The following is a 57,671-nucleotide window of genomic DNA, read 5'->3' as shown; positions in this document are numbered from 1 at the left end:
CCAGCGCGCCCGCCCAGACGACGCCGGCCAGGACGTCGCGGGCGCCGTCGGTGGCCAGTTGGGCCTGGGCGATGAAGATGCCGAGGCCCTGTCCGAAGCCCGCGAGGAGCTCGGTGGCCACGGCGAGGACGAGGGCGACGGCGGCGGAGATGCGTATCCCGGTGGCGATGAACGGCGCGGTGGCGGGCAGCTCCACGCGCAGGAGCACCGCGAGGCGCCCGAAGCCGAAGGCGCGCAGGGTGTCCTTGGCGAGCGGGTCGGTCGCGCCGAGGCCGTAGACGGTGTTGAACAGCACCGGCCACACGGAGGCGTAGGCGATCAGCGTGACCTCCGTGCGGGTGCCGGTGCCCAGCAGCAGGGACACCAGCGGGATCAGTGCCACGGAGGGCAGCGGCCGCAGGCACTCGAGGACGCTCCGGACGGCGGCGCCGAGCAGCGGCAGGCTGCCGAGCAGCAGGCCCAGCGGTACGGCGATCGCGCAGGCCAGGCCGAGCCCGAGCGCCCAGGCCCGTAGGGTGGCGCCGACCTGGCCGAGGAAGGCGGTGTCGCCCGCCAGGCGGACGGCCCTGGCCAGCACCTCGGAGGCCGGCGGGAGGTAGGCGCGGCCCACGATCCCCGACCGGCCCAGCGCCTCGCAGGCGCCGAAGGCCAGCAGCACGCCGAGCGTGCCGAGGCCCAGCCGCTGTCCCCGGCCCGTGCGGCGCACCCCCTCGACCCGCCTCACTTGAGCAGCAGGGTCGCCGGGTCGAGGGGCTTGGTCAGCAGCCCGTGCCGGGTCATGAGCCGGGTCAGGCGGCGCAGTTGCGCGGGGTCGGTGGTGGTGGCGTAGGCGGGCAGGCCGATCGGGCCGGCCTGCTCGGCGGTGCCCTTGGTGTCCTTCGGCAGCTCGGCGCGTACGGCCGCCGGATCGCGGGCCGCCAGGCGCGAGGCGGCCTCGACGGCCCGCCGGAAGGCGGCCGCGGCCTGGGGATGTTTCTCGGCGTACTGCCGGGTGGTGACGAAGCCGCTGATGGGCAGGGAGGTGACGGGGCCGGATCCGCCGTCGGCCAGGACGCGGGCGCCGGTCTGGGACCGGATCGCGCTGTCGAAGGGTTCCGCGGCGTGCACGGCGTCGACCTGGTGGCGTTGCAGCGCGGGTCCCATCTGGGGGAAGGCGATCTGCCGGTAGACGGGGTGGCCCAGGCCCCGCTGGTCGAGGATCGCGTCGAGGGTGAGCGACTGGACGTTGTTGAGGATGTTGACCGCGACCTTCTTGCCCGGCAGGTCGGCGAGGGTCTTGACGGGCGAGTCCTTGGGCACCAGGACGTCCATCATGTGCGGGGCGATGCGCACGCCTTCGCTGACGATGCGCAGGTCGAGGGTGCCCTTCTCGTCGGCTTGGAGGAACGTGACGTAGTTGGCGCCGGCGATCACGTCGACCTGGCCGCGCGCGAGGGCGGGCAGGGCCTGGATGCTCTGCTGGACGGGCTGGATGCGGACGTCCAGTCCCTCCTTGGCGAACAGCCCGCGGTCCCGGGCGAGATACAGCGCGGCGCCGTCCGCCAGCGGCAGGGCGGCCACGGTCACCGTCTCCCGCCCGCCGGACGAGGCCCCGGAGCCGCCGCCGTCCGTGTCGCCGCCGCACGCGGTGAGCGACAGCGCGAGGAGCGCTGTGACGGCCGCGGTCCTGTAGCCGATTCCCCGTAAGTGACAGGACGTCATGGACCGCATGGGTACCAGATTCCTGTCATGAACACTACCGTTCCGGCGCGTTTCTCCCACGGATGCGTGAGGAGCGCGCCCGGACCGCTTCCTCGCCTTGGGCGGCGGGCACGGCGGCACGCCGGTCCCGTCCAGGACTCCTCGGGCGTGCCGCCGCTGTCACCGGGCGGTCAGTTGACGTACACGGTGGCGCCCGCGTCGGTGACCGGGGCGTACCGGGCGGTGAAGTAGCCGGTGGAGAAGCACAGCGACGACCCGGAGGACTTGGTGAACTGCTGGTTGGTGAAGGAGATGCTGTTGTCGGCGTTGTCGGCCTTGCCGACCAGGGTGGCCGCCTTGTAGACGCAGGTGACGCTGCCCAGCAGGGTGCGCAGCTGGACCGTGGTCTGGATGGAGGTGCCGGCGGGCGGGGTGACGGTGAGGGTGCCGTCGGAGGTCACGGTGGCGTTGTAGGGCAGGTTGTCGATGCGGATGCTGTTGACGCCGAGGACGCCGGTGACGTTGCTGCTGCAGCTGCTCGCGTCGAAGGTGTGCCCGGTCACCGACTCCGTCGCCGTGCCGGGCGCGGCCGGGTTGCCGGTGACGGCGGCGGTGAAGGTCGAGGAGGTGCACGAGACGCCGCTGGTGCCGGTCGGGCTGGAGTAGAGCGTGGCGGTGGTGCCGGCCTTCAGCGACGCGCTGAGCACGTCGCCGACCGCGACGGGTGTGCCGCCGGTGCCACCGGTGGTGAGCACCGCCCCGCCGGCGGCGGACGCGGGGGCGACCGCCGGCAGCGACAGCGCTGCCGCGGCGGCGACCAGGGTGAGGACGGAACGCGTACGCATACGGATACCTCGCTTCTGAGGGGTGGGGGGAGTGCGGAGGTGTGGGCGCGTTCGGCGGCCGCCCGACGCCCGGGAACGGGCAGGGCGGTGTTCCGTCCGGTGGTCCGGCCGTGGAGAAGACGTGAGGGCGCCTCGGAGAACCGTGGGACGGAACGATCCGGGAAGAAGCGCGGCCGACGCGCCGCGCGGCGGATCCGGCGCCACGGATCCGCGGTCGAGTCAGCCACTTTGTAGACCCGTCCGAGCGCCAACGTCAATGCGCCGTAAGGAAGTTGGCGGAAACCGCGGGCGTCCGCGGGCCGTCACGCTGCTCCTTGCGCGATGCCCGCCACCCTGTGGCACCCCGGGCGCCACAGGACGGACACCTTTCTTTCACAAGTACCTTGACCCCTGGCTGTAACCCCGGGTAACTTCCTCGACACCTACTGCCGCGTAACCGGGGAACCCTCGCATCCCCCGGGAGATGCCGTTCGCACGTCCGGTGCGCCGCAGCCGCTGTCCGCGCCAGGGCAACGGGCCGCTGAACTCCACCGACCCGCAGGGACACGCACACGGGAGCAGACATGGCCTCGTCCTCGGACCTCACCCCGTCCGCCGACCACACCCCCGACCACCCGGAAAGCGCTGCCGCCGGCGAACCCGTCGCCGGTGACGGCACGGAAAGACGCGGCCGGGTACGGCTGCGCCGCGCCGCCGTCATGGCGGTGCCCGCCACCCTGGTGGCCGCGGGCCTGGCGGTCCTCACCGCCCAGGGCGCCCTGGGTGTGCAGTTCGCCATCTCCGGGATGCCGTTCACCGTCACGGCGACCGAGCTGAACGGGACCGGCTTCGAGCAGTTCGGCGCCCTGGACAACATGGCCGAGGACAGCCCCAACGCAGGAGACACCGGCGGCCAGGTGCTCGTCGTCACCTCGGCGATCAAGAACGCCACCCTGACCAAGCTCTGCCAGAGCGTGGATCTCGGCGGCACCAACCTGCTGATCACCGCCGGCAGCGGAGCGAACAAGGTCCAGGCGACCGACCTGACCACCGACTCGACCGAGCTGTCGGGCGACGCCGCGTTCAACAAGATCGAGATCGGCAACGACGCCAGCACGCTCACCAAGGCCGGTGTCCAGGGCCCCAAGGGCGTGTTCAGCCAGCAGGCCGACACCGTCCGCATCGCCAACCTGCGGCAGACCAACTACGCCACCACGGCAGGGGTGTTCAAGCTGCCGGGCCTGAAGCTGCGGTTCAGCGACACGGGTTGCTGACCCGATGACGGCCGACACGCACGCGGGCGGGGGCGAGCCGGGCACGGCGGCCCGGCCGGGGCCACGGGCCGCCTTCCGCCGGTGGCGCTCGCGCCGCCCCTTCTGGGGCGGGCTGCTGCTCACCCTGGGCGGGGCGGAGATCCTGCTCACCGAGAAGGCGTCCTTGAAGGTCGTCCTGCACATCGGGATGCAGGGCCTGGCCGGGTACCTGCTGCCCGCGCTGATGGTGCTGTGCGGGCTGCTGACCCTGTTCAACCCGGCCCAGCGCCTGTTCTACTCGCTCACCGGCATCCTGCTGTCCCTGGGCACCTGGCTCACCTCCAACCTGGGCGGCTTCTTCCTCGGCCTCCTCCTCGGCGCCACCGGCAGCTGCCTGGCCTTCGGCTGGCTGCCCGACCAGGAGTCACGGCGCGCCCGGCGCCGGCGTCGCAGGCAGCAACGGGCCGCGCGGACCGTACACGAAACCAGGTCGCCGGTCGACGCCGAGCCGGTGTGAGGCGTCGTCAGGCCGGGCAGACGGCCGGGCCGGCGGCCCGGTCCCGGTCCGCGTGGGCCTGTCCCGTCCGGCCGGTGCGCGGGCGGCCGGTGCCCGCCCAGCGGTCCAGGAGCGTGTCGACCAGCATCCACGGCAGGACCACGCAGCAGAAGACGACGCGGCCGGCGTACACCGGCCCGTGGTGCCCGGGCCGCAGCCGCCCCTTGCCCGCCGCCCGGTGGACGTCCTTCGGCGGCCGGGGGATCCCCCGGCGCAGCGCGCACCACACCGGGGCGAGGGGAGCCTGCCCGAGGACCGCCCGTGCCCGGCGCCGTACCGCGCGTGTCACCATGCGGTGATCGATCGGGCCGTCCGTGACCGCCCGTCACCGACGGGGCGTCAGCTCAGGCCGGCCGACTTCAGCCAGGCCCGCGCGACCTGAAGCGGGTCCTTCTTCTGCGACTGCACCTGGGTGTCCAGCTCCAGCAGCGTCGCCGTGTCCAGCTTGGCGGAGACGGCGTTGACCGCCTCGACGCCCTGCTGGGACAGGGCGCCCTTGCGGACGAGCGGCTGGACGTTCTGGAAGCCGAACAGGCTCTTGGTGTCCTGCAGGGTGACGAACTTCTCCCGGGAGATCGTCGGATCCGTGGTGAACAGGTCCGCGACCTGCACGACGTTCTTCTTCAGCGCCGTCTGGGTCAGCGGACCGCCCGCGTCCAGCGCCTTGAAGGACTTGAACTTCAGCCCGTAGACGGACTTCAGGCCCTCCAGGCCCTGCTGCCGGGTCTGGAACTCCGGGGAGCCGCCGATGACCAGCTCCCCCGCGATGTCCTTGAGGTCGGCGATGGAGGACTTCGGGGTGAGGTGGTACTTGCTCGCGGTCTGCCGGTTGACGGTCACGGAGTCCTTGTCCTCGGCGGGCGAGGGCTCCAGCAGGGTGAGTCCGGGATCGAGCTTGCCGGTGATCGCGGCCGTGGTGTCGGCGACCGACTTCGGCGCGGCCTTCTTGTCGAGGTAGGCCAGCAGCGCCCCGTTGTACTCGGGGAGCAGCGTCAGGGAGCCGTTCTTGATCAGGCCGTAGGTGGTCTCCCGGCTGCCGATGTTGGGCTTGTAGGTGACCTTGACGCCCTTGGCCTTGAGCGCCTCGCCGTACAGGTCGGCGAGCAGGGTGCTCTCGGGGAAGTTGTTGGAGCCGACGACGACGCTGCCGCCGCTGCTCTTCTTGCCGGTGAGCGGGTTGCCGGACGCGTCGTCGGAGGAGGAGCAGCCGGCCAGCAGGGCCGTCGTCGCGGCGAGCGCGACGGCCACCGCGCCGGACAGTCGCTTGCTGGTCCTGGGGTTCTTCGCGTGAGAAGTCACAATTCCCGTTCCGGGCTCGGCAGGTGGGTGAGGAGCAGGGCACTGGCTGGAGCACGTAAGGCGCGAAAACCTCACCGTACCGATCCAATCCAGCCGGTTCTCGGTCAGTCAAGAGCATCCGGGTCACCGATCGGCTTCGATGCCCGGTCAGGACCCCGTCAGGGACGGTACGTCCGCGGTCATGGCGGTCATGGCGCGCGGCGTCCCGGGTGGCGCACTCCGGGGGAGACCGCGAACCGCCCGGCCGCCCAGAACACCCCCAGCGTGACCAGGGCCAGCGCGGCGACCAGCGTGGCGCCGCCCACCACCTTCTCGTAGTCGAGCTGGTAGAGGCCGTCGACGATGTACCGGCCCAGCCCGCCGAAGCTGATGTACGCGGCGATGGTGGCGGTGGAGATGATCTGGATGGCCGCCGAGCGCACCCCGCTGAGGATCAGCGGGAGCGCGACGGGCAGTTCCACCTGGAACAGGACGCGGGCCTCCCCCATCCCCATGCCCCGGGCCGCGTCCACCGGCGAGGGGTCGACGGAGCGCATCGCCTCGTACGTCGTCACCAGGATCGGCGGCAGGGCGAGCACCACCAGCGGGACCATCACCGGCACCAGCCCGAAGCCGAGCAGGATGAACATCAGCACCAGCAGGCCGAAGCTGGGCAGCGCCCGCCCGGCCGTGGCGATCAGGGCGAGGGTGGTGCCGCCGCGTCCGTAGTGGCCGGTGAGCAGCCCGACGGGCAGCGCGATGACGGTGGCGAGGGCGAGCGCGAGCACGGAGTACTGGACGTGCTCGGCCAGGCGCGCGGGAATGCCGTCGTAGCCGTGCCAGTGGCCGGCGTCGCCGAAGAAGGCGCTGACGAAGTGCAAGACGTTCACCGGGCGGCGTCCTCCAGCTCGGGCACGGTCTCGCCGGGCCGGTCCTCGGTGGGCCGCGGGCCGCCGTGGCGTGCGGTGCGCGGCATCCAGGGGGTCAGCACACGGCGTACGCCGACCAGCGCGGCGTCCACGAGGATCGCCAGCACGGCCGTGGTCACCACGGAGTTCACCGCCAGCTCGGGACGGTGGTAGTTGCGCGCGTCCTGCAGCAGGTTGCCGAGGGCGCCCTGATTGCCGATCAGCATGCCGACGCTGACCAGGGAGATGCTGGAGACCGCGGCGACCCTGAGGCCCGCGACGATGGCGGGCACCGCGATGGGCAGCTGCACCTGCAGATAGCGCCGGAGCGGGCCCAGGCCCATGGCGGTGGCCGCTGCCAGCGTCTCCTGCGGCACCGAGCGCACCCCGTCGACGATCGCCGGGACGAGCACGACCAGGCTGTAGACGGCCAGCGGGATCATCACCGTCAGCTCGGTCTGGCCGGTGTAGTCGATGAGCACGACGAAGAACGCCAGCGACGGGACGGCGTACAGGACGGTGGTCAGGCCCAGCACGGGCGGGTAGAGCCAGCGGAAGCGGACGCACAGCTGGGCGAGCGGCAGGGCGGCGAGGAGCCCGGCCAGCACCGGCAGCAGGGCCTCGCGCAGGTGCAGTCCGATCAGGCCCAGCCAGGTGTGCTGCAGATCGCTCGGGATGTCGAAGAAGCCGTTCATCGGGCGACCCCGGCGTCGGCCGCGGCCGCGGCGCCGCCGCGGTGCGCGCCGTGCGCGGCGCGGATCGCCTCGCCGATGGCCTGCTGCGAGACGACACCGACCGCCCGGCCGGCCTCGTCCACCGCGACCGCCCAGCCGGTCGGGGAGAGCACCGCGCAGTCCAGGGCGGCGCGCAGGGACTCGCCGCCCCGGGCGAAGGGCCGCCCGTGGGGCAGCAGCCGGGCGGGATCGATCCGCCCCGCCGTCAGCTCCTGCGGCGCGCCCCAGCCCAGGGGCCGGCCGTCGCTGTCGGTGACGAGGACGTAGGGGGCGTCGGCGGCGCCGGCGGCGATCTGCTCGGCGGTGGCGTCGAGCGTGACGATCGGGGAGGTGCGCAGCGGGAGGTCCCCGGTACCGAAGAAGGACAGCCGGCGGATGCCCCGGTCGGTGCCGAGGAAGTCCTCCACGAAGGCGTCGGCGGGTGCGCTGAGCAGTTCGGCGGGCGGCGCGTACTGGGCGAGCCGGCCGCCGGTGCGCAGCACCGCCACCATCGTGCCGAGCTTGACGGCCTCGTCGATGTCGTGGGTGACGAAGACGATCGTCTTGCCCAGGTCCTCCTGCAGGCGCAGCAGTTCGTCCTGCAGGCCCTTGCGCACCACCGGGTCCACGGCCGAGAACGGCTCGTCCATCAGCAGCACCGGCGGATCGGCGGCGAGCGCCCGGGCCACGCCGACGCGCTGCTGCTGACCACCGGAGAGCTGGTAGGGGTAGCGCTTGGCCAACGACGCGTCCAGGCCGACGCGTTCCATCAGCTCCGCGGCGCGGGCGCGGGACTTCTGCTTGCCCCAGCCCAGCAGCCGGGGGACGGTGGCGATGTTGTCGACGACGGTGCGGTGCTGGAAGAGTCCGGCGTTCTGGATGACGTACCCCATCGAGCGGCGCAGGGTGGTGACGGGTTGTTCCCTGATGTCGACGCCGTCGAGGCGGATGGTGCCCTCGGTGGGCTCCACCATCCGGTTGATCATGCGCAGGGTGGTGGTCTTGCCGCAGCCGGACGGCCCGACCAGGACGGTGATCGAGCGGTCCGGGATGTCCAGCGTGAGGCGGTCGACCGCCACGGTGCCGTCCGGGTAGCGCTTGGTGACTGTGTCGATGCGTATCAAGACGCCGCATACCTCTTCGGGTCTGGCAGTGGCCGCCCGCTCCCCGGCCAGTGCACGCGGGCCGCCGCGCAGAGAGTGTAGACGCCCGGGTCCGCGACGGCCGGGAGCACACGCCCCGAGCGCAGCGGTGTCGGCGAGCACGTGAGGCGGTGCGCGGACGGTCGGGGCCGGCGCGGGAGTCGGGGTGCGAAGGGGCCGTGGTGGGCGCGGTGGTCGTGGTGTGAACCGCCGCGATGGGGGCGGTGGTCGGTGCGCGGGCGGTCGGGGTGGCCGGGCGCGGCTCGGAGGCCGCGGTGGGCACGGGGAGCGGTGCGCTGACGGTGGTGTGGGCGCGGTGGTCGGGGTGCGAACCGCCGCGATGGGCGCGGTGGTCGGTGCGCGGACGGTCGCGGTGGGCAGGCGAGGGGGCGAGCCCCGGGCGGGGCCCGCCCCGTGATCGGTGGGTCAAGCGGACGGTGGGCGGGGCCGGGTCAGGTCCGGCCGGGGCCTCCGCTGCCGAAGGATCCGCTGCCGCCCGGCGCCCAGCGGTGCCGGTGCTGCTGCTCGCTGCGGCGCGTGCCGGCGCGGTGGATCTCGTACGGCATCAGCCGTTCTCCGTCGTCGCAGTGCACCTCGTCGGGCTCGCGCATCTCGCTGATCTCCTCGACGGCGCCCGTGACGGGCAGGTGCGGCTGCTCCTGGGGCTCCGGCCGGTCCGGCTCCCGGCGCATCACGCCGATGCCCATGCCGACGGCCCACACCAGGCCGCCCACCACGACGATCAGTCCGCCGATGAAGGCACCGAGGGTGCCCCACGCGTGCGGCTCGAGGGCCAGTACGACGTTCGAGGCTGTGACCATGTTTTCCACCCGCCTCTGCGGAGATGCGGCAGGACTGCCGATGACGTCGGCGACATCACCTGTGTCCATATTGTCCCACCGCGTGAGCGGCCCGCAAAAACGCCGACCGCACCCCCGAGGTCACCCTCCGCGACCGCCGACCGGGTGAGTCTCAGTCCTCGGCGGGTGCCAGCCGGAGCGAGATGCTGTTGATGCAGTACCGCTGGTCGGTCGGCGTGGGATACCCCTCGCCCTCGAACACGTGCCCGAGGTGCGATCCGCAGCGGGCGCACCGCACCTCCGTGCGCACCATGCCGTGCGAGCGGTCCTCCACCAGTTCCACGGCGTCGGTGTCCTTCGGGTCGTAGAAGGACGGCCAGCCGCAGTGGGACTCGAACTTCGTGTCGGAGGTGAACAGCTCGGCACCGCAGGCCCGGCAGGAGTAGACGCCCTTGGTCTTGGTGTCGGTGTACTCACCGGTGAAGGCGGGCTCGGTGGCGGCCTGGCGCAGCACCGCGTACTCCGCCGGGGTCAGCTCCGCCCGCCACTGCTCGTCCGGCTTCTCGACGTCGTACGGCATGAGCCCTCAGCCCCTCAAGGTGTCGTTCAGTTCTCGCTCAGACGGTCCAGGATGCGCGGTCCGAGGTCGGTGACGTCGCCCGCGCCCATGGTGAGAACAAGGTCACCGGCCTTCGCCATTCCCGCGATCACGTCCGGCACCTCGGCCTTGTCGTGCACGGCCGTGACGTCGGCGCCCGCCGCCCGGGCGGCCTCGATGATCAGCTCGCTGGTCACCCCCGGGATCGGGTCCTCGCGGGCCGGGTAGATGTCCAGGACCGCGGAGGCGTCGGCGAGGGCCAGGGCCTGGCCCATCTCCTTGCCCAGCTCCTGGGTGCGGGAGAACAGGTGCGGCTGGAAGACCACCAGGATCCGGGCGCCCCCGGCGGCGGCCCGCATGGCCTCCAGGTCGGCGGTCATCTCGGTCGGGTGGTGGGCGTAGGAGTCGATGACCTGCACGCCCGCGGCCTCGCCCTTGAGCTGCAGGCGCCGCTTGACGCCGGTGTACGCGGCCAGGGCGGGGGCCAGCTCGGCGGCCGGGACGCCGAGGGCCGCGCCCGCGGCCAGCGCGGCCACGGCGTTGTGCGCGTAGTGGCGGCCGGGCACGGAGACCGTGAAGGTCAGCTCGGCGCCGTCCAGCAGGACGGTGACCTCGCTCTTGAGGCCCTGGGGCACCACCGACAGGATCCGCACGTCGGCGTCCTCGGACTCGCCGTACGTCACCGTCCTGACCGAGCCGGCCAGGCGGCGGGTCAGCTCGCGGGCGCCGTCGTGGTCGGCCGCGATCACCAGCGTGCCGCCGGGCACGATCCGGCCGGCGAAGGTCTCGAAGGACTCGTAGATCTCGTCCATCGAGGCGTAGTTGGCGTGGTGGTCCAGCTCCACGTTGAGGACGACGGCGACCTCGGGGGCGTACTTGTGGAAGCTGCGGTCCGATTCGTCCGCCTCCGCCACGAAGATCTCGCCCTCGCCGTGCAGCGCGTTGGAGCCGGGCGCGTCCAGGTCGCCGCCGATGGCGTACGACGGCTTCAGGCCCAGCTCGGTGAGGGAGACCGCGAGCATCGAGGTGGTCGTGGTCTTGCCGTGGGTGCCGGCCACCGCGAGCGGCCGCAGCCCCTCCATCAGCGCCGCCAGCGCGTCGGAGCGGTGCACGACCGGGATGCCCAGCTCGGCGGCGCGCACCAGCTCGGGGTTGTCCTGCCGGATGGCGGAGGAGACCACCACGCAGGTGGCGTCGTCGGCGAGGTGCTCGGCGGCGTGCCCGATGTGCACGGTGGCGCCCAGCGCGCGCAGCGCCTCGGCGGTCGCGGAGTCCTTGGCGTCGCTTCCGGCCACCTGGGCGCCGCGCTGGGCGAGGATCTTGGCGATGCCCGACATTCCGGCGCCGCCGATGCCGATGAAGTGCGGTCGGTCCATGGCGGTAGGAAGACCGGGTGCCATGCGCTTTTCTCCCCAGGTGGTGCGGCTCGGGTACGACGGTGTCGCGCGCCGCTCGCGCGGGGCGCCGCCCCAGCCTATGCCTTGCTGTGGGAGAACAGCTTCAGGACCGGTACGCCGACCTTGTGACGTGCCCGCGAGGCCCAGTCGCGGTGGAAGAACTCCTCCACGTAGTGCGGGTCGGTCAGCACGATCACCTCGTCCGCGCCGACCTCCGCGACCAGGGCTTTGAGGGCGTCCAGCGGATGGTCCTCCACCAGCCGCCCCTCCGCCTGGCTGCCCGCCGCGCGCAGGGCCCTGAGCGAGACGTCCAATGCCTGTTCCCCCTCGCTCTTGGCCGCCTCCCCCTCGGGGGTCTCGCCCTCGCGGGCGGCCTCGTCGATCTCGCCGAGCGCGATGTCGTCGATGGCCCGCAGCAGGCGGTCCGCCTGCTCGCCGCGCGGCTGCAGCAGCAAATGGAAGGCGACCGGCTCCTCGCCGTGCAAGGTGGTGACGAATTCCACGTCGGCGGACGTCAGGGCCTTCTCGATCATCAAAACGCTTGTGAACACCAGGCGCCCTTTCTGCAGTGAGGGCCGCGCCCTCTCGCTACCTCCGTGGGCCGAACGAGCCCCCGCAGAAACCATCCTGCCCCGTGATCGCCCGCCGATGGCCGGAATTCGTGCACGCCCCACCAAGTAGGCGGAATCCATGATTCCGCATCCGCTCCGGTGTTCGGGGCCCGCCCGGGTTCACGGGGGACACGCGTCCGCAGCCGACGTCACAAGGGGGGTTTCGACCCGCCCGGAGCGGGGCTTTCGGACCCGCCCGGAGCAGGGCTTTCGGACCCGCCCGCAAGGGGCTTCCACACCCGCCGCAGCGGGGGCTTTTGGCTCTCGGACCCGCCCGGAGCGGGTGGAGCGGCTCAGGCCCGCCGGTAGCGGCTGAACAGGAAGCCGTCCTCCTCCAGCAGGCAGGACAGGGTGAAGCGGTGCGGAACCGCGACCGTGGGGCCGCCGGCGATGCGCTGGGCGTCGCCCGCGGTGAGCATCGGGGAGACGGTCAGGCACAGCTCGTCCAGGACGTCGGCGGCCACCATCTGGCCCAGCAGGCGCGGGCCTCCCTCGGTGAGCAGACGGGTGTGGCCGGCGTCGGCCAGGGCCCGCACCGCACGCGCCGGATCGACCCCGGCGCCGTCGCCGGCCGTCAGCACGCGGGCGCCCGCCCGCTCCGCCGCCGCGACGCGCTCCGGGGGCGCCGCCGCGCCCGTGAGGACCAGCGTGGGCACCAGGGGCGAGGTGAACAGCGGGAGGGAGAAGTCCAGGTCCAGGCTCGCGGTGACGACCGCGATCGCCGGGGCGGGTCCCTGCCCGGCCGACTCGCGCAGCGCCGTGAAGTCCTCCCGCGCGCGGGCCGGCCGGTAGCCCTCCCGGCGTACCGTCTCCGCCCCGACGACGACCACGTCCGCCAGCGCCCGCAGCGTGCCGAAGATCCGCATGTCCGCGGCGCTGGAGATGGGCTGCGAGCGGCCGTCGTGCTGGGCGGCCCCGTCCAGTGTGGAGACCATGTTGGCGCGCAGCCACGGCCCGGCGCCCTCGGTCCCGGGCTCGGGGTAGGCGTAGGCGGCGGCCAGCTCGGCGAGGGTCCACTCCCGGTCCTCGTGCGCCCCGGGCACCTCCGCCCCGGGCACCTGCGCACCCGGGGCCGGGCGGGTGCCCGCCGTGGCGTGGGCTGCTGTCTCGTCGGTCACAGGGAACAGGCGTCGCATGCCGTGCAGTGTTCCACGCCGCTTACCATGGGGAACCGTGTCGTCCTCCACAGCCGCCTCCGGGCTCAGCCCCCTGACCGGCGCCGCTCCCCTGTCCCTGTGCGCCCGTGAACCGCACGTCCCCGCGGACCGGCTCGTCGCCGAGATGGTGCCGCCGCCGCGCTTCGACGGGGTGCGGTTCGCGACGTACATCCCCGACCCGAACCAGCCCAGCCAGGCCGAGGCCGTGCGGGTCCTGGAGGACTTCGCCGCCGGGCTCGGCGGCGCGGACACCGCCTCCGCCGGGCGGCGCGGCCTCTTCGGCTTCGGCAAGGGCCGGGCCAAGGCCGCCAAGGCCCCCGCCGGGCCCCGCGGGATCTACCTCGACGGCGGCTACGGCGTCGGCAAGACCCACCTGCTGGCCTCCCTGTGGCACGCCACCCCGGCCGAGCCCGCGCGCAAGGCCTTCGGCACGTTCGTGGAGCTGACCAACCTCGTCGGCGCCCTGGGCTTCCAGAAGACGGTGGAGACCCTCTCCGGCCACCGCCTGCTGTGCATCGACGAGTTCGAACTGGACGACCCGGGCGACACGGTGCTCGTCTCCACCCTGCTGGGCCGGCTGGTCGAGGCGGGCGTGGCACTGGCCGCCACCTCCAACACGCTGCCCGGCAAGCTGGGCGAGGGCCGCTTCGCCGCCGCCGACTTCCTGCGCGAGATCCAGGGGCTGTCCGCGCACTTCCGCACGTTGCGCATCGACGGCGAGGACTACCGCCACCGGGGCCTGCCCGAGGCGCCGGCGCCGTTCTCCGACGAGCAGGTGACCAAGGCCGCGCACGCCACCGCGAACGCCTCGCTGGACGCCTTCCCCGACCTGCTGGACCACCTCGCCAAGGTGCACCCCAGCCGTTACGGCGCCCTCACCGACGGCCTCGCGGCCGTCTGCCTGACCGGGGTGCGGCCGGTGCCGGACCAGTCGACGGCGCTGCGCCTGGTCGTGCTCGCGGACCGGCTCTACGACCGCGAGGTGCCGGTCCTGGCCTCCGGGCTGCCCTTCGACCGACTGTTCAGCGAGGAGATGCTGAACGGCGGGTACCGCAAGAAGTACTTCCGCGCGATATCGCGGCTCACCGCGCTCGCCCGGGACGCCGAGGGGCTTGTCGAGAGCCGCTGACGCGGCTCCGGTCGGCCGCCGGCCGGCTCCGGTCGGCCCCGGTCGGTCCCAGTTGACCCCGGTCGGCCCCGATCGCCGTGGTCGACCCCGGGTCAGCCTCGAACACCCGAGCGAGCCGACGTCCGGCAAGAGTCGGTTCGCGCCATTCCTGGATGCTTTTCGGGCGCGCTCGATCCTGTTCACACACAGTTAACCCAGCAAACCGCTGGGTGGCGCTACCGTCGTCTTTGACCATTCCTTGACCAACTGTTGGGGTGCAGGAGAGGTACGAGGGAGACGGGAGGGGGGCGCATGCGCCGAAGCACAGCCGCCGGGGCCCTGCTCACACTCCTTCTCGCCGCCCTGCTCGCCCTCCCCTTCACCCTGCCCCGCTGCGCACCCGCCGCTTCCTTCGCAGCCGCGCACACGAGCGGTCAGGCCGAGGCGAAGGCCGGCCCGGCCACCGCACGCACCGGCGCGGCGCCGGGCGAAGAACGACTCTCCCTGCGCGAGGGCGGGCCCGCCGGTGCCACGGCCGGGCCGATACGGACCCGTGCCCGCGACCGGCACCGCGCCGCCGACCGCGGCCCCGGCATCCCGGTGTGCCCCGACGCGCTCGCCCGCCCGGCGCCGGGCACGGCGGCCCGGTGGCCGGGCGCCGGATGCGCCGGCACCTCCAGAGCCCCGGCCGACCGCACCCCGGCCGCGCTCCAGGTCTTCCGCTGCTGAGCGGTCCTCCCCCTCCCCGGCAGATCCCCCCACCTGTAGTCGTGCCTGACCGGCGCGCGCCGCGAGCGCGCGCCAGGAGGAGTCCACCCACATGCAGCCACACGCCTGGTACTACGAGGTGCCCACCGGCACCGTCCTGGCCCACCGTCCGCAGTCCGACACCCTCACCGCCCTGCGAGCGCCGCCATGACGACCGCGATATCCCGGTTCCCGCACCTCAGGCGCGACCTCGCCGCCTCCCTCGTCGTCTTCCTGGTCGCGCTGCCGCTGTGCGTCGGCGTGGCCGTCGCCTCCGGAGTGCCCGCCGAGCTCGGGCTGGTCACCGGCATCGTGGGCGGCATCGTCACCGGGCTGCTGCCCGGCAGCAGTCTGCAGGTGTCCGGCCCGGCGGCCGGCCTGACGGTGCTCGTCCTGGAGGCCGTGCACACCTTCGGGCTGCCCGCGCTCGGCGTGCTGGTGCTGGTCACCGGGCTGCTGCAGTTGGTCATGGGCGCCTTGCGGCTGGGCCGCTGGTTCCGGGCCATCTCGGTGTCGGTGGTGGAGGGCATGCTGGCCGGCATCGGGCTCGTGATCATCGCCGGCCAGCTGTACGCGGCGGCGGGCCTGGCGGCCCCGGCGTCCGGCCTCGGCAAGATCGCGGGGCTGCCGGGCGCGCTCGTCGACGTCCTCGGCAGCACCGAGGCGCTCATCTCGCTCGCGGTCGGCGCGGGCACGGTCGCCGTGCTGGTGCTGTGGCCGAGGCTGCCGCGGCGGGCGCGGGCGGTACCGGGCGCGCTGGCGGCGGTGCTGCTGGCCCCCCTCGCCGCACTCGTCCTGGACCTGCCGGTGGCCACGGTCCGGGTGCAGGGGCTGTTCGACGCGGTCCGGCCGCCCGGCGCCGAGGCGTTCGGCGAGCTGGCGAACCCCGCGCTGTACGGCACGATCCTCGCCTTCACGCTCATCGCCTCCGCCGAGAGCCTGTTCAGCGGGGCGGCCGTGGACCGGCTGCACGACGGTCCGCGGACCCGCTACGACCAGGAGCTGATGGCCCAGGGCGCGGGCAACACCGTGTGCGGGCTGCTCGGCGCGCTGCCGATGACCGCCGTGATCGTCCGCAGTTCCGCCAACGTCCGGGCCGGCGCCCGCACCAAGGCCTCGCGGGTGCTGCACGGCGTGTGGCTGCTGCTGTTCGCGGCGCTGCTGCCGGCCGCGCTGGCGCTCATCCCGCTGCCCGCGCTCGCCGGTGTCCTCGTGCACGCCGGGTGGAAGCTGATCCCGTTCCGCCAGGTGGCCACGCTGTGGCGCACCCACCGCGGCGAGGCGCTGATCCTGGTGGTCACGGCGGTGTCCATCGTCGCGGTGAACATGTTCGAGGGCGTCCTGATCGGTCTGGCCCTGTCGGTCGTCAAGACCGCCTGGCAGGCCTCGCACGTCAAGCTGGAAGTCGTCGACAAGGGGGCGGGCCCCCTCCAGGCCCATCTGACGGGCAACGCCACGTTCCTGCGGCTGCCGCGCATCCTGGACAGCCTGGAGGCGCTGCCCCGGGACCGGCCCGTCGAGCTGCACCTGTCCGGGCTGCACCACCTCGACCACGCCTGCCGTACGGCGCTGCTCGGCTGGGCCGAGCGGCACAGCACGGCCGGTACCGCACCGGTGAAGGTCATGGAACCGGCGCCGTAGGCCGCAAGCCGGTCCGTCCGCGCCGACCGGTCCGGCGCGGCACCACCGGTCGGCCGTGAGCCGGCCCGTGCCAGGCCCGGTCCGAGGGCTCGACCGCCTTCTCGGGCCGGGCCTATGGTGGGAAGCAGGCGCGAAACGGGCGCACCGACGACTGGCCGAGGAGTCGTCATCATGCTTCAGGACGTGCTGACCACCGTGATCGCCGCGGGCTGTGCGGGATGCGTGTATCTCGCGGCGGCGGCGCGGGTCGTCAAGCAGTACGAGCGCGGGGTGGTGCTGCGCCTCGGGCGGTTCGTCGGCGGGGTGCGGCCGCCCGGCTTCACGATGATCGTCCCGTTCGTGGACCGGCTCTACAAGGTGAACATGCAGATCGTCACGCTGCCGATCCCGGCCCAGGAGGGCATCACCCGGGACAACGTGACGGTGCGCGTGGACGCGGTCGTCTACTTCAAGGTCGTCGACGCGGCGAACGCGATCATCCAGGTGGAGGACTACCGGTTCGCCGTGTCCCAGATGGCCCAGACGTCCCTGCGCTCGATCATCGGCAAGAGCGACCTGGACGACCTGCTGTCCAACCGGGAGAAGCTCAACCAGGGGCTGGAGCTGATGATCGACAGCCCGGCCGTCGGGTGGGGTGTGCAGATCGACCGGGTGGAGATCAAGGACGTGTCGCTGCCGGACACGATGAAGCGGTCCATGGCACGGCAGGCGGAGGCCGACCGGGAGCGGCGGGCCCGCATCATCAACGCCGACGCCGAGCTGCAGGCGTCCAGGAAGCTGGCCGAGGCGGCCCAGCAGATGGCCGACACCCCGGCCGCGCTGCAACTGCGGCTGCTGCAGACGGTGACGGCCGTGGCCACCGAGAAGAATTCCACGCTGGTGCTGCCGTTCCCGGTGGAGCTGCTGCGTTTCCTGGAGAGGGCCCACCAGCCGGCGCCCGAGCCGGGCTGGCCGCAGCCGCCCCGGCCGCTCGACGAGTCCGCGCCGCCACCGGCCCCCGCCGCCGTGCCGCCCGCGCCGGACGGTGCCGTGCCGGACACCGCCCCGGCCCCGAACGGCAGTCCCGGTCCGGTTGCGGAGGGCAGTCCGGGTCCGGTGCCGGACGGGAGCGACATCCCCGTCGAGGCAGACGGCGTCGATCCCGACCCGGCAGGTCCGGCCGGTCCGCCCGGTCCGCCCGTCGATCCCGTTTCCGTCACCCCGGTCCGCGCCGCCGCCGACGCCGTCTCGCACGTGTCGGAGGAGGACTGGCCCCGAGCGTAACCCTGCCGGCCGCGATCGGGCCGGCGTCGCCGGGGTACCCGGCGGGCATGAGCGAACAGCAGCAGGAGCAGCGGCACGCGCGGCGGCGCGTCAGCGGTTCGTACTGGGTCGAGACGGCCCCGGGGCCGCCGCCCCGCCCCGCGCTCACCGAGGACCTGGACGTGGACGTGGCCGTGATCGGCGCGGGCGTGGCCGGGCTGAGCACGGCGTACGAGCTGACCCGGGCGGGTCTGGGCGTGGCGGTGCTGGAGGCGCGGCGGGGGGCGCAGGGCGTCACCCGGCACACCACCGCCAAGCTGACCGCGCTGCACACCCCGATCTACGACAAGCTGCGGCGCACCCGCGACGCGCAGGCGGCGCGGCTGTACGCCCGCTCGCAGTCGGAGGCGATCGAGCGCGCCGCCGAACTGGTGGACGAGCTGGAGATCGACTGCGACTGGGAGCCGCGCAGCGCGTACACCTTCGTGCGGGACGCGAGCCGGGTCGAGGAGGTGCGGGCCGAGGCGGACGCCGCGCGGGAGGCGGGGCTGCCGGCGAAGTTCGTGACCGAGACCGGGCTGCCGTTCCCGGTGGCGGGCGCGGTCCGGGTGGCCGACCAGGCGCAGTTCCATCCGCGCAAGTACCTGCTGGCCCTCACCGCCGACCTGCTGGAGCGCGGCGGGCGCCTGTACGAGGGCACCTTGGTGCGCGGGCTGACGGAGGGCGAGCCGTGCCGGGTGACGACGCAGACGGGCGCGACGGTGCGGGCCCGGCACGTCGTGGTCGCCACGCACTACCCGGTCTTCGACCGGGCGCTGCTGTTCGCGCGGCTGTCGCCGCGCCGGGAACTGGTCGTCGCCGGGCCGGTCGACACCGGGCAGGACCCGGAGGGCATGTACATCACCCCGGAGGAGAACACCCGGTCGGTGCGGACCGCGCCGTACGGCGAGGACGGGCAGCGGCTGCTGATCGTCACCGGTGAGCACTTCACGCCCGGCACCGGCGACACCCCCGCGCGTTTCGACCACCTGTCGGCGTGGGCGCGCGAGCACTTCCCCGGCGTGGACCTCACCCTGTCCTGGGCCACCCAGGACATCGATCCCACCGACACCGTGCCGATGGTGGGGCCGCTGCACCCGGGCGCCCGCAACACGTACGTGGCCACCGGTTTCGGCGGCTGGGGCCTGAGCGGCGGCATGATGGCGGGCCGGTTGCTCACCGCGCTGATCACCGGGCGGGACTGCCCCTGGCAGGAGCTGTACGACCCGCGCCGGCTGCGGACGGCCGTACGCCAGGCGCCGACGTTCCTGAAGACCCAGGCGGAGGTCGCCCGGCACTTCGTGGGCGACCGGCTGCGGCCCGCGCCGCCCGTGGAGTCCGTCCCGCCGGGCGAGGGCGCCGTGGTCCGGGCGGGCACCGACCGGCTCGCCGTGTACCGCGACGAGGCGGGGACCCTGCACCCGCTGTCCGCCCGCTGCACGCACCTGGGCTGTCTGGTGGCGTTCAACTCCGCCGAGCGCGCATGGGAGTGCCCGTGCCACGGCTCGCGCTTCGGCATCGACGGCGAGGTGCTGCAGGGCCCGGCGACGCGTCCGCTGGAGCGGCGGGAGCTGTGATCCGGCGATCCGGTGATCAGGCGATCCGGTAATCAGGCGCGGGCCGCGGCCCCGCGCCGACTCCTGCTCCTGCTCCCGCTCCCGCTCCCGCCACGGTGTCGGCCTCTGCTCCGGCCACGGTGTCGACGCCGGGGTCGTCGCCCGTGGCCGGGCCACCGCAGGAGTGGGCCCACGGGCCGGCTGCGGCCTCCGGGCGGGTGAGGGCACGGCCACGCCGCCGTTCCCAGGACCGGAGACGATCCTACGTTCGTCGGGTGATCCGACTGATCCGACTTGTACGACGAACCGCTGCTCTCTGTGTCCTGAGCACCACCGCCCTCGCCGCCGTAGCCGCCTGCGGCGGCGCGCGGCCCGACACCGCCGGGCACGCGCCCCCCGCACAGTCGGCCACCGCCACCCCCGGCGGCACTGACCGGCCCGGAGCCACCACCGCGCCCGGGGCCACCTCCGGTGCGAGAGCCACCGAGGCACCCGGGGTGACCTCAGGTCCCGGCAGGACCGCAACGCCCGGCGTCCCCGCCACCCCGGGCGCCACCGCCGGTTCCGCGCCACCGACCCTCGCCCCCGACCCCGGCGGCCTCGCCCCCGTCTTCGCCCACGGCCCGCGGAACAAGGGCAAGATCGTCGCGCTCACCTTCGACGCCGACATGACCGCCGACGAGGGCGGGCGCGCGGCCGCCGGCGAGCACTTCGACAACCCGGCGCTGATCTCCACGCTGCGCGCCCTGAAGGTGCCCGCCACCGTGTTCATGACCGGGCGGTGGGCCGAGCAGTACCCGGACCAGGCGCGCTCCATCGGCCGGGACCCGCTGTTCGAACTGGCCAACCACTCCTACAGCCACTACGCGTTCACCGGGGACTGCTACGGCCTGCCCACGCTCTCCGGGGACCGCGTGCGCGCGGACGTCGAGCGCGCGGCGACGGCGTTCCGCACGGCGGGCGTGGCGCACCCGGTGCCGTACTTCCGCTTCCCCGGCGGCTGCTACGACGACCGGGCGCGGCGGGCGGTCGGCGGGCTCGGGCTGACCGCGGTCCAGTGGGACGTGATCAGCGGGGACGCGTTCGCGACGGACGCGGACGCCGTGGTGCGGCAGGTGCTCGACGGGGTGCGGCCCGGCTCGGTCGTGGTCATGCACTGCACGCGCAGCGCCGCCCCGACCACGGAGCGGGTGGTGCGCGCGGTGGTGCCGGAGCTGCGCGCGCAGGGCTACCGCTTCCTGAAGGTCTCCGAGATGATCGCCGCCGCGAGGGTCGGCTCCTGACCGCACCTCCTGGCCGTACGAGGCGTCCGACCGCCGTCCTACGCTGGAACCATGAGCGAGGACGACGAGGCCGGCACCGGCGACTACTGCCTGATCGACGCCACCAGGCCGCCCCGGGCCGAGGGTCCGCCCTACGCGCGGTGCGTGCTGTGCCGTGAGCCGACGGAGTACCCGGAGTCGTACAAGGGCATCACGCTCTGCCCCGTCTGCGAGTGGCAGGAGGCGCAGCGCACGGCGTGCTCGGGGTGATGCGGGCGCGGCGCGCGGGGTGAACGCGGGGCCGGGCCGGGGGCCGTCCTCGGCCGCGCGACGCGGTTGGCACACTGGGGGACGTGACGTACGACAGCCCCGTCCCCGCCGGTGGGACAGCCCCCGATGGCACCCCCGCACCCACGAGCCCGTCGCGCACCGAGCCCGACGTACGCGACCGGGCGCCGCAGTTCGTGCTGCCGCTGGTGGTACGGATCGAGCGGGCCGCTCCCCCGGCTCGCACCGACGCGCTGGAGACCGCGGCCCGCGCGGTGCTGGTGCTGCTCGCCGACGAGCGCTCCACCGGCACCGGGGCGTGGGCGCAGGCGGTGCGCGACTGGCAGGACGCCCGGATCCGCAAGGTGGTGCGGCGGGCGCGCGGGGCGGAGTGGCGGCGCGCCGAGGCACTGCCCGGCATCACGGTCACCGGCAAGAGCGCCGAGGTGCGGGTGTTCCCACCCGTGCCGCTGGACGGCTGGCCCAAGGACCTGGCCAAGCTCCAGGTCTCCGGCACCGAGCTGGACGACCCGGAACCGCCCGTCGAACCCGAACCGGACGCCCCGGTGCTGTGGCTCAACCCGGAGCTGGCGATGTCCGCGGGCAAGGCGATGGCCCAGGCCGGGCACGGCGCCCAGCTCGCCTGGTGGGAACTGTCGGACGAGCAGCGCACCGCCTGGCGCGAGGCCGGCTTCCCCCTGGCCGTGCGCACGGCCGCCCCCGCGCGCTGGCGCGACCTCACCGACGGCACCCTGCCGGTGGTCCGCGACGCGGGCTTCACGGAGATCGCCCCCGGCTCCTGCACGGTGGTGGCCGACCACCCGGCGCTACGGGAGGAACAGGCAAGGCGGTGAGCCGGAGCACCCGCTGCGGTCCGTCCGGGCCGGTCGGCCCCCTGGGGGTCCGCCGGTGCCCGCCGCGTGGGACCGGTGACGCGGCCGCTTCACGGACACCCCCTTCCACAGAACTCTCACACGTGCCATACAATCCGACCCCTCAGGGCAACTGAATCGTTTTTCAGTTCGCCTCACACATCGTGAACAATGGGGGGCCATTGTCCAGTTCACGCGCGCCCAGAAGAGCGCGTCGTTCCCGCCTGCTCGGCTGCACCGCCCTCGCGGTGGCCGCGGGCATGTTCCTCAGCACTCCGGCGCTCGCCGCCGGAACCTCCGACGATCCGTCACCTCGGGTGAAGGCTCCGTCGCGCACCTCCGCGCTGCCGAAGCTCGAGAGGCCGAAGCCGCAGTCGGGGCTTCGGGCACGTACCGCCCTCAGGGCCGCCGGACCGCAGTTCGACGTCGACGGCGACGGCATCGACGACATGCTCTCCCGTGACATGGACGGCACCGTCCTCGTCGAGGCCAGCACGATCCACGATTTCACGCCGTACCAGATCTACGGCGACGACTACGAGGAGACCTCGAAGGACATCCTGACCCCGGGCAACCTCGACGGTTCCGGCGGCCCGGAGGTCCTCACCCTGTCCGCGACGGGCACCCTGGCGCTGTACCAGAGCTGGGGAGTGGACGGCACGGGCCCCGCCACCTGGAGCGGCAAGGGCTGGCAGATCTACAACAAGGTCGTCACCCCCGGCGACGTCACCGGCGACGGCAAGCCCGACCTGCTCGCCCGTACCTACGGTGGCGACCTGTACCTCTACCAGGGCACGGGCAGCGTCAGCACGCCGTTCCGCGCGCGGGTCCTGGTCGGCGGCGGCTGGTCGATGTTCGACCAGCTGGTCGGCATGGCGGACATGAACGGCGACGGCATCGGTGACGTCGTCGCCCGCACGCCCGCCGGCGACCTGTACTTCTACGCGGGCAAGGGCAGCACCACCTCTCCGCTCGCGGCCCGGGTCAAGATCGGCGGCGGCTGGACCACCTACAACCAGATCGTCGCCGCCTACGACTGGGACGGCGACGGCCTGAGCGACCTGTTCGGCCGCACCGCCTCCGGTGACCTGTACCTGTACCTGGCCAACGGGACGGGAGGCTTCGTCCCCCGCCAGAAGCTCGGCACCGGCTGGAACGGCGCCGACCTGTTCGCGGGCAGCGGCGCCGTCCCGAGGTTCGGCAAGACCGACATGATCGGCCGGGACTCGGCGGGCACGCTGTACTGGTACGGAGCGCTCAACAACGGCCTGTTCGCCGGCCGCCAGAAGATCAGCGACACCGGCGGTTTCGCGGGCGCCCGCCTGGCCTTCGCCTCCTCGCTCGACAAGGACACCTACGCGGATCTGGTCGAGCTGTACGACGGCCGGCTGTACAACTCCGCCACCGGGCTGTCCATGTCGAGCGGCTGGGGCAAGGACAACCTCTTCCTCGGCCCCGGCGACCTGAACGACGACGGCAAGGGCGACCTCCTCGCCCGCGACGGCTCCGGCAACCTCTACCTCTTCCGCGGCAAGGGCGACGGTGCTTCGCTCGCCTCGCCGCTGAAGATCGGTGGCGGCTGGAACGCCTACAACGCCCTCGTCGGCGCGGGTGACTTCACCGGAGACGGACGCGCCGACATCGTCGCGCGCACCCCGTCCGGCACGCTGTACCTCTACCGCGGCACCGGCAACAGCTCGGCACCGTTCGCCGGCCGGGTGACGATCGGCAACGGCTGGCAGCAGTACAGCAAGCTGGCCTCGCCCGGCGACATGGACGGCGACAACCGCGCCGACCTGGTCGCGACCGACTCCGGCGGCACCCTGTACCGCTACTCCTCGTACGGGAGCGGCAAGTTCAAGGCCCGCGTGAAGGTGGGCGGCGGCTGGAACACGTACAAGAACCTGTACTGAGCCGCCCGGCCGTGCCGTCCACGACGGTGCGGCACACACCTGAGGAAGGGGGTCTCCCCGGCGGCACACGCCGCCGGGGAGGCTCCCTTCCGGCCGTCCAGGACAGCGTGGCGCCCCGAACCTCAAATGTTGCTCTGAAGGTACCGGCGGCAGGGTTCGGCGCCGGTCGCCCGGGCGATGTCCCTCATACCCGCGGGCCTGTTGCGGGCTCGTGCGGGCCCGCGCTCGGCGTCCGCGGTGAGGGAGGCGAGGGGACGATGCAGCGGCTGGGGACGGGGATCGGCTGGCGGCCGGAGATCGCGGACGCCGTGGAGCGCATGCCCGGTGTGGACTGGGTGGAGGTCGTGGCCGAGAACGTGTGCCCCGCCCATCTGCCCGAGTCGCTGCGGCGGCTGCGCGAGCGCGGGGTGACCGTCGTACCGCACGGCGTCTCGCTCGGGCTGGGCGGCGCCGAACGGCCGGACGAGGGGCGGCTGCGCGCGCTCGCCGAACGGGCGGAGGCGCTCGGCGCGCCGCTGGTGACCGAGCACATCGCGTTCGTACGGGCGGGCGGACCGCTGACCGCCTCCGACCGGCTGGAGGCGGGCCACCTGCTGCCCGTGCCCCGCACCCGCGACGGCCTCGACGTGCTGTGCGAGAACGTCCGCATCGCCCAGGAGGCGCTGCCGGTGCCGCTCGCCGTCGAGAACATCGCCGCGCTGCTGTCCTGGCCGGACGAGGAGTTGACGGAGGGCCAGTTCCTGTACGAACTGGCCGACCGGACCGGCGTACGGCTGCTGATCGACGTCGCCAACCTCCACACCAACCACGTCAACCAGGGCGAGGACCCGGCCAAGGCACTGGCCGAACTGCCCCTCGAAGCGATCGCCTACGTCCATGTGGCGGGCGGTTTCGAACGGGACGGGGTCTGGCACGACAGCCACGCCCACCCGGTGCCGCGACCGGTCCTCGACATCCTCACCGACCTCGCCTCCCGCGTCCGCCCGCCCGGCGTGCTGCTGGAACGGGACGAGAACTTCCCCGACCCGGCCGAACTGGAGCACGAGCTGGAGGCGATCCGGGAGGCAGTGCTCAGGGGCGGTGCGGGCGACGAGAAGCTCGGGGGCGGCGTGCGCCGTTCGGTCAACGCGGGTGGCGTGAATCGTTCGGACAGCGGGGGCGGCGTCCGCCGTTCGGTCAGCGGGGGCGGCGCGGAGGGCGATGGCATGCGCGGTGCCGAGGACACCGGCGCGGACGGCGTGGGTCCTCGGGACGGCGGGGGCCGCGTGGGTCCTCGGGAAGGAGAGGCCGCCCGGGACACCCGGGGCGCACGGCAGCGGCTCGCGCTCGGCCAGACCGCGCTGCTGTCGGCCCTGGTCGCGGGGACGCCCGCCCCGCAAGGGGTCGACCGGGGGCGGCCGGGCGGGCAGGCGCGGGCGCCGGCCGCCAAGCGGGCGGACGTGGTCGCCAAGGTGGCGCCGGAACTGCCGGTCGTCCTGGGCTCCGGCTATCGGGCGGCGTTCCTCGCGTACGCGCAGCGGCACCCGATGCGCGGCGGCTACCGCCGCGACGCCATGGAGTTCGTGGAGTCCCTGCTGCTCGCCGGACGGCCGCAGGACGCCGCGGCCCGGCGGGAGCTGCGCGCGTGGTGGCGCGAGCGGTCGGGGCCCGCGCCGAGGCACCACCGGCCGGCGGTGCGGGCGGCACGCGCGGCCCGGCGCGTCCTGCTGGGACGCTGACCGGGGAGTGTGACCTGCCCCTCGGCGTCCGCCGCCGGGGGCGCTGTAGTATGCCAGCCCCTCGCATCCCCGAAGCGCACTGACGTGCGGTGCCGCGACAGGAGGCACCCATGCGCCCGCGCCCCCCCGTCACCGGCCGGGGCCTGCTGAGCGGGCCCGGCGTCATCATCGCGGTCCTGGCCGGCGCCGTCGCCGCCCTGCTCGTCCCGCTCTGGTCGTACGCCCACCGCCCCGCCCCGAAGGTGAACCTGCTGACCGCCCACACCGTGGCCGCGCCGTACGGGCCGCTGTCGGAGCTGGACCGCGGCTTCGTCACGCAGCTCCGGCTCGCCGGGCTGTGGGAGCTGCCCGCCGGGCAGCAGGCCGAGCGCAAGGGCACGACCGACGCGGTACGGACCGCGGGGCAGCGCTTGGTGCAGGGGCACACGGCCCTCGACCAGCGGGTGCGTGCCGTGGCCGGCACGCTGGGGCTGCCGCTGCCCAACGAGCCCGGCGCCCGGCAGAAGCAGTGGCTCGCCGGCCTGGACGCGGCGCACGGCGCGGACTACGACCGCAGGTTCGCCACCACCCTGCGGACGGCGTGCGGGCGGCTGCTGCCGCTGATCGCCGAGGTGCGCGCGAGCACCCAGAACGCGCTGGTGCGCGGCCTGGCCGACGACGCGGAGCCCACGGTACTGGGCCACATCGAGGCCCTGGAGGCCACCGGGCTCGTCGACTTCGCCGCCCTGGCCCGCGACCTGGCCGCGAGCGGCGGCCCGACGGCGCCCGGGTCCTCGCCCGGCGACCCGTCCGCGACGGCGGTCCCGGGCGTCGGCCCCGGCGAGGTGGTCCCCCTCGGCCCGTCCGGAGCACCGACCGCCCCGCCGGAAGCACCCACCGTCCCGTCAGGACCATCGAGCGGCACGTCGGCATCGCCGGCCGCCCGATCAGGATCGCCGAGCGACCCGTCGGGATCGCCGACCTACCCCCTGCCGCCCGCCGCCTCCGGGCCGCCCCCGGGGACCGCGGAAAACGGAACGTCACCTACCGGCGACACTCGGTCCGGCATGTGAACAGGGCATGGAGTTTCCCCGCACGCGGGCATAGAAACACGTCATGTTCTGGGTCCTCCTCCTGCTGCCGGCCTGGGCCGTCGCCGGTCTGGCGTGCGCGGGGCTGTGCCTCGCCGCCGTCCGCGCGGCGGCCGCCGACACCCCCGACGCGACCGCCGGCCGGCGACACGAACTGACGTTGTACGAGGCGGCGTTCCTGTCGGGAGGCCCGACCCGGGTCGTGGACCTGACCCTGGTCTCCATGGCGCGCCAGCGCCGGCTGCTGCTCGCGCACACCGGCTGGGCCACGGTCGTCGACCCCCGGGGCCGGGACGAGATGGAGCGGTCGGTGATAGGGGCCATCGGCCCACAGGGACAGTCCCGGATCGCCCCGGTGCGGGCGGCCACGGCCGCCGCCGACGCGGTGCGCGGCCTCGCCGACCGCCTGGTCGGCGCGGGCCTGGCCGTGCCCGAGGGCACGGGATCGACAGTCGCGGCCGGGATGCGCCGGGTACGCGTCGCCGCGCTGGCCGTCGCCGCGCTCGGTGTGAGCGCGCTGCTGCTGCCCGGACCGACGGGGACGCCGCGCCCCGTGATCGCCCTGTGGTTCGCGCTGCCGCTGGCACTCGCCCTGAGCTGCCTGGCCATAGCCCGGTTCGAAGTGCCTCCGTACGCGCGCTGGGCGTCCCCGGCGGGCCAGCGGCTGCTGGCCGCGCTGGCCCGGCGGATGGACGACCCCGGTGACGAACGCACCTCCCTGGCCCGTGTCGCCGTGCGCGGCATCCGCGCGATCGGCGAACCGGAGCTGCGGGCGGCCTTCACCCACCGCGACCAGCCCTGGCGGGAGTGACCGGCCGCCCGGCTCCGGAAACGTCCCGGAGGGCCGGCCTGGCGAGACGGGCGCGGGCGGCGGCCTGCGCACCGCGCCCGGCGCCGGACAGGACCGGTCTCAGGCGAGCCCGGCGACCAGGTCGGCGATGTCCTTGCGCCGCCCGGTGAAGAACGGCACCTCCTCGCGCACGTGGCGGCGGGCCTCCGAGCCCCGCAGGTGACGCATGAGGTCGACGATGCGGTGCAGCTCGTCCGCCTCGAAGGCGAGGATCCACTCGTAGTCGCCCAGGGAGAAGGAGGCGACGGTGTTGGCGCGCACGTCCGGGTAGCCGCGGGCCATCTTGCCGTGGTCGGCGAGCATGCGGCGGCGGTCCTCGTCGGGCAGCAGGTACCAGTCGTAGGAGCGCACGAAGGGGTAGACGCTGACGTAGTCGCGCGGCGTCTCGTCGGCGAGGAACGCCGGGATGTGCGAGCGGTTGAACTCGGCGGGGCGGTGCAGCGCCATGTTCGACCACACCGGTTCCAGCGCGCGGCCCAGCCTGGTGCGGCGGAAGAGGTTGTACGCCTCCTGCAGCTGGTCGCTGGTCTCGGCGTGCCACCAGATCATGAGGTCGGCGTCGGCACGCATGCCTGAGATGTCGTACGTGCCGCGGATCGTCACGTCCTTGGCGGCGAGCTGGTCGAACAGCTCCTGGACCTCGTCGGCGTAGCCGGCGCGGTCCTCGGGCAGCACGTCCTTCAGCTTGAAGACGGACCACAGCGTGTAGCGGATGACCTCGTTGAGGTCCTTGGCCAGCTTGCCCTTGTTCGGGATCCTGCCGGACTCGGTGGTGGGGGCGTCGTCACTCATGGGTCTATTCTCCCGCTCCGCCGTGCAGGCTCGGCACCGGGTGGGCGGTGAGCCGCTGCACAGCGCGCAGGTCGCCGCCGAGCTGGTCGACGGCCGCGTAGGCGCTCGCGATGCAGGCCGGGACGCCCACGCCGTCGTAGGCCGCGCCGCACACGGCCAGGCCGGGCAGCTCGGCGACGTGCTCGCGGATTCGGGCCACGCGCGCGTGGTGGCCGACGGGGTACTGCGGCAGGCCGTTCGTCCAGCGGGTGACGCGACTGTGCAGCGGCGCGGCGGCCAGGCCGGTGGCCTCGCGCAGGTCCTGCCGGGACAGGTCCACCAGCTCGGCGTCCTCCCGGTCCAGGATCTCCGTCTCGCCGTACCGCCCGACCGAGGTGCGCACCACGACGACGTCAGGGTCCTCCTCGGCGATCCAGCCCCACTTGCGGGAGGCGAAGGTGGACGCCTTGATGGTCCGCCCGTCGACGGGCGGCACCAGGAAGCCGCTGCCCTCGGGGAGCGCGGCGGCGTCGGCGCGGCGGTAGGCGAGGGTGATCAGCGCCATGGAGGCGTACTCGACCGCCCGCAGCTCGGCCGCCGCCCCGGGCGACTCGGCGGCCAGCAGGTCGGCGGCGGCGGGCGCGGGGGTGGCGACGACCACCGCGTCCGCGCGCAGCACCCGTTGACCGGCCACGATCCGCCAGCCCGCCCCCGCTTCCCGGCGCAGCTCCGTCACCGGTGTCCCGGTCAGGATCTCGCCGCCGCGCGCCCGCACCGCGTCGGCGACCGCGAGCGGCAGCCGGCCCACGCCGCCCTCGATGCCCATGAAGACCGGGCCGGTCTGCTGCGACGCGGCCGTACGGGCCTGGATCGCGCGGACCGCCTCGGTGAGCGAGTCGTGGTGCCGGGCGGCCTCGAAGAGCTGGGGGACGGCCGAGCGCATCGAGATGCGGTAGGCGTCACCGGCGTAGACGCCGCCGAGCAGCGGCTCGACCAGGCGGTCGACGACCTCGCGGCCCAGCCGCTCGGCCACGTACGCCCCCACCGCCACGTCGTCGCCGACCTCGGTGCGGGGCAGGTCGGCGTCGCGCTCGATGCGGGCCAGGCCCTCGTCGGAGAGCACCCCGGCCAGCGTGGCGGCGGTGCCGGGCACGCCCATCACATGGCCCTTGGGCATGGGGCGCAGCGCGCCGCGGGTCCAGATCGAGGCGGTGGCCGTGGCGGGCGGCTGCAGCAGGTCCGCGAGGCCGGTCTCGCGTGCCAGGGCGACGGCCTCGGGCCGGCGGGCCAGCAGGGACTCGGCGCCGAGATCCACCCGCACGCCCGCGATCTCACCGGGCAGCAGCTTGCCGCCGACCCGGTCCCCCGCCTCCAGCGCCGTCACCCGCGCCCCGCGCCGCAGCAGCCGGTGCGCGGCCGCCAGCCCCGCGATGCCTGCTCCGATGCCGACGACCTGCCCCGGGACCGCGCCCGTGTCCGTACCCGTTCCGCTCATGTCCCCCACTCTCTCAGACCCCTCTGACACCGCCGCCGGGACCGTGGGCGGCGCAGCACCGCTCGCCGCCGCGGCCACGGCGCCCGAGGCGGTGTCCGGGGCGAGTCCTGACCGTGACCGCATCGGGACCCCTTCCGGCCCAACGTCCTGCGCGCCCCGGACGTCGAACAGATGTCACCGTCACGACGGCTCTCGGGGGGAACGGCACATGTGCGTACGGCGCTCCGACAGGCGATCCACCAGGCAACCGGACGGACCTTCCGACAGGCGATCCACCGGGCAACCGGACAAGCGCTCCGAGGGGCGTTCCCTCCGGCCCGCGAGGACCGCGAGGCCCGCGTCCGCTCTGGCCGGGCTGCTGCTCGCGGCCGCCCTGGCGGTCGCCGGGTGCAGCGCGGGAGGCGACAGCGGAGGTTCCTCCGACAGCAGGGCCGCGGCCCGCGGCAGCGCGGGCGGGCAGGCCCGGCGGGACGCGCCGGGCACGGGCGGCGGCGCGGCCTCCCCCACAGGCGGCGCGGCCTTTGGCGCGAAGGCCACCGCACCGCCGAAAGCGACCAGCCAGGTCATCCGGACCGCCGCGCTGACCGTGGAGGTCCCGGACGTGCCCAAGGCCCTCGACGCGGCCCGTGCCGCCGCCGAGGACGCGGGCGGCTACGTCGGCGACGAGACCACCACCCGCGACGGGGAGGGCCACGAGCAGACCCGCGTCGTACGGCGCGTGCCCGCCGGCCGGTACGACCAGGTCCTCACCGCTCTGCAGGGCACCGGCACGCTGGTCGAGCGCACGGCGCGGGCGCAGGACGTCACCGACCAGGTCGTCGACGTCGACAGCCGCATCCGCTCCCAGCGCGCCAGCGTCGCCCGGGTGCGCGCCCTGATGGACAAGGCGGACGACCTGAGCGAGGTGGTCCGGCTGGAGGGCGAGCTGAGCCGCCGCGAGGCGGACCTGGAGTCGCTGCTCGCCCAGCAGGCGTCGCTGAAGGACCGGACGCGTCTGGCCACCATCACCCTGTCGCTGTCCGAGAAACCGGCGGACGACAAGGCCGGCGCGCACGACGAGCCCGGCTTCACGGACGCGCTGGGCGGCGGCATGGACGTGTTCGCCACCTTGGTCCGCTGGCTCGTCCTCGCGCTCGGCGCCCTCCTGCCGTTCGCCGTCACTGCGGCGGTGCTCCTCCTGGTCTGGCTGCGCCTCGTGCGGCCCCGCCTGCCCCCACCATCACCCGTCCGCACCCGCCGACACCCCTCTTCCTCCCCCTTCACCCCACCGGCCGCACCGTGTCCCTAAGCGCCGCGCCGGTCCCGTCCCCTCCCTGCCGGTCGTGAACCGGACGTGTCACCGGCCTGACCGGTTTACGACCCCCCGGCGCCCGCCGACGGAACGTTCCGTCGGCGGGCGCCGTCCATGCACGGATACTCTTGACATGTGACCGACGCCCAAGAAACCGCAGCAGACAGCTCACTGCGAACCACCGGAGGCGCCCCTCCGGACGACGGCGGAACTTCTGACACGGGGGCGCCGATCCCGTTGCTCGAACCACGCGAGGGCATCCCGCCCGTGATCGCCGACGCCGACGCGCTCGACCGGGTGGTCGCCGCGTTCGCCGCGGGCTCCGGCCCCGTCGCCGTCGACGCCGAGCGCGCCTCCGGCTACCGCTACGGCCAGCGCGCCTACCTGGTGCAGCTGCGCCGCCAGGGCGCCGGGACCGCCCTGATCGACCCTGTGGCCTGCCCGGACCTGTCCGGCCTCGGCGAGGCGCTGTCGGGCGTGGAGTGGGTGCTGCACGCCGCCACCCAGGACCTGCCCTGCCTGCGCGAGATAGGCATGGTGCCCACCCGCCTGTTCGACACCGAGCTGGCCGGCCGGCTCGCCGGCTTCCCGCGGGTCGGCCTCGGCGCGATGGTCGAGAACGTGCTCGGCTTCGTCCTGGAGAAGGGCCACTCCGCCGTCGACTGGTCCACCCGGCCGCTGCCCGAGCCATGGCTGCGCTACGCGGCGCTGGACGTCGAACTGCTCGTCGACCTGCGCGACGCGCTGGAGAAGGAGCTGGACCGGCAGGGCAAGCTCGACTGGGCCCCGCAGGAGTTCGACGCCCTTGCCTCCGCGCCGCCGCCCGAGCCCCGCAAGGACCCCTGGCGGCGCACCTCCGGGATGCACAAGGTCCGGCGCAGGCGGCAGCTGGCCGTCGTCCGCGAACTGTGGCAGACCCGGGACCGGATCGCCCGGCGGCGGGACGTCTCCCCGGGCAAGGTGCTGTCCGACGCGGCGATCGTGGAGGCCGCGCTCGCCCTGCCCTCCAACGTGCACGCGCTGGCCGCGCTGAACGGCTTCGGGCACCGCACGGGGCGACGCCAGCTGGAGCAGTGGCAGGCCGCGGTGGACCGGGCCAAGGCGCTGCCCGAGTCGGAGCTGCCGCAGCAGGGGCAGCAGGTGACCGGACCCCCGCCGCCGCGCGCGTGGGCCGACAAGGACCCGGCCGCGGCGGCCGGGCGGACGGCGGCGCGAGCCGCCGTCTCCGCGCTGGCCGAGCGGCTGACCATGCCGCAGGAGAACCTGATCTCGCCGGACGCCGTGCGGCGGCTGTGCTGGGGGCCGCCGCGGGTGATCGACCCCGAGTCCGTCGGGGCCGCGCTCGCCGGGTTCGGCGCGCGGCCGTGGCAGGTGGAGCAGGTGGCCCCGGTGCTGGCGGACGCGCTGCGCGGCACGGGCGCCTGAGCACCCCGGCACTCCGCCGCCGCGTGGCGCGGTGCCTCGTACGCCGCGGTCCGCCCGTGGAAGCCGGCCGCGCCGCGGCCGTCGGCGGGTGTGACGTTCGCCGCTTGGGGCGTGGGGACTGGGCAGTGACATTACCCACGAGTAGCATGAGCGCTGAGCGCGCGCTCAGCGCTGCGCGCCGCAGCAGTGCCACCCCGCACCCTGGAGGAGAGCCATCGTGCCTCGTACCGTCAGGGACGTCGTCTTCGTCGACGGCGTCCGCACCCCGTTCGGCAAGGCGGGCCCGAAGGGCATCTACCACGAGACCCGCGCCGACGACCTCGTCGTGAAGGCGATCCGGGAGCTGCTGCGCCGCAACCCCGGCCTGGACCCGAAGAAGGTCGACGAGGTCGCCATCGCCGCGACCACGCAGATCGGCGACCAGGGCCTGACGATCGGGCGCACGGCCGGCATCCTCGCGGGCCTGCCCACCTCGGTCCCCGGTTACGCGATCGACCGCATGTGCGCGGGCGCGCTGACCGCCGTCACCACCGTCTCCGGCTCCATCGCCTTCGGCGCCTACGACGTCGCCATCGCGGGCGGTGTCGAGCACATGGGCCGCCACCCGATGGGCGAGGGCGTGGACCCCAACCCGCGGTTCGTGTCCGAGAAGCTGGTCGACGAGTCCGCCCTGTTCATGGGCATGACCGCGGAGAACCTGCACGACCGCTTCCCGCACATCACCAAGCTGCGCGCCGACGAGTACGCGGTGCGCTCGCAGGAGAAGGCCGCCAAGGCGTACGCCAACGGCAAGATCCAGCAGGACCTGGTGCCGATCTCGGTGCGCCGGACCAACCCGGAGGGCGGCGAGACCGGCTGGGGCCTGGTCACCGCCGACGAGCCGATGCGCCCGGGCACCACGCTGGAGTCCATCGCGCACCTCAAGACGCCGTTCCGCGTGCACGGCCGGGTCACCGCGGGCAACGCGGCCGGTCTGAACGACGGCGCCACCGCGTCGATCGTCGCGAGCGAGGACTTCGCCCGCGAGAACGACCTGCCGGTCAAGATGCGCCTGGTCTCCTACGCCTTCGCGGGCGTGGAGCCGGAGGTCATGGGCTACGGCCCGATCCCCGCGACGGAGAAGGCCCTGGCCAAGGCCGGCCTGTCCATCTCGGACATCGGCCTGTTCGAGATCAACGAGGCCTTCGCCGTGCAGGTCCTGGCGTTCCTCGACCACTACGGCATCGCGGACGAAGACGAGCGCGTCAACCAGTACGGCGGCGCCATCGCCTTCGGCCACCCGCTGGCCTCCTCCGGTGTGCGCCTGATGACGCAGCTGGCCCGCCAGTTCGAGGAGCAGCCGCACGTCCGCTACGGCCTGACCACCATGTGCGTCGGCTTCGGCATGGGCGCGACGGTCATCTGGGAGAACCCGCACTTCGAGGGGGACAAGTGAGCACCACCGCCGAGCTGTTGAAGCAGGCCTCGGACCTGTTCCCGGACGAGGTCGTCACGAGCGCCCACGTACGCCACTTCGACCTGCCGCTGGGCGCCGGCCGCTTCGCGCTGATCACGCTGGACAACGGCCTGGACCACACCAAGCCGACCACCTTCGGCCCGGCGTCGCTGGCGAACCTGAACGCCGCGATCGACCAGGTGGAGAAGGAGGCCGCGGACGGCGAGATCGTCGGCGTCGGCATCACCGGCAAGCCGTTCATCTTCGCGGTCGGCGCCGACCTCAAGGGTGTGGAGCTGCTGAAGGAGCGGGAGCACGCCCTGGCCATCGGCAAGGGCGGCCACGACGTCTTCAAGCGGCTGTCGCAGCTGGCGGTGCCGAGCTTCGCGTACTACAACGGCGCGGCCATGGGCGGCGGTGTCGAGGTCGGCCTGCACTGCACCTACCGCACGGTCTCCGCGGCGCTCCCGGCGTTCTCCCTGCCGGAGGTCTTCCTCGGCCTGGTGCCCGGGTGGGGCGGCTGCACCCTGCTGCCGAACCTGATCGGCGCCGACAACGCCGTGACCGTCATCATCGAGAACAGCCTCAACCAGAACCGGCAGCTCAAGGGCAAGCAGGTCTACGAACTCGGCATCGCGGACGCGATCTTCGAGGGCGCGGACTTCCTGGAGCAGTCGCTGATCTGGACGGCGTCGGTCCTCAAGGGCGAGATCGCGGTCGAGCGCCCGGCGATCGACCGCGGCGAGGCCTGGGACCAGGCCGTGGCGCGCGGCCGGTTCATCGCCGACTCCAAGGTGCACGGCGCGGCCCCGGCCGCCTACCGGGCCCTGGACATCATCGCCGCCGCCAAGAGCGGCGACCTGCAGGCCGGGTACGACGCCGAGGACCAGGCCCTGGCGGACCTGATCATGAGCGGCGAACTGCGCGCGGGCATCTACGCCTTCAACCTCGTGCAGAAGCGCGGCAAGCGCCCCGCGGGCGCCCCCGACAAGAACCTGGCCCGCCCGGTCACCAAGGTCGGCGTGGTCGGCGCGGGCCTGATGGCCAGCCAGCTGGCCCTGCTGTTCCTGCGCCGTCTGGAGGTGCCGGTCGTCCTGACCGACATCGACCAGGAGCGCATCGACAAGGGCGTCGGCTACGTCCACGCCGAGATCGACAAGCTGCTCGGCAAGGGCCGGATCAACCAGGACAAGGCCAACCGCCTCAAGGCGCTGGTGACCGGTGTCCTGGACAAGGCGGAGGGCTTCGCGGACGCCGACTTCGTCATCGAGGCCGTCTTCGAGGAGATGGGCGTCAAGCAGCAGGTGTTCGCGGAGGTCGAGGCGGTCGCGCCCGAGCACGCGATCCTGGCGACGAACACCTCCTCGCTGTCCGTGACGGAGATGGCCTCGAAGCTGAAGCACCCCGAGCGGGTCGTCGGCTTCCACTTCTTCAACCCCGTCGCGGTGCTGCCGCTGCTGGAGATCGTCCGCGGCGAGAAGACGGACGACGCGGCGCTGGCCACGGCCTTCGCGGTGGCGAAGAAGCTGAAGAAGACCGCGGTGCTGGTCAAGGACGCCCCGGCGTTCGTGGTCAACCGCATCCTGACCCGCTTCATGGGCGAGATCCAGAACGTCATCGACGAGGGCACCCCGGTGGCCGTGGCGGAGAAGGCGGTGGAGCCGCTGGGCCTGCCGATGTCCCCGCTGGTGCTGCTGGAGCTGGTCGGCCCCGCGATCGGCCTGCATGTCTCCCAGACCCTGCACCAGGCGTTCCCGGACCGCTTCACGGTCTCCCCCAACCTCAAGGCGGTCGTCGAGGCCGGCAAGCGCGGCTTCTACGTCTACGACAGCGGCAAGCCCGAGCTCGACCCGGAGGTCGCCGCGCTCCTCAAGCAGGGCGACACGGTCCTGACGGAGGAGCAGGTCCGCGCCCGCGTCCTGGACGCGGTCGCCCAGGAGATCGGCCTGATGCTCGACGAGGGCGTCGTCGCCGAGGCCCAGGACATCGACCTGTGCCTGATCACCGGCGCCGGCTGGCCCTTCCACCTGGGCGGCATCACGCCGTACCTGGACCGCGAGGGCGTCAGCGAGCGGGTCAACGGCAAGAGGTTCCTGCCGGCCGGGGTGGCCTCGGTCCCGGCGTAGTGCTCGCCGGAGCGTGACAAGGGCCCCCGCCGGTGCGGGGGCCCTTCCTCGTCAGGTTCCGGACCGCCGGGCGAACAGCCCCTGGACCAGGGCGTGATCGGACTCGGGAAACGTGCGGACGTCCGCGTCCCGCGCGGAGAAGTGGCGCCGGGTGGCGAACACGTAGTCGATCTTCCGGCCGCCGGCGGTGGCCCTCCGGGCGGCGTCGGCCTCCACGAAGCGATCCGTGAGAAGGGCGAGAGCCGGTGCCTGGGGCGGGAGGTTGAGGTCCCCGGCGAGCACCAGGGGAAGGTCCGCGGGGAACTCGGCCATCCGGTCCCGGATCTCGCGCAGTTGTTCCGGGGCCTTGGCGTAGGTGTGGGCCGTGCAGGCCACGAGCCGCATCCCGTCCAGGCGCGTGCGGGCGCACAGCAGTCCCCTGTGCACGGGCGCCGTACGGCCCTTTCCGGTGTAGGTCTCTGCCCCGGTGTGCGTGAAGCGGCGGTAGTCCTGCCGGCCGTCGGGAACGTCACCGCGGCTGAGCACCGCCGATCCGAAGCGGCCGCTGGTGCCGCAGGCCGGCACGTTGTCCAGCGCGGAGGCGTACGTTCCGTCCATGCGCAGGCCGGCGCGGGCCAGTCGGTCCTTCAGACCGCTGTACTGGGTCAGACAGATCTCGTTCACGGTGATCAGGTCCGGTCGCAGCCGCGCCGCCTCACGCACCAGCCGCGCGACGGACGTGCCGGGTCCCGAGCCGCCCGCGTTCCACGGGCAGGCCGCGGCGGCCCCGCAGAGGTTGTACTGCAGGACGCGGACCGTCCCCGGCCCGCTCGGGGAGCTGTCCTTGCCGCCGGGGACGGCGAGCGCCGCCACGAGCAGCACCGCCGCGGCGCCCGCGGGCCACCACGGCCTCAGCCTGCTCCGCACGTCCCCTGCCCTTCCGCCCGTCGGCTCGCAGGAGCGCCCCCGGCCGTCACCAGTCGCCGGCGAACGGTCGGTGCTCGCACACGTCGCCGCAGGCGTGCCGGGAGGCACCCAGCGCACGGATGGGGCTGTCGTCGGGGATGCCGACGACCTTGAACGTGCGGGGGGTGGGCGCGGACTCGGCGGCGCCGAACAGGGCGATCACATTCACCGTGTGCACACCGGGGCGCCAGGGATGGGCGTGGGTGAACGCCCATTCCCCGTTGTCGTTCACGCCGGTCGCCCCGATGAGCACGTCCCCCTCCAGCAGGACGATCTTCGTCACGCCGGGGCGCACGGTTCCGGAGAAGCGCGGCCGCGGCCCGGAGAAGGCGCCGTCGGCCGGCCCGTTCACGACGGGCGGGGGAACGTCGGTGAGCACGGTGAAGCGGTGCTCGACCGCCGCCGAGCAGCCGTCGGCGCGCAGCCCCACGCACTGCACGACGTGGTCGCCGGCCGGCCAGTTCACCGACCGCCGCCACGACCACTGGCCGGCACTGCCGACGCCGGTACCGCCGAGGTAGTGGCCCTGCTCGAAGAAGAGCAGATAGTGCGTGCCGGGCGCGGCGGCACCGGTCAGCTTCACCATCGGCCCGGCCAGGCCGCCCGGTGCCGGCTTGGTGATCCTCGGGGCCTCGCCCACCGGCTGGGCGTACAGGGCCGCCTCGGGGGTCTGGACGGTGAACTCGCCCGACAGCGGCGGCATCACCGGCGGCTCCATGAGCCGTTCGACGCTCACGTCGGCCTTGTCGAGCACCCCGAGGTTGCACAGGTCGGCCACCACGATCCGGGCCACTTCGGAGGCACCCGTGTGGTTCAGGTGCGTGGAGTCGATGCTTCCGTCGGGGTGCAGGGGGTGCTCCCCGGCGTCCACCCAGCTGAAGTACTGGCGCAGCCGCATCGGGCCGATCTCCGACCACAGCTGCGTGGTGCGCTGGTTGAGGTCGATCAGGGGGACGCCCAGACGGTCGGCCACCTCCCGCATGGCCTGGGGATAGTGGCCCAGCGTGTTGAGCACCTCGCCGGTCGCCGAGAAGGCGTACCGCGCCATGGGGGTGACCATCACCGGTATGCCCCCTTCCTGGTGCACATAGGTGGCGAACAGCCGCAGCAGTTCCCGGTACTCGGGGATCGGCACGTAGCGGGTGCCGTTGTGGATCATGTGATCGACGCAGCCGAAGCCGATCAGCACGATGTCCGAGCGCTTCATGCGGTTGAGCATCGCCGGGAAGCGTTCGGTGAAGTACTTGCGGGTGGTCATCGCGCTGCGCGCGTAGTTGGCGACCTCGACCGGGCCGACGAGGAGGTCCTCGATCTTCTGGCCCCAGCCCGCCATGGGGGCCTCGTCCTCCGTCCGCGGGGCGGGCACGGAGTCGCCCAGCACGAATATGGTTCGGTTCACGTCTCGTCCATCCCTATCGGTCGACCACGTTCATGGCCATGGCTCCCGAGGCCGAGCAGTACGGCCGTACCCAGACCGGGCGGGCGGGGTGGACCACGGCATAAGGGGAGGCCTCGTCGCCGACCATCGGCAGGGACGGGTAGGCGTAGGCGCCCTTGACGTCGGGGAAGTCCTCCAGCAGATGGCACACACGCACCTTGCGCCGGTCGGCCGGGTCCGGCTGCAGCCACCAGTCCCAGTCCTCCCAGCGCTCCAGTCGGCGGTCGACCACCTGTCGCACCGGCACCTCGGCCCGGAAGGCCTGCCGGCCCAGGACCTGGACGGGGACGGACACGTTCTGGGTGCGCGGACCACGGCGGCTGACGACGAACAGGGCGCCCGGTTCGATCCGGCGCTCTCCGCACAGCACGCCCCGCACGGTGATGCGCCCCTCCCCGACCTCGACGCCGGTGCACTCGGCATGGTGCTCACGCAGCACCGTGCGCAGCATCAGCCGCCCGTTGGGCTGGGCGTACGGCAGGTTCCAGACGACGGGGCCGGTCGGCGGGCGGGCGACCAGCCGGGCCCGCGCGTCGATCAGTGCCCGGGTGTCGCGCAGCCCTGCCTTCATGTGCACGGTCTGCGACTTGGCGGTGCTCATGGTCACCTGCCAGCGGCCGTCGCCGAGTGCGTCGAGGGCCGTCGGGGTGATCACCGCGGTGTAGCGGGTTCCGCCGTTGTCCAGAGCGGTGCGGGAGGTGCGCAGGGGAAGCTCGGGGCGGGGCTCGCCGTCGGACGGGTTGTGACGCAAAACGAACTGCCAGCGCCGGCGGCCTTCGCCCGGTCCCTCGGCGGACAGCCGCAGCCAGCCCGCGTCGTCCGCGGTGACGTCGACGGTGGCGGCGCCGAGCGTGAGGGGCGGCACGGTGAGCCGGTCGGCGCCCGCCTTCCGCGCGCCGGCGGGGGCGCGGTAGCCGCGGTCGGCGCCGGCGCGGCGGCGGGCGGCGTCGGCGAACAGCTCCAGGTAGCGGTCGGCGACGGCCGCCGGGTCGTAGCGGGCGGCGTTGCGCAGCGCGGCCGCGCCCATGGTGCGGCGCAGGGACTCGTCGGCCATCAGGCGGCGCAGGCCCCAGGCGATGCCCTCGACCTCGCCGTTGGGCACGAGGAACCCGTCCTCGCCGTCCCGCAGGATCTCGCGGGGGCCGACGGGGCAGTCGGTGGAGACCACCGGCAGCCCGCAGCGCATGGCCTCCACCAGGGTCATGCCGAAGGACTCCGCGCTGGAGGTCACCGCGGCGATGGAGCCCTTCGCCCACTCGGACTCGATCGGCGAGAAGCCGCCCATGAGCAGCGCCCGGCCGGTGAGGCCGAGTTCGGTCACCAGGGCGCGCAGTTTTCCGGCCTCCCCGCCGTCGCCGTAGATGCGCAGCTGCCAGTCGGGGAAGTCCTCGGTGAGGCGGGCGAAGGCGCGGATGAGCAGGTCGTACCGTTTGATGCGGTGCATGCGTCCGGCGCTGACGACGACTTTGCGGGTGCAGTCGGAGGGCGTGACGGACGGCTCGGGCACGCTGTTGGGGATGCCGATCACGGGGATGCCGGGGATCGGCGTGTTCTCCTGGAAGGAGCGCGCGTCCGCCTCGGTGACGGTCGTGATGGCGTCCAGACGTGGGTAGACGCGGGCCATCTCGGCGCGTACCGCGGGCGGGATGGCCAGGTGGGTCATGTGTTCCTGCGCGACGCGCAGCGCGCCGTCCCGGGTGTGGGCGGCGACGAACAGGTTGAGGCTGGGCCGGGTGCCGACCACCACGTCGGCGGAGGTCCGCTCCAGTTCCCGGATGATCCGGCCGTCGGTGAACCTGCTGTACTGCGCGTAGAACTCCTCCTGCCGGGGCACCACGTCGCTGGGCTCGTCGCTGCCGGCCGCGCCGCGGTCGGGGGAGCCGGGGCGCAGATCGACCAGGGCCCGGACCGTCACGCGCGGGGAGATCTCGAACTTGGTGGTGGTGGCCCGCCGGAACACCGAGACGATCTCGACGTCGTGGTGGACGGAGAGCGCCTCGGCGAGGTTGATGACGGTCCGGTTGGTGCCCCCGATGCCGTAGACGTTGTTGATCAGGAAGGAGATCTTCACCGGGTCTCACGCTCCTTGCGCTCGAAGGGGCTCGGCACGGGGTAGTACGCCTGCAGGAAGGTGCGGAGCATCGCCGTCTGGCGTGCCGTGTCGTGGCCGTCGGAGAGCGTGTCGTTGATGCAGAACGCCTGCCGGTCGCGGCGGGCCAGCAGGATGCCGAGCCGGCGCCGGATCTCGGGCTTGGCCAGATCGAGGTAGGCGAAGGCGATCTGGGAGGGCACCGCACGCCCGGTCAGGTACGCGTAGTAGTGGTACAGGGAGGACGGGACCGAGATGTCCGTGGGGCTGCGGAACCGGCTGTAGGAGGTCCTCCTGTGCTCCTCGGCGAACTCCTGCTCGATCTCCTGCAGGACGCTGCGGCGCAAGGCGTACGGTGCGTGCCGCAGTTTTTGCACCAGGGCGGTGCCGAAGCGGTCCATGAGCAGCCGCCGGTTGTTCTTGCCGGCGGCGTCCACCGGCCGGTCCCCGGGGGTGAGGTCCCAGCGGGGTACCTGGGACGGTGAGAAGAAGGTGCGGGTCATGCCGTTGGAGAGGAAGAAGTCCTGCGGGGTGACGGGGCGGCCGAGGAACATGTCGTCGTTGAAGTACAGGAAGTGCTCGGCCAGGCCCTTGATGTGGTGCAGACGGCTTTCGATGGCGTGCGAGTTGAAGGTGGGCAGGGCGGCCGGGTCGTCGAAGATCTCGGAGTGGTCGACGACGGTGAGCCGCGGGTGGCCGTCGTTGAGCCAGGCCGGCCGCTGGCGGTCCGTCACCAGGTAGACGTGGCGCACCCAGGGCGCGTTCTGCTCCAGCGCGCGCAGGGAGTAGCGCAGTTCGTCGCGGCTGATGTAACGGGCGGCGTTGGCGGACTCCGTGTGGTAGCCCCCGGGGCCGAACGCGGCCCGGCGCTGCTGCCAGGCCGGGTCGTTGCCGTCGACCCAGGTGTAGACGACGTCGATGGGGAAGCGCACGTCCTCGGGCAGGGGCTCGGCGCAGGGCCGGATGGTCCGCACGGCGCGGGTACGGCGGGTGTGCAGGGCCGCGAAGCCGGTGAGCCGGCTGACCGGAACGGTGACGCGGGGCTCGTCGAGGGCGACGTCCTCGGTGACCCGGTTCGGACGCGGGGCGACCAGGCGGCCTTCACGGCGCTGCCAGAACTCCAGGTCGCAGCCGTACTCCAGGCCCAGCACGAGGGAGCCGGCCGGATCGCTCCAGACCATGCCGATCCGCAGGACGGACGCGTGCCGGGGCAGGCGCCGTCCGGGCCGGGAACCGCACAGCACGGCACGGCCCTGGGCCGCCTGGCCGCGACAGGCGTGCAGATAGACCGGGCTGTGCTCGGCGAGGCGTGCGAGCACCCGGGCGACCCGGGCGCGGTCGGCCTCGGCGACGGCCAGGCAGGACCGGTAGTCGGAGGCGCCGCGGATCGCGAAGTAGTCGACGCCCGCCTCCTCCAGCGCGGTCACGACGAGTTCGAGGTTGGCCTCGCGCAGGCCGAGCGGCGACACGGTGGGCCGCACCAGCGCGATCCGGGCTCCGGGCCCGGCCAGCGCCGCGAGCCGCTCGCCGCCTTGGAACAGGTGCGGCCAGCGGCGGCGGGCCCGCAGCCCGCGCAGCAGCCGGGTCAGGGCGCCGAAGACGTGCAGGCGGCGCAGCACCTGCTTGAGCAGGGTGCGCAAGCGCGGCGGGACCACCCGCGCGATGCGGCCTCTCAGGCCGGCGGGTACCAAACTGCGGTAGGCCCCGACCGCAGCGGACGCCTCGGGATTGCCCGTGTTCACCGGTGGCCGACCGCCTCGCCGACGGTGCCGGGCACGGACGTGTGGTCCTCCTCGAACACGCTGGGGACGGGGAAGTAGCGGTGCAGGAAGTCGACGACCGCCTGGGTTCCGCCGGTGCGGTGCGCCTCGTCGGTGCCGAGGCCGAAGAGCTGGATCTGCTGGGTGTCCCGGCGCACCAGCAGCCGTTCCAGAGGGGTGCCGATGCCGGGCAGCGCGGCGTGCAGGGCCACGGACGCCTCACCGGAGGGCTCGGCGAATCCGTTGACCTGCGCGAAGTGGTGGACCAGGCCGTCCAGGGGGTGGGTGCCCGGCACCGCGGGCGCGAGCTGGCCGTCCGGCAGCTGCAGGGGGGCGGGACCGGCCTCGGCCAGCCGGGCGAAGATCTCGGCGCGGTGCGGCTGGGGTCCGTGCGCGTAGCCGTGTGCGGTGATCCGGCCGGTGGCGGAGTAGGCGGCACGCGACCAGGGCGCGAAGGACTCCTGCGCGTTCCAGGGGCCGCGCCGGGGGCGACTCTGGCCGTCCGGGGTGAAGTAGTCGAAGGGCCGCACCGGCCGGCCGAGCACCGCGCCGGGGCGCAGCAGCAGGAAGTGCTCGGCCACGTCCGGCAGCCGGTGCAGCAGCCACTGCGCGCCGGGCCGGGCCTCGAGCACGGTGAGCCGCTCCCCGGCGCGCAGCCAGGCCGGCGGCTGCGCCTCGGCGACCACGTGGACGACGTCCACCCAGGGCGCGTACTGGTGCAGGGAGCGCAGCGCGGCCCGCAGCAGTTCCTCGCCCCAGGGGGTGGGGTGCTGCCACAGCAGGACGGCGTCGACCGGGAAGTCGATCTCCTCCAGCCGTGGCACGTCGAAGCCTTCCAGGGTGATCGTCGGTTCGAGGTCGCCGTCGATGTCGCTGTAGCCGCACAGCCGGTCGAGGCCGATCTCGACGCCGGGTGCGTCGCTGGGCACGGCACGCTGGACCCGGTTGGGGCGCGGGCCGATGAGGCGTTCGGTGGCGAGTGCGGTGTTGACCGTCCAGAACTCGATCTCGATGCCCTGGTCCTCGCCGACCCACAGGTTCTCCGTGGGGTCGGTCCGCAGCCAGGTGACACGGATCACGCGGGCCTTGCCGTAGTGCTTCCACGCCTTCATGTGGCTGCCGGGTGTGTCCTGGGTGTCGTTCCTGGCGGGCGAGACGGAGACGACGTAGCCGGTGTGCTCCTCCAGCAGCGCGCGCAGCACGCGGCGGACAGCGCCCTTGTCCCGCTGGTCGACGGCCAGGCAGATCCGCCGGTCGTCGAGCGCGGGGACGGCGAACCAGGGGATCTCGGCGACGTCCAGGGCCTGGGTCACCAGATCGTGGTCGAACCGGCGGGCGAGGTCGGCGGTGAGGCCGGCGTGGACGTGGCCGATGCGTCCGTCGGGCGCGGGGGTCCGGCGCTCGGACCCGCCGAGTCCGGCGCGGCGCACCCGCCGCAGGGCCCGCCGGTGCAGACGGGCCTCGCGGCGCCGCAGGGTCCGGGCGAGCTGGGCCTTGACCTTGCGCCGCACGCCGACGGGCAGCGTGGTCGCGGCGACCGAGCGCACCGGCTGGGGAACGAGCCGCTTGTAGACGTGAACCGCTGAGTTCATCGACGTCGGGTCGGGCACGTCATGAACTCCGCTTCATCGTTCGTAGGGACTGGGGGTGGGGAAGTAGGCGTTGAGGAACCCGTCCAGCAGCTCCTGCTGCGCCTCGATGTCCTCCGGGGTGGAGAAGGCGTCGTTGAGGCAGAAGGTGTCCTGGTCCCGGCCGTCCAGCAGGCGCTGCAACCGGTCCGCGAGGTCGGGCACGGCGAGCTGGAGGTAGGTGAAGGGCATCGAGCCCGGCTGTGCCCGTCCGGTCAGGGCCGCGTAGTACAGGGCGAAGGACGAGGTCGGTGACAGATCGGTCATGGCCCGGAACCTGCTGGCCGAGGTCCGGGCCCAGGCCTCGGGGAAGTCGCGCTCGGCCTCCTCCATCGCCGAGCGGCGCAGGGCGTAGGGGATGTGTTCCATGGGCTGGGTGATCACTCGGCCGAATCGTTCCTTCAGCAGCGCCCGGTTGTTCTTGCACGCCGCGTCGACGGGGCTGTCGGTCTCCACCACCGGGCCCTGCGGAATGCGGTTGCGCGACGGGAAGTAGCGCGCGGTTCCGGTGGGGGTGAAGAAGGCGTGCGGGGCCACCGGGCGGCCGATGAACATGTCGTCGTTGAAGTACAGGAAGTGCTCGGCCAGACCCTCGATGCGGTGCAGCTGGCTCTCGATGGCGTGCGAGTTGAACACCGGAAGATCCGCCGGGTTGCGGAAGATCTCCTTGTGGGTGGCGATGCGCAGCCCGGGCAGGTCCTCGCGCAGCCAGGCCGGCACCTGGTCGTCGGTGACGATGTAGACGTTGCGGATCCACGGCGCGAACAGGTGCAGCGAGCGCACCGAGTACCGCAGCTCGTCCCGGCTGATGAAGCGCGCGTCGCTGGCCGACTCGGCGTGGTAGACCTCGCCCTTGGCCTGGGCCTTGCGCGCCTGCCAGGCCGGGTCGTTGCCGTCGACCCAGGTGTAGACGGCGTCGACGGGGAAGGCGATGTCGTCCGCGCAGTTGACCAGGAACTCCGGCCGGGTGGCGAGCGCCGGCGCCAGGTGGGCCGGGGTCCAGTCGGAGACGAAGCGGCTGAACAGCCGGGCGGCGCCGAGCACATTGCTGCCGTCGGCGGCGACGGCCCAGGCGGCGCGGTTGGCGCGCGGCGCCACGAGGTGGGTGCCCTGCCGCTGCCAGAACTCGATCGCGCAGCCGTACTCGTGGCCCAGCAGCAGATGGCGGCCGGGGTCGGTGCGGTACCAGCTGATCTGCAGCACCCGGGCGCTCGGGACGTCGCGCCAGGCCCGCGGGTCGCGCGAGGAGACCGGCTTGGCCGGCCGGGGCGAGTCCGGATCCACCACGCTCAGGTGGCCGGGGAACTGGCTCAGCCCCCGGAACACGGCGGAGAGCACCCGCTCCCGGTCCTCCTCCGCGACGGCGACGACCGTGCCGTGGTCCACCGTGCCGCGCACGGCGAAGTGGGCGACACCGACGGCGTCGAGCAGGCCGGACAGGGCGGACCGGTTGGCCTCGCGGGCCGCCAGCGGGGTGAGCCCGGGCTCGACGTAGACGTCACCGTGCTCCGCGGTCAGCGTGGTCGTTGCGGCGACCGCGGGACCGGGCGCCGCGCGGCGCTCACCGGAGTACGGCCGAGCCGGGTTCGGCACCCGGCCGACGACGTGATCAGATACGGCCGTCACGCCGCCGCCCCTTCCGGGCAGAGGCACGCAGCATCACAGCCATCCTCCCCATTCCCCCGCAGGCCGTGGGCCCTTGAGCACTCGCGGTCGCCCGCCCTCGCGCCCCCCGGGCTCGAACCGCGACCGCACCACCACGCGCAGGTAAGAACCATCACGCGTTTCACATAGAAATTTAACCTTCACAGGTCGCGCACATCATCACCATCGGTACCTGCACCTGTCAACTACACGCATGAATGACGCAGAACACATAACGAAGTGACGACCACTTGAACAGCCGGGCGACGGTGCGCACCGAGGGCCGTCCGGGCGCCGCCGTCCGCGCACCGCCCGATATTCGGTCTATAGTTCGGGCACACCACGGCGCTCGGGCGCCACGCGGGCCCGGTCCTCCCCCCACTCGTGCCCTGCCCCCGCAACGGACCAAGGCATCGAGCCACTTGACCGAGAGAGGACTGAGGTATGACGCAGGCGCCCACGGGGACGGGCCCCCGCAGATCGAGGCGCGCACCGTCGGGTCACCGGGCCGCCGCCCGGCCACGCCCCCGGCGACGCGTCGGGCGGTGGATCGTGCTGAGCCTGGTGGTGCTGGTGCTCGCGGCCGGCGGCACCGCCTACTGGCTCTACAACGATCTGAACTCCAACATCAAGGGCGTCGACATCGACCGGGCCCTCGGTGACAACCGCCCCGAGAAGCTGCCGACCTCCGGGCAGAACCTGCTGGTGCTGGGCTCGGACTCCCGGGCCGGCGCCAACGCGGCGCTGGACACCGGCAAGGTGGCCGGGGCGCGTTCGGACACCGCGCTGGTGATCCACATACCCGAGGGACGCAGCCGGGCCGTGGCCGTCAGCATCCCGCGCGACACCCTCGTCACCCGCCCCGAGTGCACCGGACGGGACGGGACCACGCTGCCCTCGGCGCGGCGGGTGATGTTCAACTCCGTGTACTCGCTGGCCGGTCCGGCCTGTGTGGTCAAGACGGTGGAACAGATGTCGGGGGTGCGCATGGACCACTTCGTGGAGGTCGACTTCGCGGGCTTCAAGGGGCTGGTCGATGCCATCGGCGGCGTTCCCGTCACGATCGACCAGGACATCCGCGACACCTCCAGCGGCCTGAACCTGACCGCGGGTACCCACCGCCTCGACGGCACCCAGGCACTGCAGTTCGTCCGCACCCGGCACGGCATCGGCGACGGCAGCGACCTCGGCCGCATCGGACTGCAGCAGAAGTTCCTCATCGCCCTGCTGGCCGAGATCAAGAAGCAGGACCTGCTGGGCAGCCCCACCAAGACCTACACCATCGCCGACGACCTGACCTCGGCGCTGACGACCGACTCCGGGCTCGCCTCGCTGACCAAGCTCGCGGAGTTCAGCCGCAGCATGAACGGGGTCGATCCCGCCACCCTGGAGACGATCATGCTCCCGGTGCAGTACGACACCCAGGACCCCAACCGGGTGGTGGCCGCCGAGCCGCAGGCCAAGGAGCTGTGGCAGGCCCTGCGCACGGACCGGGACATTCCCGAGTCGGCGAAGAAGTCGCCGGCCAGGGGCGGCACGACCCCCTGAGCCGCCTACCGCCGGGCAGCGGCGCTACGGCGCCTCACCACCGCTGCCCGGCAGGTCCCGCGCACTGCCGGCGTCGCGTCAGAAGCGGTCCCACGACCCCAGCGCGAACCCCGGGGCATCGCTCTGCCGGGCAACCCGCAGTGCGCCGTCCGGATCGATGACGGCGAGCACCACGCGCCCCAGCCCGTCCAGCGCCAGCGCCGGCGCGCCCAGGGCGCGTTCGCCCGTCGGCGACCACCACACGCCGGCCTGTTCGTTCTCCGTGCCGTACACCGCCAGCGCCACCTGCCAGTCGAGGTCGCGGTGGGCCAGCACGGTGCAGTCGTAGCCGTCCAGCTGCGCGCGCAGCGCGGCCACCGGCTCCCCGTCCGGAGCACCGCCGAGAGGGATCACCCACTGCCCCGGCCGGTGCGCGACGAGGCCGCCCGTGTCCGGATCGGCCCAGTAGTAGGTCGTCCGCTCCGGCCCGGTCGGCAGGGCCGAGGCCGTGCCCGGCGCCACCCGCACGGGAATGTTCGGCTCCCGCCGGAACTCCCCGTCGGCCTCGCCCTGCTGCCACCGCATCGCGAACGTCTCGCCGGTGGCCAGGACTTCGATGCGACCGGAGGAGTGCGCCACGGCGGTCAGTCCGTCCCGCACGCCGCTGCCCTTGAGGTCCTGCCACGGCTCCCACCGGCCGGTGGGGCCCTCCCGGCGCAGCATGACGCCACCGCCGGCGTTGCGCGCGAACACGTGCACACGGCCCGAAGCGCTGACCGCCGCCGCGGGCACACCGAACCGGGCGGCCTTCTCCCGGTCCTTGTGCGGGTTGCCCAGCGACCGCCACTCGGTGACCGGCCGGCCGGTCTGGTACTGGATCGCGTGGACGACGTCGACGGCGGGCTCCCCCTGCGGCCCGGGCACTTCACGCCGGCCCAGGAAGTGCACGTAGGTGTCGGCTCCCTGAACCACCGCCAGGTGCGTGAGTCCCGCCACGGGGAAGAAGTCGGGACCGGACCACTGCGGGCCGCCCGGCCTGAGTTCGGTCCAGCGCAGCAGCCCTTCGGCTCTCCGCGCGTACGCCGTCAGCCTGCCGTCCTTGCCGCGGACGAGCCAGCGGCCGGCGACGCCCTGCGTGGCGTGCCGCCCGGTGGCCGTGCGGTTCGCCGCGTTGTCCGCCTGGCCGCGCGCGGCGCGGCGCCCGGATCTGGTCCGCATGAGGTGACATGCCCCTTCCGTGACGTGACCTCGGCACGGCGGATCGCCTGTCCCGAACCTGTGTACGGGCGGCCGAGCTGGCCCATCATAGGTGAGCACCGGGTGAACACAGCAGGGGGATCATGTGGACGCACCGCACCGGCGGCCGACGGCGCGCGGTACGGGCAGGGCGCGGCGGGACGGCGGCGACCGGACCGGGGCCGGCGGGCCGGCGCCCGCCGGGCCCGGGGCGGCGGCGCCCGAGGGGGCACTCAGGCGGCCGTCACGGCCGTGCAGGAGCCAGCGGCCGTGACGGTGGCCCGTGCGACCCTGGTCCCATGAACGACACCCCTGACCTGCTCGTGATCGTCGACGCTGCCAACGTCGTCGGGTCGGTGCCGGACGGCTGGTGGCGGGACCGGCGGGGCGCCGCCGAGCGGCTGCGGGACCGGCTGGCCGCGGACGGTGTGCCCCGGCTCGCCGAGCGGGCGGAGATCGTGCTGGTCGTGGAGGGCGCCGCGCGCGGGGTGCACACGGTGCCGGGGGTACGGGTCGAGGACGCGCCCGGCAGTGGGGACGACCACATCGTCGGCCTGGTCGGGCAGGCGGCCGGCCGCCCCACGCTGGTCGTCACGGCCGACCGTGAACTGCGGCGCCGCGTGACGGAGCTGGGGGCCGAGGTGACCGGCCCGCGGGCGATACGCGACTGAGCCCGGCCGCGGGCCGGAAGCAGCGGGCCGGACGCCCCGGGGGTTCGCGGGCCGGAGAGTACGGGTCATGGATCGCGCCGGAGACCTCGGGCCGCGGGCCGCTGCCACCCGCCCCGGCCTCCGGCCGTCACGGCCTGCCCGTCGGCCCCCCGGTCGTCGTCTCCCGTGCGCGGTGGGCCAGGCGGCTGTGGGTGCGGCCGTAGAGGAAGTAGACGACGAAGCCGATCGCCATCCAGATGGCGAAGCGCAGCCAGGTCTCGGCGGGCAGGTTCAGCATGAGCCACAGGGAGGCGAGCACGGAGAGGATCGGCACCAGGGGCACCAGCGGGGTGCGGAAGGCGCGGTCCAGGTCGGGACGGGTGCGGCGGAGGATGATCACGCTGAGAGCGACCACGATGAAGGCGAACAGGGTGCCGATGTTCACCAGCTCGGCCAGCTCGCTCAGGCTGGTGAAACCGGCGACGACGGCGATGACGGCGCCGAGCAGGAGGGTCGGGCGGTAGGGGGTGCGAAAGCGCGGGTGGGTGTGGGAGAAGAAGCGCGGCAGCAGGCCGTCGCGGCTCATCGCGAAGAACACCCGGGACTGGCCCAGCAGCAGGATCATGCACACCGTGGTCAGGCCGACGGCCGCGCCGAAGCTGATCAGGCCCGCGAACCAGGGGTGGCCGGTGGATTTGAACGCATCCGCGAGGGGGGCGTCCACGGACAGCGCGCTGTACTTCTGCATGCCGGTGACGACGATCGACACCGCCACGTACAGCGCGGTGCAGATGACGAGGGAGCCGAGGATGCCGCGCGGCACGTCGCGCTGCGGGTTGCGGGTCTCCTCGGCGGCCGTGGCGACCACGTCGAAGCCGATGAAGGCGAAGAAGACCACGGACGCGGCGGTGAAGATGCCCATGACGCCGAAGTGCGACGGCGCCCAGCCGAAGATCAGCTGGATGAGCGGCGCCTTGAGGTTGCCGCCCGCCGGCACCGGCTGAGCCTTCGGGACGAACGGCTGGTAGTTGCTGCCCTTGACGAAGAAGGCGCCCGCGATGATGACGATCAGCACGACGATCACCTTCACCGCGACGACCACCGAGGTGACGCGTGCGGAGAGCTTCATGCCGACCACGAGGATGGCGGTGAGGGCCAGGACGAGGGCGGCGGCGAGGATGTCGAAGCCGAACCCGGAGGCGGCGTCCCGGCCGGCGAGGTACGCGGGCAGGTGCCAGCCGGCGTTGTCCAGCAGCGAGTGGATGTAACCGGACCAGCCGACGGCGACCACCGCCGTGCCGAGCGCGAGTTCCAGCACCAGGTCCCAGCCGATGATCCAGGCCGGGAACTCGCCGAGCGAGGCGTAGGAGAAGGTGTAGGCCGATCCGGCGACGGGGACCGCGGAGGCGAACTCGGCGTAGCAGAGCGCGGCGAGCGCGCAGACCACGCCGGCGACGACGAAGGACAGGGCCACGGCGGGCCCCGCGATGTTCCGGGCGGCCGTACCGGTGAGCACGAAGATGCCGGTGCCGATGATGACACCGACGCCGAAGACGGTCAGGTCGAGGGCGGAGAGCGACTTGCGCAGCGCGTGTTCGGGTTCCTCGGTGTCTCTGATCGACTGTTCGACGTTCTTCGTCCGGAACAGCGTGTTGCTCACGGGCCTACCTCCCACGCTTGTCGCCTCGCCATGGCTCGACATGATCGAGAGGGCTGGGGATGCGCATGCCCCGGCACTGGCAGGTTCACGCAGACGGGCCGGTTCCGCCACCTGGAGGCGGTGGCGGAACCGGCCCGTGCGGGCCCGGCGTCCGGGTGCTGCGGCCGTGCCCGTGGCCGCCGGGGTACCGGGCGGGGTCAGTCGCGCGCCGGCTGCGCCGCCGGGTCGACGTCGGCCGTCTCCTCGTCGGCGGCCCGGGCGCCGGGGCGCAGCCGGGCGTGCGGCAGGCCGTCGAGCTTGGCGACGAGGCCGGTGACCTGGCGGGCGATGTCCGGCGCGGTCAGGCCGATCTCCGCCATGACCTCGGCGCGCGAGGCGTGGTCGAGGAAGCGCGGCGGGATGCCGAAGTCGCGCAGCGGGACGTCGACGCCCGCGTCCCGCAGGGCCTGGGCGATGGTGGAGCCGACGCCGCCGACACGCGAGTTGTCCTCGACGGTGACGACCACGCGGTGCCGTTCGGCGAGCGGGGCCATGGCCTCGTCGACGGGCTTGACCCAGCGCGGGTCGACGACGGTGGTGGAGATGCCCTGCTTGTCGAGCAGGTCGGCGATCTCCAGGCACATGGGCGCGAGGGCGCCGACCGAGACGAGCAGCACGTCCGGGGTGTCGGTGCCCGGCTCGCGCAGCACGTCCATGGCGCCGACCCGGCCCACGGCGGGCACGGCGGGGCCGACCGCGCCCTTGGAGAAGCGCACGACGGTCGGCGCGTCGTCGACCTCGACGGCCTCGCGCAGCTGGGCGCGGACCTGGTCGGCGTCGCGCGGAGCGGCCAGGCGCAGGCCGGGGACGACCTGGAGGATGGACATGTCCCACATGCCGTTGTGGGAGGCGCCGTCGGTGCCGGTGATGCCGGCCCGGTCCAGGACGAAGGTCACCCCGCACTTGTGCAGGGCCACGTCCATCAGGACCTGGTCGAAGGCGCGGTTGAGGAAGGTGGCGTAGACGGCGAAGACCGGGTGCAGCCCGCCGTGGGCGAGGCCGGCCGCGGAGACGGCGCCGTGCTGCTCGGCGATGCCGACGTCGAACACCCGGTCGGGGAAGGCCTTGGCAAACTTCTCCAGGCCGACCGGCTGGAGCATCGCGGCGGTGATGGCCACGATGTCCTTGCGCTCCTTGCCGAGCTTGACCATCTCCTCGCCGAAGACGCTCGTCCAGTCGGCACCGGAGGTGGCGATCGGCAGGCCCGTGTCGGGGTGGATCTTGCCGACGGCGTGGAAGCGGTCGGCCTCGTCCTGCAGGGCGGGCTGGTAGCCGCGGCCCTTCTCGGTCAGGCAGTGCACGATGACGGGGCCGCCGAAGCGCTTGGCGCGGGTGAGCGCGGACTCCAGGGCCTCGATGTCGTGGCCGTCGATCGGGCCGAGGTACTTCAGGCCCAGGTCCTCGAACATGCCCTGCGGGGCGATGAAGTCCTTCAGCCCCTTCTTGGCGCCGTGCAGGGTGTCGTACAGGGGCCTGCCGACGACCGGGGTGCGCTCCAGGACCTCGCGGGTGCGGGCGAGGAAACGCTCGTAGCCGTCGGTGGTGCGCAAGGTGGCCAGGTGGTTGGCCAGGCCGCCGATGGTGGGCGCGTAGGAGCGCTCGTTGTCGTTGACGACGATGACGAGCGGGCGGTCCTTGGCGTCGGCGATGTTGTTCAGCGCCTCCCAGGCCATGCCGCCGGTCAGGGCGCCGTCGCCGATGACCGCGGCGACGTGGCTGTCGCGCTGGAGGATCTGGTTGGCCTTGGCGATGCCGTCGGCCCAGCCGAGCACGGTGGAGGCGTGGCTGTTCTCGATCACGTCGTGCTCGGACTCGGCCTGGGAGGGGTAGCCGGACAGGCCGCCCTTCATCTTCAGCTTCGAGAAGTCCTGCCGGCCGGTGAGCAGCTTGTGCACGTAGGACTGGTGGCCGGTGTCCCACAGCACCTTGTCCTTCGGCGAGTGGAACACCCGGTGCAGGGCGATGGTCAGCTCGACCACACCGAGGTTGGGGCCGAGGTGGCCGCCGGTCTTGGAGACGGCGTCGACGAGAAAGGTCCGGATCTCCTCTGCCAGCTGATCCAGCTCCTCCAGGCTGAGCCGGTCCAGATCGCGCGGTCCCGTGATGCGGGTCAGCAGCGGCACCCGTGCCTCCTTGCAGTAGAGCTGATCGAGCTTTCAGCGGGCTCGACGAGTCTAATGTTCCGCCCGAGCGCCCGGTGTCCGGGCGGGGGGTCGCGGGTCACACGTACGGCCGTACCCGTCCGTGACCCGCACGGGACGCGCGTGTGCCCGGCACCGCACACGGTGCCGGGCACAGGCTCCGGGGCGTGACAAGCCCCGGGGGTCGGCCGCGGTCAGGCGCGGCCGGCCGTCTTCTGGGTCTTGCGGGTGACGGCGTCGATGACGACGGTCGCCAGCAGGACGCCACCGGTGATCATGTACTGGACCGGGGAGGCGATGCCCTCCAGGGCGAGGCCGTACTGGATCGAGACGATCACGAGGACGCCGAGCAGCGCGTTCCAGGTGCGGCCGCGGCCGCCGAAGAGGGACGTGCCGCCGATCACGGCCGCCGCGATCGCGTTCATCAGCAGGTCACCGCCGCCGGCGCCCTGGTTGGCGGCGACGATCTTGGAGGCGATGAACAGGCCGCCGATGGCCGCGAAGGTGCCGGAGATCGCGAACACCGAGATCCGCACCGCCGCGACGTTGATACCGGCGCGGCGGGAGGCCTCGACGCTGCCGCCGAGCGCGAAGACCTTGCGGCCGTAGGAGGTGCGGCGCAGCACGAAGTCGGTGACGAACAGGATCGCCACGAAGATCAGCACGGCCAGCGGCAGGCCCTTGTACTGGTTGAAGATGAACGCCGCGGCGAAGGAGACCACGGCCAGCAGCACGGTGCGCAGGACGGTGTCGCTCAGCGGCTTGGACGGCACCCCGGCGGCCTCGCGGCGCTTGTTGCCGAAAAACGCGCTCAGGAAGTACAGCACCGTCACCGCGAGGGCCAGGCCGTAGGCGGCGGCCACGTCGGAGAAGTAGTAGCCGGTCAGGTTGGCGACCAGGCCGTCGGCGTTGAGGTTGATCGTGCCGTTGTCGCCCAGGATCTTGAGCATGAAGCCGTTCCAGAACAGCAGGCCGGCCAGGGTGACGGCGAACGCCGGCACACCGATCTTCGCGAAGAAGAAGCCGTGGATGGCTCCGGCGACCGTGCCGGTGAGGATGGCCAGCACGAAGGCCAGCACCTCGTTCATGCCGTGGGTGACGTTCAGCACCGCGAAGGCGGCGCCCGCGACGCCGGAGACGGAGCCGACCGACAGGTCGATCTCGCCGAGCAGCAGGACGAACACGATACCGACGGCGATCATGCCCGTGCCGACCATGGCGACGGAGATGTCGGAGAGGTTGCCCGCGGTGAGGAAGTTGGAGTTCAGGCTCTGGAAGATGATCCAGATGATCACCAGGCCGATGACGACGGGCAGGGAGCCCAGGTCGCCGGCCTTCATCTTCCGCTTGAACTCGGTGACGTAGCCCGCGAAGCCCTGCTCGCGCACCAGCAGGCGGGGGTCGACGGCGGTGGCCGCGCCGGCCGCCGCCTCGGTGTTCTCCACCGCGCCGTCCTTGGGGGGCGTGGAGGTCTTGTCGATGCTCACTTCTTGATCTCCCCATTGCTGCGCGCCGCACGACGGGTCACGGCGTTGTCCGTGGCGCCGGTGATGGCGGAGATGATCTCTTCCTGCGAGGTCGACTTGACCTCGAAGACGCCGTTGTTGCGGCCCAGGCGCAGGACGGCGACCTTGTCCGCCACGGCCTTGACGTCGGCCATGTTGTGGCTGATGAGGATCACGGCGTGACCGCGCTCGCGCAGCCGCTCCACCAGGTCCAGGACCTGCGCGGTCTGCTCGACGCCGAGGGCCGCGGTGGGCTCGTCGAGGATCACCAGCTTGGGCTCGCCCAGCATGGACCGGGCGATGGCCACGACCTGGCGCTGACCGCCGGAGAGGGAGGCGATCGGGATGCGGACGCTGGGGATGCGGATGGAGAGCTGGTCGAGCAGCTCGCGCGAGCGGCGCTCCATCTCCACCTCGTCGAGCACCCCGCGCCGGCGGATCTCCCGGCCGAGGAAGAGGTTGCCGACGACGTCGATGTTGTCGCACAGCGCGAGGTCCTGGTAGACCGTCGCGATGCCCAGGTTCTGGGCGTCCTGCGGCTTGCCGACCTGGACGGCCTTTCCTTCCCATTCGATGACGCCCTCATCGATGGGGTGCACGCCGGCGATCGTCTTGACCAGCGTGGACTTTCCGGCGCCGTTGTCGCCCACCAGGGCGACCACCTCACCGGCGTGGACCTCAAGCTCTACGTCGGTGAGCGCCTGGACGGCACCGAACCGCTTGGAGACCCCGCGCAACGCCAGCACGGGCGTAGCGGACACGTGAACCATCTCCTTCGCCGCCTGTCCCGGCGGGAGGTTGTGCAGAAGTTTGGTGGGGGATGTTCCGTCCGGCGCCCCGCAGGCGAGCTTGCGGGGCTGTCTGGTGACGCGGGGCGCCGGCGGAGCCTGGGGCGCCCTCGGCCCGGCGGGGAGTCCTCGGACTTCCTCCCGCCGGCCTCGGGGCGCGCGATGTGCCTGCTGCGGGCCGGTTACTTCAGGCCGATCTTGTCGCAGGCGGCCTTGTACTGGCCGGTGCAGATGTCGGCGACGGTGTAGATGCCGTCCTTGATGACCGTGTCCTTGATGTTGTCCTTGGTCAGCGCCACGACCGGGACGATGACGGACGGGATGCCCTTGGTGGTGGCGCTGTCGGTCTTGTCCTTGGCCACCGAGTCCAGGGACTTGCCCTGCGCGAGGTCCACGGCCATCTCCGCGGCGACGCTCGCCTCCTGCGGGTAGGACTTGTAGACGCTCATGTACTGCTCGCCCGTGACGATGCGCTGCACGCCCGCCAGTTCCGCGTCCTGGCCGGTGACCGGGATGTTGGAAAGGCCCGCCGCCTTCAGGGCGGTGATGATGCCGCCGGCCATGCCGTCGTTGGCGGAGTAGACGCCGACGATGTTCTTCTTGCCCAGCGCGGAGATGGCGCCCTCCATGTTGGAGTTGGCGTTCTCCGGCTTCCACTCCTTGGTGTCGTACTCCTTGCCGATGTTCACCTTGCCGTCGAGCACGGAGTGGGCGCCCTGCTTGAACTGCGCGGCGTTGGGGTCGGTGGCCGAACCGTTCATCATGACGATCTTGCCGGACTTGGCCTTCGAGCCGAGCGCCTTGAGCAGCGCCTCGCCCTGGGTCTTGCCGACGGTCACGTTGTCGAACGAGGTGTACGCGTCGATCGGGCCCTCGGCCAGGCGGTCGTAGGCGACGACCTTGATGCCGGCGTCCTTCGCCTTCTGGATGGAGTTCCGGATGGCCTTGGAGTCCACGGCGTCGACGATGAGGACGTCCACCTTGTTGGTGATCATCGTCTCGACCTGCTGGTTCTGCAGGCTGGCGTCCTGCTTGGCGTTGGCGTAGACGACCTTGCCCTTGTTGTTCGTCAGCTCCGCGACCTTCTTCTCGATCTGCGGGCGGTCGAACTTCTCGTACCGCGCGGTCTGGTTCTCCGGCAGCAGCAGACCGATCTTGATGTCGTCGCCCTTCTTGGTGGACGAGGACGACGAGGCGGAGTCGTTGCTGTCCTTGGACTCCTTGGCACTGCCACAGGCGGCGAGCGAGACGGCCATGGCAGCAGCGGCAACAGCGAAGGCCGCACGACGCATACGCGTGTTCACTTCCTCAAACCTCCCTGACGAGGCCGCGTCGTTGCGGCCGAGGTGGCTGGAAGTCAACTCGGCCACACGTGCGACGTCAAGAAGTAAATCCTTAACGAGATGGCAACGGTGCCATCCGTTCTCTAAGTGAAGGCAGGTGCCGCCGAGTGCGGGCTGCCCGCCGCGGCCGAGTCCAAAAGCGTCGAATCCCCCATCTCGCTCAGCGCGAGCGCGAGCGCCCCGAGCACCTCCGCGCGGCCCCCAAGTGCCCCGGGAAGAATGGTCAGTTGGCGGGCGGCGCTGGGGATGGCGTAGCGGCCGACGGACTCCCGGATCGGGCCGAGCACCAACTCGCCCGCCTCCGCCAGATCGCCGCCGAGCACCACCCGGCTGGGGTTGAGCAGGTTGCACAGGTTGGCGACGCCGCTGCCGATGTGGCGGCCGACGTCGGCGATCACCCGGCGGCAGCCCGGGTCACCGTCGCGGGCGAGGCGGACGACGCCCTCCATGGTCAGGTCGGCGCCGTGGCTGGGCTGCAGCAGCGGCAGCACGAACGGCGCGGCGGTGAAGGGCTCCAGGCAGCCGCGGGTGCCGCAGCGGCACACGGGACCGGCCTCGTCGAGGGTGATGTGCCCGATCTCGCCCGCGGTGCCGCCGGGGCCGCGGTAGATCTTGCCGTTGATCACCAGTCCGGCACCGACACCGCTGGCGATCTTGATGTACGCCAGGTCGCGCACGCCCCGCCCGCTGCCCCAGACCAGCTCGCCCAGGGCGCCGAGGTTGGCGTCGTTGTCCACGTGCACGGGCACGCCCAGGCGCCCGCGCAGCTCCTCGGCGGGCTTGATGCCGCCCCAGCCCGGCAGGATGGCGGTGGAGCCCAGGGTGCCGGACTCCACGTCGATGGGGCCGGGCACACCGAGGCCGACGCCGGCGATCTTGGAGTGGTCCACCCCGGTGGCCGCGACCAGGCGGTTGACCAGCTCCTCGGCCCGGTCGAAGCCCTGGCTCCAGGAGGCGTCCACGTCCAGCGGCTCGGACTCCTCGGCCAGGACCTGGTGGGCCAGGTTCCCGATCGCGACCCGCAAATGGGCGTGCCCGAAGTCGACGCCGATCACGATCCCGGCGTCCCCGCTCAGGGACACGCTCCGGGCCCGGCGGCCGCCCGCCGAGGTGGGCGTGACCTGCACCGTTCCGCCGTCTTTCAACTCCCGCACGATGTTGGAGACGGTGGCCGCGGACAGACCGGTGGTCCGCGCGATCTCCGCCTGGGTGAGGGATCCGGCAAGACGCACGGCACGTACGACCCGCTCCAGGTTGGCTCGGTGCAGCGACGACTGCGACCCTGGAGTCTCCACGACGACCTCCTGAGCGCGGGGCCGCTCCGGTGAGGCCCCGTCTATCCAACAAGTGAACTCTAAGATGAGCCGTTCGGGTTGGCTCCCGTCAAGAGGTTGAACCGTTTCGAGGCACCCGGCCATGATGCCACCGGCGTGATCGGGCCGGTACGCAGCGCCACGGCGAGGGGCGCCCCGCGGGCCCGCGCACCGCGTCGCACGCCCGCGCGCCCCGCCCCCGCCGCGGGCACGCCGAAGC

Annotated in this window: 48 protein-coding genes (1 of these 48 running past the window's edge); 20 read left to right on the top strand and 28 right to left on the bottom strand. The window is 73.0% G+C overall.

Annotation, left to right across the window (positions count from 1 at the left end; translation table 11 throughout):
* The 3 genes from GV126_RS25505 to GV126_RS25495 all read right to left on the bottom strand — a co-directional run.
* A protein-coding gene (locus GV126_RS25505; protein ID WP_159671097.1) for an ABC transporter permease crosses the window boundary here: on the bottom strand, nucleotides 1-724 show its 5' portion. It extends 86 nt beyond the left edge of the window; only the first 724 of its 810 coding nucleotides appear in the window; it begins with the start codon at nucleotides 722-724; its stop codon lies beyond the left edge, outside the window.
* A complete protein-coding gene (locus tag GV126_RS25500; protein WP_159671094.1) occupies nucleotides 721-1,701 on the bottom strand; it encodes an ABC transporter substrate-binding protein in 981 nt (326 codons plus the stop codon). Before GV126_RS25500 ends, GV126_RS25505 begins: the two co-directional genes overlap by 4 nt.
* Before the next feature lie 170 nt (nucleotides 1,702-1,871).
* Nucleotides 1,872-2,525: a Tat pathway signal sequence domain protein gene (locus GV126_RS25495; RefSeq protein WP_159671091.1), complete on the bottom strand. Its 654-nt coding sequence runs from the start codon at nucleotides 2,523-2,525 to the stop codon at nucleotides 1,872-1,874.
* A gap of 563 nt (nucleotides 2,526-3,088) precedes the next feature.
* On the opposite strand from GV126_RS25495, the gene GV126_RS25490 reads away from it, so the two are divergent.
* Nucleotides 3,089-3,778, top strand: a complete 690-nt coding sequence (locus GV126_RS25490) for a DUF6230 family protein (protein ID WP_159671088.1) — start codon at nucleotides 3,089-3,091, stop codon at nucleotides 3,776-3,778.
* 4 nt (nucleotides 3,779-3,782) lie between these two features.
* Nucleotides 3,783-4,274: a DUF6114 domain-containing protein gene (locus GV126_RS25485; protein ID WP_159671085.1), complete on the top strand. Its 492-nt coding sequence runs from the start codon at nucleotides 3,783-3,785 to the stop codon at nucleotides 4,272-4,274.
* Nucleotides 4,275-4,281: 7 nt separating this feature from the next.
* Here the strand turns inward: GV126_RS25485 and GV126_RS25480 are convergent, their stop codons facing one another.
* The 10 genes from GV126_RS25480 to GV126_RS25435 form a co-directional block, all read right to left on the bottom strand.
* Nucleotides 4,282-4,605 carry a hypothetical protein gene (locus GV126_RS25480; protein WP_159671082.1) on the bottom strand — a complete coding sequence of 108 codons (324 nt, stop codon included), beginning with the start codon at nucleotides 4,603-4,605 and terminating at the stop codon, nucleotides 4,282-4,284.
* A gap of 47 nt (nucleotides 4,606-4,652) precedes the next feature.
* Nucleotides 4,653-5,612 carry an ABC transporter substrate-binding protein gene (locus GV126_RS25475; protein ID WP_159671079.1) on the bottom strand — a complete coding sequence of 320 codons (960 nt, stop codon included), beginning with the start codon at nucleotides 5,610-5,612 and terminating at the stop codon, nucleotides 4,653-4,655.
* A 188-nt stretch (nucleotides 5,613-5,800) separates the two neighbouring features.
* Nucleotides 5,801-6,481 carry an ABC transporter permease gene (locus GV126_RS25470; protein WP_159671076.1) on the bottom strand — a complete coding sequence of 227 codons (681 nt, stop codon included), beginning with the start codon at nucleotides 6,479-6,481 and terminating at the stop codon, nucleotides 5,801-5,803.
* A complete protein-coding gene (locus GV126_RS25465) occupies nucleotides 6,478-7,194 on the bottom strand; it encodes an ABC transporter permease (RefSeq protein WP_159671074.1) in 717 nt (238 codons plus the stop codon). The genes GV126_RS25470 and GV126_RS25465 overlap by 4 nt, the downstream gene beginning before the upstream one ends.
* A complete protein-coding gene (locus GV126_RS25460; protein WP_185948418.1) occupies nucleotides 7,191-8,336 on the bottom strand; it encodes an ABC transporter ATP-binding protein in 1,146 nt (381 codons plus the stop codon). Before GV126_RS25460 ends, GV126_RS25465 begins: the two co-directional genes overlap by 4 nt.
* 470 nt (nucleotides 8,337-8,806) lie before the next feature.
* Nucleotides 8,807-9,175, bottom strand: a complete 369-nt coding sequence (locus GV126_RS25455; protein WP_159671072.1) for a DUF6479 family protein — start codon at nucleotides 9,173-9,175, stop codon at nucleotides 8,807-8,809.
* A gap of 151 nt (nucleotides 9,176-9,326) precedes the next feature.
* Nucleotides 9,327-9,734, bottom strand: coding sequence for a peptide-methionine (R)-S-oxide reductase MsrB (msrB, locus tag GV126_RS25450; protein ID WP_159671070.1), 408 nt, complete (start codon nucleotides 9,732-9,734; stop codon nucleotides 9,327-9,329).
* Nucleotides 9,735-9,760: 26 nt separating this feature from the next.
* Nucleotides 9,761-11,152 carry a UDP-N-acetylmuramate--L-alanine ligase gene (gene murC, locus GV126_RS25445; RefSeq protein ID WP_159671068.1) on the bottom strand — a complete coding sequence of 464 codons (1,392 nt, stop codon included), beginning with the start codon at nucleotides 11,150-11,152 and terminating at the stop codon, nucleotides 9,761-9,763.
* A 74-nt stretch (nucleotides 11,153-11,226) separates the two neighbouring features.
* A complete protein-coding gene (locus tag GV126_RS25440) occupies nucleotides 11,227-11,682 on the bottom strand; it encodes a hypothetical protein (RefSeq protein WP_037754971.1) in 456 nt (151 codons plus the stop codon).
* A 371-nt stretch (nucleotides 11,683-12,053) separates the two neighbouring features.
* On the bottom strand, nucleotides 12,054-12,896 hold the full coding sequence (locus tag GV126_RS25435; RefSeq protein WP_159671066.1) for a pyrimidine reductase family protein: 843 nt from the start codon (nucleotides 12,894-12,896) through the stop codon (nucleotides 12,054-12,056).
* Between the two features lie 37 nt (nucleotides 12,897-12,933).
* Here GV126_RS25435 and zapE point away from each other — a divergent pair, with 37 nt between their 5' ends.
* The 12 genes from zapE to GV126_RS25375 all read left to right on the top strand — a co-directional run bounded on the left by zapE (nucleotide 12,934) and on the right by GV126_RS25375 (nucleotide 27,163).
* Nucleotides 12,934-14,046 carry a cell division protein ZapE gene (zapE, locus tag GV126_RS25430; RefSeq protein ID WP_159671064.1) on the top strand — a complete coding sequence of 371 codons (1,113 nt, stop codon included), beginning with the start codon at nucleotides 12,934-12,936 and terminating at the stop codon, nucleotides 14,044-14,046.
* Nucleotides 14,047-14,337: 291 nt separating this feature from the next.
* Nucleotides 14,338-14,754, top strand: coding sequence for a hypothetical protein (locus GV126_RS25425; RefSeq protein ID WP_236570101.1), 417 nt, complete (start codon nucleotides 14,338-14,340; stop codon nucleotides 14,752-14,754).
* 186 nt (nucleotides 14,755-14,940) lie between these two features.
* On the top strand, nucleotides 14,941-16,413 hold the full coding sequence (locus GV126_RS25420; protein ID WP_159671062.1) for a SulP family inorganic anion transporter: 1,473 nt from the start codon (nucleotides 14,941-14,943) through the stop codon (nucleotides 16,411-16,413).
* A 171-nt stretch (nucleotides 16,414-16,584) separates the two neighbouring features.
* Nucleotides 16,585-17,676, top strand: a complete 1,092-nt coding sequence (locus GV126_RS25415; protein WP_159671059.1) for a slipin family protein — start codon at nucleotides 16,585-16,587, stop codon at nucleotides 17,674-17,676.
* Nucleotides 17,677-17,723: 47 nt separating this feature from the next.
* Nucleotides 17,724-19,271: an FAD-dependent oxidoreductase gene (locus GV126_RS25410; protein WP_159671056.1), complete on the top strand. Its 1,548-nt coding sequence runs from the start codon at nucleotides 17,724-17,726 to the stop codon at nucleotides 19,269-19,271.
* 263 nt (nucleotides 19,272-19,534) lie between these two features.
* Nucleotides 19,535-20,533 (top strand): polysaccharide deacetylase family protein, encoded by a 999-nt coding sequence (locus tag GV126_RS25405; protein ID WP_419796096.1) that lies wholly within the window; start codon nucleotides 19,535-19,537, stop codon nucleotides 20,531-20,533.
* A 51-nt stretch (nucleotides 20,534-20,584) separates the two neighbouring features.
* Nucleotides 20,585-20,782: a hypothetical protein gene (locus tag GV126_RS25400; RefSeq protein WP_159671050.1), complete on the top strand. Its 198-nt coding sequence runs from the start codon at nucleotides 20,585-20,587 to the stop codon at nucleotides 20,780-20,782.
* Nucleotides 20,783-20,865: 83 nt separating this feature from the next.
* On the top strand, nucleotides 20,866-21,633 hold the full coding sequence (locus GV126_RS25395) for a peptidyl-tRNA hydrolase (RefSeq protein WP_159671047.1): 768 nt from the start codon (nucleotides 20,866-20,868) through the stop codon (nucleotides 21,631-21,633).
* Nucleotides 21,634-21,833: 200 nt separating this feature from the next.
* A complete protein-coding gene (locus GV126_RS25390) occupies nucleotides 21,834-23,564 on the top strand; it encodes an FG-GAP repeat domain-containing protein (protein ID WP_159671044.1) in 1,731 nt (576 codons plus the stop codon).
* A gap of 257 nt (nucleotides 23,565-23,821) precedes the next feature.
* A complete protein-coding gene (locus GV126_RS25385) occupies nucleotides 23,822-25,282 on the top strand; it encodes an MbnB/TglH/ChrH family RiPP precursor modification enzyme (RefSeq protein ID WP_159671041.1) in 1,461 nt (486 codons plus the stop codon).
* A gap of 110 nt (nucleotides 25,283-25,392) precedes the next feature.
* Nucleotides 25,393-26,334, top strand: a complete 942-nt coding sequence (locus tag GV126_RS25380; protein WP_159671038.1) for a DUF4142 domain-containing protein — start codon at nucleotides 25,393-25,395, stop codon at nucleotides 26,332-26,334.
* A 43-nt stretch (nucleotides 26,335-26,377) separates the two neighbouring features.
* A complete protein-coding gene (locus GV126_RS25375) occupies nucleotides 26,378-27,163 on the top strand; it encodes a TIGR04222 domain-containing membrane protein (protein WP_159671035.1) in 786 nt (261 codons plus the stop codon).
* A 99-nt stretch (nucleotides 27,164-27,262) separates the two neighbouring features.
* Here the strand turns inward: GV126_RS25375 and hemQ are convergent, their stop codons facing one another.
* The gene (hemQ, locus tag GV126_RS25370; RefSeq protein WP_159671032.1) at nucleotides 27,263-27,994 is read right to left on the bottom strand and encodes a hydrogen peroxide-dependent heme synthase; all 732 of its coding nucleotides are present in this window, start codon (nucleotides 27,992-27,994) and stop codon (nucleotides 27,263-27,265) included.
* Nucleotides 27,995-27,998: 4 nt separating this feature from the next.
* A complete protein-coding gene (gene hemG / locus GV126_RS25365) occupies nucleotides 27,999-29,468 on the bottom strand; it encodes a protoporphyrinogen oxidase (RefSeq protein ID WP_159671028.1) in 1,470 nt (489 codons plus the stop codon).
* Nucleotides 29,469-30,069: 601 nt separating this feature from the next.
* Between hemG and GV126_RS25360 the strand changes: the two genes are divergently transcribed.
* The 4 genes from GV126_RS25360 to GV126_RS25345 all read left to right on the top strand — a co-directional run bounded on the left by GV126_RS25360 (nucleotide 30,070) and on the right by GV126_RS25345 (nucleotide 35,745).
* Entirely contained in the window at nucleotides 30,070-30,756 is a 687-nt protein-coding gene (locus tag GV126_RS25360; protein WP_438947863.1) for a DUF4349 domain-containing protein, read from the top strand.
* Nucleotides 30,757-30,894: 138 nt separating this feature from the next.
* Nucleotides 30,895-32,184 carry a ribonuclease D gene (locus tag GV126_RS25355; RefSeq protein ID WP_159671022.1) on the top strand — a complete coding sequence of 430 codons (1,290 nt, stop codon included), beginning with the start codon at nucleotides 30,895-30,897 and terminating at the stop codon, nucleotides 32,182-32,184.
* 217 nt (nucleotides 32,185-32,401) lie between these two features.
* Nucleotides 32,402-33,619, top strand: coding sequence for a thiolase family protein (locus tag GV126_RS25350; RefSeq protein WP_159671019.1), 1,218 nt, complete (start codon nucleotides 32,402-32,404; stop codon nucleotides 33,617-33,619).
* Nucleotides 33,616-35,745 carry a 3-hydroxyacyl-CoA dehydrogenase NAD-binding domain-containing protein gene (locus GV126_RS25345; RefSeq protein ID WP_159671016.1) on the top strand — a complete coding sequence of 710 codons (2,130 nt, stop codon included), beginning with the start codon at nucleotides 33,616-33,618 and terminating at the stop codon, nucleotides 35,743-35,745. Before GV126_RS25350 ends, GV126_RS25345 begins: the two co-directional genes overlap by 4 nt.
* Before the next feature lie 51 nt (nucleotides 35,746-35,796).
* On the opposite strand, the gene GV126_RS25340 is transcribed toward GV126_RS25345, so the two are convergent.
* Genes GV126_RS25340 through GV126_RS25315 form a run of 6 tightly spaced genes read right to left on the bottom strand, consistent with a single transcriptional unit; the run spans nucleotide 35,797 to nucleotide 45,231 of the window.
* The gene (locus GV126_RS25340) at nucleotides 35,797-36,651 is read right to left on the bottom strand and encodes an endonuclease/exonuclease/phosphatase family protein (protein WP_159671013.1); all 855 of its coding nucleotides are present in this window, start codon (nucleotides 36,649-36,651) and stop codon (nucleotides 35,797-35,799) included.
* 46 nt (nucleotides 36,652-36,697) lie between these two features.
* A complete protein-coding gene (locus GV126_RS25335) occupies nucleotides 36,698-38,089 on the bottom strand; it encodes a GDSL-type esterase/lipase family protein (RefSeq protein WP_159671010.1) in 1,392 nt (463 codons plus the stop codon).
* A gap of 13 nt (nucleotides 38,090-38,102) precedes the next feature.
* A complete protein-coding gene (locus tag GV126_RS25330; protein WP_159671007.1) occupies nucleotides 38,103-40,199 on the bottom strand; it encodes a glycosyltransferase family 4 protein in 2,097 nt (698 codons plus the stop codon).
* Nucleotides 40,196-41,959, bottom strand: coding sequence for a stealth family protein (locus GV126_RS25325; RefSeq protein WP_159671004.1), 1,764 nt, complete (start codon nucleotides 41,957-41,959; stop codon nucleotides 40,196-40,198). Before GV126_RS25325 ends, GV126_RS25330 begins: the two co-directional genes overlap by 4 nt.
* Nucleotides 41,956-43,587, bottom strand: a complete 1,632-nt coding sequence (locus GV126_RS25320; protein WP_159671001.1) for a sugar phosphotransferase — start codon at nucleotides 43,585-43,587, stop codon at nucleotides 41,956-41,958. The genes GV126_RS25325 and GV126_RS25320 overlap by 4 nt, the downstream gene beginning before the upstream one ends.
* Before the next feature lie 15 nt (nucleotides 43,588-43,602).
* Nucleotides 43,603-45,231: a stealth family protein gene (locus GV126_RS25315; protein WP_236570099.1), complete on the bottom strand. Its 1,629-nt coding sequence runs from the start codon at nucleotides 45,229-45,231 to the stop codon at nucleotides 43,603-43,605.
* 462 nt (nucleotides 45,232-45,693) lie between these two features.
* Between GV126_RS25315 and GV126_RS25310 the strand changes: the two genes are divergently transcribed.
* Nucleotides 45,694-46,797, top strand: a complete 1,104-nt coding sequence (locus GV126_RS25310) for an LCP family protein (protein WP_159670998.1) — start codon at nucleotides 45,694-45,696, stop codon at nucleotides 46,795-46,797.
* A gap of 78 nt (nucleotides 46,798-46,875) precedes the next feature.
* On the opposite strand, the gene GV126_RS25305 is transcribed toward GV126_RS25310, so the two are convergent.
* Nucleotides 46,876-47,994 carry a PLL family lectin gene (locus tag GV126_RS25305; protein ID WP_159670995.1) on the bottom strand — a complete coding sequence of 373 codons (1,119 nt, stop codon included), beginning with the start codon at nucleotides 47,992-47,994 and terminating at the stop codon, nucleotides 46,876-46,878.
* A 317-nt stretch (nucleotides 47,995-48,311) separates the two neighbouring features.
* On the opposite strand from GV126_RS25305, the gene GV126_RS25300 reads away from it, so the two are divergent.
* Complete coding sequence (locus GV126_RS25300; protein WP_159670992.1) at nucleotides 48,312-48,683, top strand: PIN domain-containing protein; 372 nt, start codon at nucleotides 48,312-48,314, stop codon at nucleotides 48,681-48,683.
* Between the two features lie 127 nt (nucleotides 48,684-48,810).
* On the opposite strand, the gene GV126_RS25295 is transcribed toward GV126_RS25300, so the two are convergent.
* The 6 genes from GV126_RS25295 to GV126_RS25270 all read right to left on the bottom strand — a co-directional run bounded on the left by GV126_RS25295 (nucleotide 48,811) and on the right by GV126_RS25270 (nucleotide 57,433).
* Nucleotides 48,811-50,322: an amino acid permease gene (locus GV126_RS25295; RefSeq protein WP_159670989.1), complete on the bottom strand. Its 1,512-nt coding sequence runs from the start codon at nucleotides 50,320-50,322 to the stop codon at nucleotides 48,811-48,813.
* A 197-nt stretch (nucleotides 50,323-50,519) separates the two neighbouring features.
* Nucleotides 50,520-52,484, bottom strand: coding sequence for a 1-deoxy-D-xylulose-5-phosphate synthase (gene dxs, locus GV126_RS25290; protein ID WP_159670986.1), 1,965 nt, complete (start codon nucleotides 52,482-52,484; stop codon nucleotides 50,520-50,522).
* 212 nt (nucleotides 52,485-52,696) lie between these two features.
* Nucleotides 52,697-53,989 carry a sugar ABC transporter permease gene (locus GV126_RS25285; RefSeq protein ID WP_159670983.1) on the bottom strand — a complete coding sequence of 431 codons (1,293 nt, stop codon included), beginning with the start codon at nucleotides 53,987-53,989 and terminating at the stop codon, nucleotides 52,697-52,699.
* Complete coding sequence (locus tag GV126_RS25280; RefSeq protein WP_185948157.1) at nucleotides 53,986-54,777, bottom strand: ATP-binding cassette domain-containing protein; 792 nt, start codon at nucleotides 54,775-54,777, stop codon at nucleotides 53,986-53,988. Before GV126_RS25280 ends, GV126_RS25285 begins: the two co-directional genes overlap by 4 nt.
* 200 nt (nucleotides 54,778-54,977) lie before the next feature.
* The gene (locus GV126_RS25275; protein WP_185948190.1) at nucleotides 54,978-56,087 is read right to left on the bottom strand and encodes a sugar ABC transporter substrate-binding protein; all 1,110 of its coding nucleotides are present in this window, start codon (nucleotides 56,085-56,087) and stop codon (nucleotides 54,978-54,980) included.
* Nucleotides 56,088-56,221: 134 nt separating this feature from the next.
* Entirely contained in the window at nucleotides 56,222-57,433 is a 1,212-nt protein-coding gene (locus GV126_RS25270; RefSeq protein WP_159670974.1) for an ROK family transcriptional regulator, read from the bottom strand.
* Nucleotides 57,434-57,671 lie beyond the last annotated feature (238 nt).

The sequence above is a fragment of the Streptomyces mexicanus genome (assembly GCF_902506575.1).
Lineage (GTDB): Bacteria > Actinomycetota > Actinomycetes > Streptomycetales > Streptomycetaceae > Streptomyces > Streptomyces mexicanus.
The sequence above is the reverse complement of the archived record's forward strand: the minus strand, read 5'-3'. Positions and strand labels throughout refer to the sequence as shown.

Coding starts and splice junctions, on each gene's coding strand:
- GV126_RS25300 (WP_159670992.1), top strand. CDS start 48,312: ATGAACGACACCCCTGACCTGCTCGTGATCGTCGACGCTGCCAACGTC.
- GV126_RS25435 (WP_159671066.1), bottom strand. CDS start 12,896: ATGCGACGCCTGTTCCCTGTGACCGACGAGACAGCAGCCCACGCCACG.
- murC (WP_159671068.1), bottom strand. CDS start 11,152: ATGGCACCCGGTCTTCCTACCGCCATGGACCGACCGCACTTCATCGGC.
- GV126_RS25375 (WP_159671035.1), top strand. CDS start 26,378: ATGTTCTGGGTCCTCCTCCTGCTGCCGGCCTGGGCCGTCGCCGGTCTG.
- hemG (WP_159671028.1), bottom strand. CDS start 29,468: ATGAGCGGAACGGGTACGGACACGGGCGCGGTCCCGGGGCAGGTCGTC.
- msrB (WP_159671070.1), bottom strand. CDS start 9,734: ATGCCGTACGACGTCGAGAAGCCGGACGAGCAGTGGCGGGCGGAGCTG.
- GV126_RS25420 (WP_159671062.1), top strand. CDS start 14,941: ATGACGACCGCGATATCCCGGTTCCCGCACCTCAGGCGCGACCTCGCC.
- GV126_RS25385 (WP_159671041.1), top strand. CDS start 23,822: ATGCAGCGGCTGGGGACGGGGATCGGCTGGCGGCCGGAGATCGCGGAC.
- GV126_RS25480 (WP_159671082.1), bottom strand. CDS start 4,605: ATGGTGACACGCGCGGTACGGCGCCGGGCACGGGCGGTCCTCGGGCAG.
- GV126_RS25275 (WP_185948190.1), bottom strand. CDS start 56,087: ATGCGTCGTGCGGCCTTCGCTGTTGCCGCTGCTGCCATGGCCGTCTCG.
- GV126_RS25280 (WP_185948157.1), bottom strand. CDS start 54,777: ATGGTTCACGTGTCCGCTACGCCCGTGCTGGCGTTGCGCGGGGTCTCC.
- GV126_RS25465 (WP_159671074.1), bottom strand. CDS start 7,194: ATGAACGGCTTCTTCGACATCCCGAGCGATCTGCAGCACACCTGGCTG.
- GV126_RS25425 (WP_236570101.1), top strand. CDS start 14,338: ATGCGCCGAAGCACAGCCGCCGGGGCCCTGCTCACACTCCTTCTCGCC.
- GV126_RS25400 (WP_159671050.1), top strand. CDS start 20,585: ATGAGCGAGGACGACGAGGCCGGCACCGGCGACTACTGCCTGATCGAC.
- hemQ (WP_159671032.1), bottom strand. CDS start 27,994: ATGAGTGACGACGCCCCCACCACCGAGTCCGGCAGGATCCCGAACAAG.
- GV126_RS25305 (WP_159670995.1), bottom strand. CDS start 47,994: ATGCGGACCAGATCCGGGCGCCGCGCCGCGCGCGGCCAGGCGGACAAC.
- GV126_RS25410 (WP_159671056.1), top strand. CDS start 17,724: ATGAGCGAACAGCAGCAGGAGCAGCGGCACGCGCGGCGGCGCGTCAGC.
- GV126_RS25495 (WP_159671091.1), bottom strand. CDS start 2,525: ATGCGTACGCGTTCCGTCCTCACCCTGGTCGCCGCCGCGGCAGCGCTG.
- GV126_RS25455 (WP_159671072.1), bottom strand. CDS start 9,175: ATGGTCACAGCCTCGAACGTCGTACTGGCCCTCGAGCCGCACGCGTGG.
- GV126_RS25380 (WP_159671038.1), top strand. CDS start 25,393: ATGCGCCCGCGCCCCCCCGTCACCGGCCGGGGCCTGCTGAGCGGGCCC.
- GV126_RS25415 (WP_159671059.1), top strand. CDS start 16,585: ATGCTTCAGGACGTGCTGACCACCGTGATCGCCGCGGGCTGTGCGGGA.
- GV126_RS25500 (WP_159671094.1), bottom strand. CDS start 1,701: ATGACGTCCTGTCACTTACGGGGAATCGGCTACAGGACCGCGGCCGTC.
- GV126_RS25440 (WP_037754971.1), bottom strand. CDS start 11,682: ATGATCGAGAAGGCCCTGACGTCCGCCGACGTGGAATTCGTCACCACC.
- GV126_RS25310 (WP_159670998.1), top strand. CDS start 45,694: ATGACGCAGGCGCCCACGGGGACGGGCCCCCGCAGATCGAGGCGCGCA.
- GV126_RS25485 (WP_159671085.1), top strand. CDS start 3,783: ATGACGGCCGACACGCACGCGGGCGGGGGCGAGCCGGGCACGGCGGCC.
- GV126_RS25490 (WP_159671088.1), top strand. CDS start 3,089: ATGGCCTCGTCCTCGGACCTCACCCCGTCCGCCGACCACACCCCCGAC.